General features: G+C 35.7%; 57 protein-coding genes and 1 pseudogene (1 of these 58 running past the window's edge). 9 read left to right on the top strand and 49 right to left on the bottom strand.

The features are described 5' to 3' along the window. Positions 1 to 142: 142 nt before the first annotated feature. From hpf to flaG, 6 genes are all read right to left on the bottom strand, one after another. Complete coding sequence (gene hpf, locus ACFFIX_RS12250) at positions 143 to 721, bottom strand: ribosome hibernation-promoting factor, HPF/YfiA family (RefSeq protein WP_378934277.1); 579 nt, start codon at positions 719 to 721, stop codon at positions 143 to 145. Positions 722 to 983: 262 nt separating this feature from the next. Then, on the bottom strand, positions 984 to 1,370 hold the full coding sequence (locus ACFFIX_RS12255; RefSeq protein ID WP_378934279.1) for a DUF8042 domain-containing protein: 387 nt from the start codon (positions 1,368 to 1,370) through the stop codon (positions 984 to 986). A 9-nt stretch (positions 1,371 to 1,379) separates the two neighbouring features. After that, positions 1,380 to 1,730, bottom strand: coding sequence for a flagellar protein FliT (fliT, locus tag ACFFIX_RS12260; protein ID WP_378934281.1), 351 nt, complete (start codon positions 1,728 to 1,730; stop codon positions 1,380 to 1,382). Next, positions 1,730 to 2,131, bottom strand: coding sequence for a flagellar export chaperone FliS (gene fliS, locus ACFFIX_RS12265; protein ID WP_378934283.1), 402 nt, complete (start codon positions 2,129 to 2,131; stop codon positions 1,730 to 1,732). The genes fliT and fliS overlap by 1 nt, the downstream gene beginning before the upstream one ends. Positions 2,132 to 2,156: 25 nt before the next feature. Next, complete coding sequence (locus tag ACFFIX_RS12270) at positions 2,157 to 3,665, bottom strand: flagellar hook-associated protein 2 (protein WP_378934285.1); 1,509 nt, start codon at positions 3,663 to 3,665, stop codon at positions 2,157 to 2,159. A 21-nt stretch (positions 3,666 to 3,686) separates the two neighbouring features. Further along, entirely contained in the window at positions 3,687 to 4,031 is a 345-nt protein-coding gene (gene flaG, locus ACFFIX_RS12275) for a flagellar protein FlaG (RefSeq protein ID WP_378934286.1), read from the bottom strand. Between the two features lie 138 nt (positions 4,032 to 4,169). Here flaG and ACFFIX_RS12280 point away from each other — a divergent pair, with 138 nt between their 5' ends. The 3 genes and pseudogenes from ACFFIX_RS12280 (at position 4,170) to ACFFIX_RS12290 (ending at position 5,032) form a co-directional block, all read left to right on the top strand. Next, the gene (locus ACFFIX_RS12280; RefSeq protein ID WP_378934288.1) at positions 4,170 to 4,361 is read left to right on the top strand and encodes a hypothetical protein; all 192 of its coding nucleotides are present in this window, start codon (positions 4,170 to 4,172) and stop codon (positions 4,359 to 4,361) included. Further along, positions 4,301 to 4,660: pseudogene (locus ACFFIX_RS12285) on the top strand (DNA endonuclease); the annotation flags it as partial. The gene ACFFIX_RS12280 and the pseudogene ACFFIX_RS12285, both read left to right, overlap by 61 nt. Positions 4,661 to 4,708: 48 nt before the next feature. Beyond that, entirely contained in the window at positions 4,709 to 5,032 is a 324-nt protein-coding gene (locus ACFFIX_RS12290; protein ID WP_378934290.1) for a hypothetical protein, read from the top strand. Positions 5,033 to 5,466: 434 nt separating this feature from the next. Here ACFFIX_RS12290 and ACFFIX_RS12295 read toward each other — a convergent pair whose 3' ends face one another. From ACFFIX_RS12295 to degS, 21 genes are all read right to left on the bottom strand, one after another. After that, the gene (locus tag ACFFIX_RS12295; RefSeq protein ID WP_378934292.1) at positions 5,467 to 5,703 is read right to left on the bottom strand and encodes a flagellin; all 237 of its coding nucleotides are present in this window, start codon (positions 5,701 to 5,703) and stop codon (positions 5,467 to 5,469) included. 221 nt (positions 5,704 to 5,924) lie between these two features. Continuing rightward, the gene (locus tag ACFFIX_RS12300; RefSeq protein WP_378934294.1) at positions 5,925 to 7,124 is read right to left on the bottom strand and encodes a flagellin N-terminal helical domain-containing protein; all 1,200 of its coding nucleotides are present in this window, start codon (positions 7,122 to 7,124) and stop codon (positions 5,925 to 5,927) included. A gap of 97 nt (positions 7,125 to 7,221) precedes the next feature. Next, complete coding sequence (locus ACFFIX_RS12305; protein ID WP_378934296.1) at positions 7,222 to 7,773, bottom strand: tyrosine-type recombinase/integrase; 552 nt, start codon at positions 7,771 to 7,773, stop codon at positions 7,222 to 7,224. 293 nt (positions 7,774 to 8,066) lie between these two features. Next, the gene (locus ACFFIX_RS12310; protein WP_378934298.1) at positions 8,067 to 8,369 is read right to left on the bottom strand and encodes a hypothetical protein; all 303 of its coding nucleotides are present in this window, start codon (positions 8,367 to 8,369) and stop codon (positions 8,067 to 8,069) included. 257 nt (positions 8,370 to 8,626) lie between these two features. Beyond that, entirely contained in the window at positions 8,627 to 8,881 is a 255-nt protein-coding gene (locus tag ACFFIX_RS12315) for a hypothetical protein (RefSeq protein ID WP_378934300.1), read from the bottom strand. 462 nt (positions 8,882 to 9,343) lie between these two features. Beyond that, positions 9,344 to 10,804 (bottom strand): flagellin N-terminal helical domain-containing protein, encoded by a 1,461-nt coding sequence (locus tag ACFFIX_RS12320; RefSeq protein ID WP_378934302.1) that lies wholly within the window; start codon positions 10,802 to 10,804, stop codon positions 9,344 to 9,346. 232 nt (positions 10,805 to 11,036) lie between these two features. After that, positions 11,037 to 11,270, bottom strand: a complete 234-nt coding sequence (csrA, locus tag ACFFIX_RS12325) for a carbon storage regulator CsrA (protein ID WP_378934304.1) — start codon at positions 11,268 to 11,270, stop codon at positions 11,037 to 11,039. A gap of 11 nt (positions 11,271 to 11,281) precedes the next feature. Beyond that, positions 11,282 to 11,710, bottom strand: a complete 429-nt coding sequence (fliW, locus tag ACFFIX_RS12330) for a flagellar assembly protein FliW (protein ID WP_378934306.1) — start codon at positions 11,708 to 11,710, stop codon at positions 11,282 to 11,284. A gap of 23 nt (positions 11,711 to 11,733) precedes the next feature. Beyond that, entirely contained in the window at positions 11,734 to 12,303 is a 570-nt protein-coding gene (locus tag ACFFIX_RS12335) for a DUF6470 family protein (protein WP_378934308.1), read from the bottom strand. A 45-nt stretch (positions 12,304 to 12,348) separates the two neighbouring features. Next, on the bottom strand, positions 12,349 to 13,233 hold the full coding sequence (flgL, locus tag ACFFIX_RS12340) for a flagellar hook-associated protein FlgL (protein WP_378934310.1): 885 nt from the start codon (positions 13,231 to 13,233) through the stop codon (positions 12,349 to 12,351). 15 nt (positions 13,234 to 13,248) lie between these two features. Then, on the bottom strand, positions 13,249 to 14,838 hold the full coding sequence (gene flgK / locus ACFFIX_RS12345) for a flagellar hook-associated protein FlgK (protein WP_378934312.1): 1,590 nt from the start codon (positions 14,836 to 14,838) through the stop codon (positions 13,249 to 13,251). 19 nt (positions 14,839 to 14,857) lie between these two features. Then, positions 14,858 to 15,340: a flagellar protein FlgN gene (locus ACFFIX_RS12350; RefSeq protein WP_378934314.1), complete on the bottom strand. Its 483-nt coding sequence runs from the start codon at positions 15,338 to 15,340 to the stop codon at positions 14,858 to 14,860. A 22-nt stretch (positions 15,341 to 15,362) separates the two neighbouring features. Continuing rightward, positions 15,363 to 15,620, bottom strand: a complete 258-nt coding sequence (gene flgM / locus ACFFIX_RS12355) for a flagellar biosynthesis anti-sigma factor FlgM (protein ID WP_378934316.1) — start codon at positions 15,618 to 15,620, stop codon at positions 15,363 to 15,365. A 233-nt stretch (positions 15,621 to 15,853) separates the two neighbouring features. Then, positions 15,854 to 16,273 (bottom strand): TIGR03826 family flagellar region protein, encoded by a 420-nt coding sequence (locus ACFFIX_RS12360; protein WP_378934561.1) that lies wholly within the window; start codon positions 16,271 to 16,273, stop codon positions 15,854 to 15,856. A 60-nt stretch (positions 16,274 to 16,333) separates the two neighbouring features. Further along, on the bottom strand, positions 16,334 to 16,927 hold the full coding sequence (locus ACFFIX_RS12365; RefSeq protein WP_378934318.1) for a ComF family protein: 594 nt from the start codon (positions 16,925 to 16,927) through the stop codon (positions 16,334 to 16,336). A 73-nt stretch (positions 16,928 to 17,000) separates the two neighbouring features. Beyond that, on the bottom strand, positions 17,001 to 17,321 hold the full coding sequence (gene comFB / locus ACFFIX_RS12370; protein WP_512700169.1) for a late competence protein ComFB: 321 nt from the start codon (positions 17,319 to 17,321) through the stop codon (positions 17,001 to 17,003). A gap of 66 nt (positions 17,322 to 17,387) precedes the next feature. Further along, positions 17,388 to 18,878: an ATP-dependent helicase ComFA gene (locus ACFFIX_RS12375; RefSeq protein WP_378934321.1), complete on the bottom strand. Its 1,491-nt coding sequence runs from the start codon at positions 18,876 to 18,878 to the stop codon at positions 17,388 to 17,390. Next, positions 18,875 to 19,099, bottom strand: coding sequence for a hypothetical protein (locus tag ACFFIX_RS12380; protein WP_378934323.1), 225 nt, complete (start codon positions 19,097 to 19,099; stop codon positions 18,875 to 18,877). The genes ACFFIX_RS12375 and ACFFIX_RS12380 overlap by 4 nt, the downstream gene beginning before the upstream one ends. A 126-nt stretch (positions 19,100 to 19,225) precedes the next feature. Further along, positions 19,226 to 20,068, bottom strand: coding sequence for a fatty acid kinase binding subunit FakB (locus ACFFIX_RS12385; protein WP_378934325.1), 843 nt, complete (start codon positions 20,066 to 20,068; stop codon positions 19,226 to 19,228). Between the two features lie 354 nt (positions 20,069 to 20,422). Beyond that, positions 20,423 to 21,106, bottom strand: a complete 684-nt coding sequence (gene degU, locus ACFFIX_RS12390; RefSeq protein ID WP_378934327.1) for a two-component system response regulator DegU — start codon at positions 21,104 to 21,106, stop codon at positions 20,423 to 20,425. 92 nt (positions 21,107 to 21,198) lie between these two features. Continuing rightward, on the bottom strand, positions 21,199 to 22,311 hold the full coding sequence (gene degS, locus ACFFIX_RS12395; protein WP_378934563.1) for a two-component sensor histidine kinase DegS: 1,113 nt from the start codon (positions 22,309 to 22,311) through the stop codon (positions 21,199 to 21,201). A 215-nt stretch (positions 22,312 to 22,526) separates the two neighbouring features. Here degS and ACFFIX_RS12400 point away from each other — a divergent pair, with 215 nt between their 5' ends. From ACFFIX_RS12400 to ACFFIX_RS12415, 4 genes are all read left to right on the top strand, one after another. Continuing rightward, on the top strand, positions 22,527 to 23,162 hold the full coding sequence (locus tag ACFFIX_RS12400; protein WP_378934329.1) for a YigZ family protein: 636 nt from the start codon (positions 22,527 to 22,529) through the stop codon (positions 23,160 to 23,162). 14 nt (positions 23,163 to 23,176) lie between these two features. Further along, the gene (locus ACFFIX_RS12405; RefSeq protein ID WP_378934331.1) at positions 23,177 to 24,187 is read left to right on the top strand and encodes an LCP family protein; all 1,011 of its coding nucleotides are present in this window, start codon (positions 23,177 to 23,179) and stop codon (positions 24,185 to 24,187) included. A gap of 175 nt (positions 24,188 to 24,362) precedes the next feature. Continuing rightward, the gene (locus ACFFIX_RS12410) at positions 24,363 to 25,028 is read left to right on the top strand and encodes an SH3 domain-containing protein (protein WP_378934333.1); all 666 of its coding nucleotides are present in this window, start codon (positions 24,363 to 24,365) and stop codon (positions 25,026 to 25,028) included. Beyond that, complete coding sequence (locus ACFFIX_RS12415) at positions 25,028 to 26,560, top strand: SpoIID/LytB domain-containing protein (protein ID WP_378934335.1); 1,533 nt, start codon at positions 25,028 to 25,030, stop codon at positions 26,558 to 26,560. The genes ACFFIX_RS12410 and ACFFIX_RS12415 overlap by 1 nt, the downstream gene beginning before the upstream one ends. A 36-nt stretch (positions 26,561 to 26,596) precedes the next feature. Here the strand turns inward: ACFFIX_RS12415 and ACFFIX_RS12420 are convergent, their stop codons facing one another. The 9 genes from ACFFIX_RS12420 to ACFFIX_RS12460 all read right to left on the bottom strand — a co-directional run bounded on the left by ACFFIX_RS12420 (position 26,597) and on the right by ACFFIX_RS12460 (position 38,281). Then, positions 26,597 to 27,967 carry an O-antigen polymerase gene (locus ACFFIX_RS12420; RefSeq protein ID WP_378934337.1) on the bottom strand — a complete coding sequence of 457 codons (1,371 nt, stop codon included), beginning with the start codon at positions 27,965 to 27,967 and terminating at the stop codon, positions 26,597 to 26,599. A 2-nt stretch (positions 27,968 to 27,969) separates the two neighbouring features. Next, entirely contained in the window at positions 27,970 to 29,397 is a 1,428-nt protein-coding gene (locus ACFFIX_RS12425; RefSeq protein ID WP_378934339.1) for an oligosaccharide flippase family protein, read from the bottom strand. Between the two features lie 27 nt (positions 29,398 to 29,424). Further along, positions 29,425 to 30,738 carry a nucleotide sugar dehydrogenase gene (locus ACFFIX_RS12430; protein ID WP_378934341.1) on the bottom strand — a complete coding sequence of 438 codons (1,314 nt, stop codon included), beginning with the start codon at positions 30,736 to 30,738 and terminating at the stop codon, positions 29,425 to 29,427. A gap of 11 nt (positions 30,739 to 30,749) precedes the next feature. Beyond that, positions 30,750 to 31,760, bottom strand: a complete 1,011-nt coding sequence (locus ACFFIX_RS12435; RefSeq protein ID WP_378934343.1) for a Gfo/Idh/MocA family protein — start codon at positions 31,758 to 31,760, stop codon at positions 30,750 to 30,752. After that, positions 31,753 to 32,478 (bottom strand): hypothetical protein, encoded by a 726-nt coding sequence (locus ACFFIX_RS12440; RefSeq protein ID WP_378934345.1) that lies wholly within the window; start codon positions 32,476 to 32,478, stop codon positions 31,753 to 31,755. The genes ACFFIX_RS12435 and ACFFIX_RS12440 overlap by 8 nt, the downstream gene beginning before the upstream one ends. A gap of 55 nt (positions 32,479 to 32,533) precedes the next feature. Then, positions 32,534 to 33,646: a DegT/DnrJ/EryC1/StrS family aminotransferase gene (locus ACFFIX_RS12445; RefSeq protein WP_378934347.1), complete on the bottom strand. Its 1,113-nt coding sequence runs from the start codon at positions 33,644 to 33,646 to the stop codon at positions 32,534 to 32,536. Between the two features lie 85 nt (positions 33,647 to 33,731). After that, the gene (locus tag ACFFIX_RS12450) at positions 33,732 to 34,769 is read right to left on the bottom strand and encodes a glycosyltransferase family 4 protein (protein ID WP_378934349.1); all 1,038 of its coding nucleotides are present in this window, start codon (positions 34,767 to 34,769) and stop codon (positions 33,732 to 33,734) included. Positions 34,770 to 34,867: 98 nt separating this feature from the next. Beyond that, positions 34,868 to 35,932, bottom strand: a complete 1,065-nt coding sequence (locus tag ACFFIX_RS12455) for a glycosyltransferase family 4 protein (protein ID WP_378934351.1) — start codon at positions 35,930 to 35,932, stop codon at positions 34,868 to 34,870. Between the two features lie 303 nt (positions 35,933 to 36,235). After that, entirely contained in the window at positions 36,236 to 38,281 is a 2,046-nt protein-coding gene (locus ACFFIX_RS12460; RefSeq protein WP_378934353.1) for a M14 family zinc carboxypeptidase, read from the bottom strand. 298 nt (positions 38,282 to 38,579) lie between these two features. Between ACFFIX_RS12460 and ACFFIX_RS12465 the strand changes: the two genes are divergently transcribed. Beyond that, on the top strand, positions 38,580 to 41,120 hold the full coding sequence (locus ACFFIX_RS12465; RefSeq protein ID WP_378934355.1) for an SH3 domain-containing protein: 2,541 nt from the start codon (positions 38,580 to 38,582) through the stop codon (positions 41,118 to 41,120). A 45-nt stretch (positions 41,121 to 41,165) separates the two neighbouring features. Here the strand turns inward: ACFFIX_RS12465 and ACFFIX_RS12470 are convergent, their stop codons facing one another. The 10 genes from ACFFIX_RS12470 to ACFFIX_RS12515 form a co-directional block, all read right to left on the bottom strand. Beyond that, positions 41,166 to 42,263, bottom strand: a complete 1,098-nt coding sequence (locus ACFFIX_RS12470) for an acyltransferase (RefSeq protein WP_378934357.1) — start codon at positions 42,261 to 42,263, stop codon at positions 41,166 to 41,168. 152 nt (positions 42,264 to 42,415) lie between these two features. After that, positions 42,416 to 43,126, bottom strand: a complete 711-nt coding sequence (locus ACFFIX_RS12475; RefSeq protein ID WP_378934359.1) for an acyltransferase — start codon at positions 43,124 to 43,126, stop codon at positions 42,416 to 42,418. A gap of 6 nt (positions 43,127 to 43,132) precedes the next feature. Beyond that, the gene (locus tag ACFFIX_RS12480) at positions 43,133 to 44,386 is read right to left on the bottom strand and encodes a glycosyltransferase family 4 protein (protein WP_378934360.1); all 1,254 of its coding nucleotides are present in this window, start codon (positions 44,384 to 44,386) and stop codon (positions 43,133 to 43,135) included. Positions 44,387 to 44,409: 23 nt separating this feature from the next. Further along, positions 44,410 to 45,510 (bottom strand): glycosyltransferase, encoded by a 1,101-nt coding sequence (locus tag ACFFIX_RS12485; RefSeq protein WP_378934362.1) that lies wholly within the window; start codon positions 45,508 to 45,510, stop codon positions 44,410 to 44,412. Between the two features lie 25 nt (positions 45,511 to 45,535). Next, complete coding sequence (locus ACFFIX_RS12490) at positions 45,536 to 46,642, bottom strand: glycosyltransferase family 4 protein (RefSeq protein ID WP_378934364.1); 1,107 nt, start codon at positions 46,640 to 46,642, stop codon at positions 45,536 to 45,538. A 131-nt stretch (positions 46,643 to 46,773) separates the two neighbouring features. Then, positions 46,774 to 47,916: a non-hydrolyzing UDP-N-acetylglucosamine 2-epimerase gene (wecB, locus tag ACFFIX_RS12495; protein ID WP_378934366.1), complete on the bottom strand. Its 1,143-nt coding sequence runs from the start codon at positions 47,914 to 47,916 to the stop codon at positions 46,774 to 46,776. Positions 47,917 to 48,150: 234 nt separating this feature from the next. Continuing rightward, positions 48,151 to 49,476 (bottom strand): UDP-glucose dehydrogenase family protein, encoded by a 1,326-nt coding sequence (locus ACFFIX_RS12500; RefSeq protein WP_378934368.1) that lies wholly within the window; start codon positions 49,474 to 49,476, stop codon positions 48,151 to 48,153. A 20-nt stretch (positions 49,477 to 49,496) separates the two neighbouring features. Then, positions 49,497 to 50,390, bottom strand: coding sequence for a UTP--glucose-1-phosphate uridylyltransferase GalU (gene galU / locus ACFFIX_RS12505; RefSeq protein WP_378934370.1), 894 nt, complete (start codon positions 50,388 to 50,390; stop codon positions 49,497 to 49,499). Between the two features lie 288 nt (positions 50,391 to 50,678). After that, positions 50,679 to 51,479, bottom strand: a complete 801-nt coding sequence (locus tag ACFFIX_RS12510; protein ID WP_378934372.1) for an SGNH/GDSL hydrolase family protein — start codon at positions 51,477 to 51,479, stop codon at positions 50,679 to 50,681. A 467-nt stretch (positions 51,480 to 51,946) separates the two neighbouring features. After that, entirely contained in the window at positions 51,947 to 52,567 is a 621-nt protein-coding gene (locus ACFFIX_RS12515) for an LPxTATN C-terminal sorting signal domain (RefSeq protein ID WP_378934375.1), read from the bottom strand. A gap of 143 nt (positions 52,568 to 52,710) precedes the next feature. Here ACFFIX_RS12515 and tagU point away from each other — a divergent pair, with 143 nt between their 5' ends. Further along, complete coding sequence (tagU, locus tag ACFFIX_RS12520) at positions 52,711 to 53,658, top strand: polyisoprenyl-teichoic acid--peptidoglycan teichoic acid transferase TagU (protein ID WP_378934377.1); 948 nt, start codon at positions 52,711 to 52,713, stop codon at positions 53,656 to 53,658. Positions 53,659 to 53,790: 132 nt separating this feature from the next. Here the strand turns inward: tagU and ACFFIX_RS12525 are convergent, their stop codons facing one another. The 3 genes from ACFFIX_RS12525 to ACFFIX_RS12535 form a co-directional block, all read right to left on the bottom strand. Next, a complete protein-coding gene (locus ACFFIX_RS12525; RefSeq protein WP_378934379.1) occupies positions 53,791 to 54,339 on the bottom strand; it encodes a competence protein ComK in 549 nt (182 codons plus the stop codon). 594 nt (positions 54,340 to 54,933) lie between these two features. After that, the gene (locus ACFFIX_RS12530; protein WP_378934381.1) at positions 54,934 to 55,302 is read right to left on the bottom strand and encodes a hypothetical protein; all 369 of its coding nucleotides are present in this window, start codon (positions 55,300 to 55,302) and stop codon (positions 54,934 to 54,936) included. A gap of 181 nt (positions 55,303 to 55,483) precedes the next feature. Next, positions 55,484 to 57,671 carry the end of a lamin tail domain-containing protein gene (locus tag ACFFIX_RS12535; protein ID WP_378934384.1) on the bottom strand. It continues 3,776 nt past the right edge of the window, so only the last 2,188 of its 5,964 coding nucleotides appear in the window; its start codon lies off the right edge, out of view; it ends in the stop codon at positions 55,484 to 55,486.

Below are 57,671 nucleotides of genomic sequence, written 5' to 3' on the forward strand. Positions count from 1 at the left end.
TGGACACCCTTGCCTTCGACTAATGGTTCGCATATCCCAACGCCCATAACGGACTTCCACCGTCTAGTTGATGAACATGCCTGGCACACAAAAAAAGCACAGCGCAATGACTAGTGCGCTGTGCTTTTTAATTCATCATAATTTATACATGCGGCTCAATCAAGCCATATTTGCCATCTTTGCGTCGGTAGACTACGTTGGTATTGTTCGTTTCAGAATTTGTGAAGACGAAAAAGCTGTGGCCTAACATATTCATTTGAAGAATTGCTTCTTCATTATCCATAGGCTTTAGATTAAAACGCTTCATACGCACGAGTTCTAGTGCATCTTCCTCGTCTTCTACCGTTGGTTGCGTCTGAACTGCTGCTGTTCCTTCTGCAACACTTCCATTGCTAAACATAAACTTAGGTGATCCTTGTTCACGAAACTTGCGGTTTACCTTTGTTTTATGTTTTCGAATTTGTCTCTCGAGTTTATTCGTAACAAGATCAATGGCTGCGTACATATCCTCATTATGTTCCTCTGCACGCAATACCAATTCTGTCATTGGAATCGTAACTTCGATTTTTGAATCTTGTTCATTGTAATACTTTAGGTTTACATTTACATTTGCTTCAACTGAATCCTCAAAATACCTTTCAAGTTTACCAATTTTCTTCTCCGTAAACTCTCTTAGTGCTGGAGTTACCTCAATGTTCTCGCCTCTGACGTTATACCTCATTATTGAACTCCTCCTTACTTAAGGATATGTAAACTTAATTCTACCTTTCCCTACTAGATTCCTGCACAAACGTAAATTTAGTGTGAAGTTTTTGTGAAATTTTTAAGATTTTGTAAAGGTGCATGGTTTAGTTCTAAGATGATACTTGAGTCAGTATATGCGCGGGAGTGAGGTTACATGCGTTTTTTGGTCTCCAATTGTAACCTTTTGAGGGCGGGTTTATAAATGAAGCTCGCCTTAGCAGTTAAAGGCGAGCTTTTTTTCAATGAGTAATATATGGTTGCATGCGTGATTGAACTGCTTCTTTCCATGCTAAGAAAGAGGGTGTTAGTTGATTTTTCACAAACGCATGATACTCTTCAGGATTTGTAAAAATAGACTCTATGCCTTCTAATGTCTTGATTACAGAGTCAAATTTGGCGATTTCTTTTGATAATTCATCGTTCGCTTCTACCACTGAAAGAATTGAAGGATTTGATGAGTCAATATGATAAAAGGCAGAGATGATGTCTGAAAAGATTCGTTCGCTCTCTGTGAATTGTAAGTTCTGAAAACTATCAATAACATAATCAAAGCCTTCTTCAATTGAATTTAGCAAATGAAAATAATATGAAAGTAGCTCATGTTGATCTGAAGTTAATGTTTGCATAGTGGCCACCTACTTTCGTTTATCGTAAAACCTACCGTCTACGGTTGCATTCTGATAGGGGTTTACATATTTATTTGCCGATGATTTTGTGTTTTTAAGCTGTGTTATGTCTTTTTTGACTTGATCTTTAAGGGCAAAAAATTGTTTTGTAATCAGTTCATTCCATGAGATAACTTGTTTCATCTGTTGTTCTTCCTCTTTAGTATAAGGAGGCTTTAGCTGATGTACTAATTCTTCTCGCTTATCTAAATGAGATGTTATCGAGTCAATGATTTTATCACGTTTTTCCCTTTTCGAATCTGTTTCGACTAACTTTACAAGCTTTTCGGTGATTTGATAAACCGCTTGAACAGCGCTCACTACGCTTGTCCACCTTTACCGTGTTGCTGTTGACGAGCAACTTGGATAACTTGTTTCCATGTATCACGGAAGTCTACTACATGACCTTCTACTTCTTTTAGAATAGCAAGGTCATTTTTCATGTTCGCTTCCAGAAGACGGTGATTCATGTATTCATACATCACGGCCATATTTTTAGAAATTTCTTGGTCTGGGTTTAATGTAATCATTAATTCCGTTATGATCTTTTGAGCCTTTTGTAGATTTAGGTTTTTTTCTTCTATATTAGAATTCTCAATTGCTTTATGAGCTTGTTTAATAAACTTCAGACATCCGTTATAAAGCATCAACGTTAATTCGCCTGGAGAAGCTGTGCTGACTGAGTTTTGTTGATACGCTTGATAAGGGTTGTTGATTGCCATGGTTTACACTCCTTTTTTATTAAAATTAGTATCCGCTGCTGAATTGTTGAGTGATATATGCAGATTGTTGGTTGGCTTTCTGAATCGCTTTTTCCATTTCAGTAAATTGGCGCCAGTAACGGTCTTCTAATTGCAGTAGACGGTCCTGAAAAGCATCGATTCGGTTATCAACATCGTCAAGGTTTCGACCAATTGTAAAGGATTGATTAGTAGTTAGAGTGTTGCCTGCTTTTTCTTCAATAGAGTCAATTGTACCTTTAATTGTGCCTCGGATACGTCTAGCAATTCCTTTTGTTTCTTGGTTGTCACCGTCAGCATTAAATAATTCATAAAGCGCATTTGGATTTTCTTGAATTTTTTCTCGCAAGGTCGCTTCGTCAAGGATCAGTTTTCCCTTGTCTAGGTAGTTGGATGAGGTTTTAATTCCTATGGCTGATAACTGAGTAAAACCTGAGAGATTGTCTGTCCCATTAACTGGTGAATAAAAATCGGATCTCATTTTATTCAACCCGCTTGAAAGAACAGAATCATTTTTAAGAAGTCCGCTATGTGCCTTTTCTTCCCACTTCTCAATTTGATCTTCTGTCATCGCTTCTTTTTCTTCATCGGTTAGTGGTTGAAAGTCTCGGTAACGTGTTTCGGAGATTTCTCCATTAATTTTTCCGATTACCTCATTGTATTTGTCGACAAACTTAACGATTGTGTCGAGGATACCATCGACGTCTGTGGAACTAGAGATTGTAACTGGATCAGTTGTTACGTTTTTTGCAGTGTACTCTATTCCGTTAATTGTGAAGATGTTCGACTTTTTTTCCATTTGAAAGCCGTTTACTTTTATAACTGCGTCTAAACCATCAGTTGAAGCTAATAGCTTGTTTCCGTCCCATTTATTAGTATCAGTAAACCCTAACTTTTCCTGAAGAAAAGACTTTGTCACTGAATCATTAACGGTAAGTTCGCCACCCGTTCCAGTTGCATTCGATGTAAAAACGATTGTGTCTGTGTAAGCTGCACCATCCCAGATTTTTTCCTTCATTGCTGTAACACCTAATGATGATGTATTCAACTTAGCAATTACGTTGTCGATCGTATCAGTTGCAGAAATAGAAATTTCAACTTGTCTAGTAGCCGTTGCACCAGGGTCTTTCACTGTAAAAGAGAGTTCAGCTGCACCTGCAGTATAAGGAAGAACAGCAGCAGATTTCCATGAAGCAGATTTTGCAAGTCTATCAACCTCAATATTCGTGGTGATATTGCTCCCCGCATTAATCGCTTTTGCACTAACAGCAGATTCATTGGAACTTGTCACACTTTTCTTTAAAAAGGACGCTTCCCTACTAATCCCATTTTTATCAAGAAACATCAAGTCGTCTAATTCCTGAAGGATCTTATTCATGCCGCGATAATCATCTCTCTGCCATTCTAGCGTTTGCTTCTTTTTTGTCATTTTATCCATTGGTATACGTTCAGCTTTCATCATTTCAGATACCAAAGAATCTATATCCATACCACTCGCTAATCCGCCTATTCTCATCGCTCAATCTCCTCCTTCAATTTAGATTTTTTTATCAACAATAAATCCTAGAAATTCAGTCATGGTTGCATACATATCTAGCCATTTCTTTGACGGAATTTCACGAACAATCTCATTTGTATGGTTATCTACGATGGTTACGTAGTATTCGTTTAGTTTTTCATGGAGTTCAAATTTAAGATGAGTATTAGAAGGTTCAAGAAACTCATTCATACTGTTTACTACTTTCTCTAACTTTTCCTTAGATGCTGTTTCTTTTATTACTGGAGGTGCTTGATTTACTTCAATTGTTTCTCTATTGCCATTTAGTTTTGTTGGATCAGTGCTGTGAATTGCAGGCTGCGAGGTGATTTTTTCAACAGACATGCGGGACACTCCTCTGGGTTATGTTCTAATCTTTTTATCGGCAACTCTAATTAAAAGTTTAATATTTACTATTAATTAATATAGTTGTAACCAATAGAGAACATACGTTTTGTATAGTTAACTTAGGAGGTGACAAAAGTGAAAGAACTTGAGAAGTTAAATCTAATCCAAAGAAGCATTTTGCTAGCTAGTATATTAGGGGATGGAGAAATTACAAAAATATATAGAATTCCAGAAGAAAAAACAATAGTTATAGAGAACATTATGGAATACAACAAAAAGGGTATCGTGAATGGAAAGTTGAAAGTCTCCCCGAATTGTTATACATAACGAGTAAAAGTAACACGGTCAGATCAAAATCGCAGTGTTTATTTACTAATCTCTACCCTTACTTTTACTGCACAGATGGTAAAAAACACATACCTTTAGAGTTACTATTGAAGCATTGTACATCACTCTACTTTTTGATGGTCCTATATTTAGATGACGGTTCTTTATTAATTAGTAGGAGGGTAAATCATCGAAAGAAGATAGTGTATATCTCCCCCTCAATAGCTTTTTATTTACAATGTTATACTAAGAAAGAATTAGAAGAACTTAAAGTCTTTATCTTAACAGTGTTCAATATTCCTCTTTCAATTAATAAAAGAAACGATGGTGAAGGATTTATATTAAAAATGACTAAATCAAAGGATGTCTATAAATTTCTAAATGATATAAATAAGCGAATTAACTCAATTGAGTGTATGAAGTATAAGATGGATTGGAACTATCGATTAAATATCGAGATTGAGAAATTTAATATAACTCATCACGGATATCAAGTGATACAATCGGATTCCTCAAGGTTTAAAAAATACACTGAAGAAGAACTTACTACTATCATTAGTTTAAAAACGAATGGAAAATCAGATAGTGAAATTGCAATTACAATTGGAAGAACTTATTGGTCAGTCGTATATAAAATAAGAGAACTAAGAAATAATGGCCTTCTCAAATGAGAAGGCCATTATTCTAATTATTATTAACGTAGAAGTTGTAAAACCCCTTGTGGTTGTTGGTTCGCTTGCTTTGCGACTATGTCTTTCGATCATAGAATAGACTATATCTTCACCCTATGAGACTCCGAATCTATTCGACAAAATCCGGGAGGTGACAGGCACCTATAGGGGCCGGGCACTTCGAACAGCTTTTGCTGCCCTACGAGATTCATAGTCATAGCTTTCGCCTTAGACCGTATTCTCTAGTCGTTGAACCTTCCCCAGAGTTTCCTCACAGGAGCTTGGCTGCTGATTATCCATTGTTTCATTCTCATCATTTTCAGACCATCACGCTTACCGTTTCCAGTTACGTTGTGGTTGATAAGGCTTTAGGAAGTTCCAGCAATTCACCCAGTTATACTCTTATCCGTTACCAGATAAGACGCCCTTAATCATTATCTCAAGAGTTGTAAAACTCCTTGAGGCAACTGATTAGATTGAGCCAACATTGCTTGTGCTGCTTGAGAAAGAATAGAGTTCTTTGTTTGTGTCATCATTTCTTTCGCCATCGTGCGAACATTTACTTTCATAAATGACCAGACTATATCTTCACCCTCTAATAATCTAGTAGGGGTCGGGCACTTCGGATTCACAATGCTGATGTACATTGTTTCACCTACGGATTTCATCATCATAGCTTTCGCCTTAGATGGTATATCCTAGTCGTTGAACCTTCTCCACTCTTTCGAGACAGGAGCTTGGCTGCTGATTGCCCAATCTTTTCTTTTTTCAGGCCTTCACGTTTGTCGTTTCCAACTACGTTGTGGCAAGAAAAGCTCTAAGGGGTTTCCAGCAATTCACCCGATAATACTCACTAGCCGTTACCAGCTAGGACGACTGTGCTTGTCACTGCTTAGGCAGCTAAAGCATAATCTACGTCACGGATACGTGATTCAGATGCTGTTAAGTTTTCTGATGAAGTATTTAAATTATTAATTGTATGCTCTAATCTATTTTGGTATGCACCTAGTTTAGAACGCTCTGCAGAAACACTTTGGATTGATGCATCTAGTTTAGTGATAGCATTTTGAGCACCAGTTTTATTTGAAACATCTACAGTGTTGATAGATAATGCAGTAGTATCCATATCATTAATAGCTAATTTAACTGTTTGCCCCTCATTAGCACCAATTTGGAACTCTAAAGAATTATCATCAATTTTAACATCAGCATCTTTTACAGCAGTAGCAGCTAAAGAAGAATTAAAAGAGAATTCTAGTCCACCAACACTTGCTTTACCAGTTGTGTCATTTGTTATTGTTGTCGTACCAACCACATTATTTGCACTATCAGATACAGTAAATGTTGCTGTTTGACCAACTGTGAATTTTAAAGTACCTGCACCAGTTGTTCCAGCGCTGGAATCAGTTACAGTAAAATCGAAACCTCCAAGTGTAGCTGTAGTTGCTGACTTATCTAATGTATTAGTAGCAAGTTGTTTACCATCTGCATCTTTTAAAACATAATCTAATTTTGTTGAATCAGTTGCATTAACAGTTGATTCTAATGTGTATTCACCCATTTCAACAGTGCTACCAGTAGTAATTGCTATGGCTGATACATCTGTCGTGTCAGACACTTGTGTAAATACCTCAGTAGCTCCAGCTGTCAGTGCTACTTTGTATGTGTCTTCCTTTAAATTATCATTTATTACTGTAACACCTGTAATCTTTGTATTAGCAAAGCTTGTAGCCGAATTTGCAGTTTTTGAAGCACTTCCGTCTAAGAGACTCTTAGTGTTGAATTCAGTTGTTTCTGAGATACGGTCTATTTCAGATTTTAACTGTGCAACTTCTTTTTGCATTTCAGTTCTATCAGCATCTGTCGCTGTGTCGTTTGAAGATTGAACCGCTAGTTCACGCATACGTTGAAGAATATCATGTGTTTCGTTCAATGCACCTTCAGCCGTCTGAATCAATGAAATGCCATCTTGAGAGTTACGAGAAGCTTGATCTAATCCACGAATTTGACCACGCATTTTTTCAGAGATTGCTAGACCTGCTGCATCGTCACCAGCACGGTTGATACGAAGCCCTGAAGCTAGTTTTTCCATTGATTTAGATTGTGCATTAGATGCACTTGATAACTGACGAAAAGCAACCTCAAAAATCAAAAATCAAAAATCTACCTAATCGAGAAACCCATGTGACTCAAGGATCCTGTCTAAGCCCGATTTCACGCCTCTTTCCTCCTTTTCCAATCACCGTCAATTGATTCGTCAGGAAGTCAATGTCTACTATCTTGATTCCAACCAATTCACTAACCCTTACACCTGTATAGAGCAACAAATAGACAATCAGCTTGTTACGAGTACTAACCTTGTTTCTGTTTTCAACATAGAAAAGCAATTGTTCCACCTGTTCATCCGAAAGAGCATCCACATTGTCCTCACTTCCAGAAGCAATTTTAATTCTATCCCGCTTCAACTGAATGAATGACTCGCATACAATTTCTTTGGTTCTTAGAAAATCGTTGTAAACTTTTAGGCTATTAATCTTTTTGTTGATGGTTGAAACGGTATAGTCCTCCTTCATCAGATGTTCCTTATACCGCACAAAGGAGAAACGGGATAGGACTGGAACATCCTTCAATTTCTCTTGCAAATATGATTGAAATCCTTTGACATCATTCACATAGGACTCGATTGTTTTGGCTGCTTTCCCCTCTGTAAAGAGCCATTGCTCAAACTCTGCTATCTCCAAGAATGATTCACCTCCAAAATGAAAAAAGACTATTGATGTATGCATTTATACACCAATAGCCTTTTACATTTTCCTTGTATTCATTTTTCCAGTCCCTTTCTTATCCGCTCACGACAGTTATATAATAATGTCGGCAGTTTTTTCTTACAGAAATCATTCAAGTTCTTTGCCACTCATCCATTCTTCGAAACTGAATATACGTCCCATAAGTTTTGTCGTGAGTTTGCAGGAAGAAATGTCGTGAATCCCGCTTGAATGATTCAATCAACCATGAAAATAGTCCAAATGATTTTTTAGTCTACATACATTTCATAAGCAATTTGTTCCCCATTCTTTATCCATACTTCGTACAGATTCTTTCTCGTTTCCTCCTTAAGTACATAACCAGCAATCCACTCGTACCCTTTATCATCTACATACGAAATTGCTTCAATAAGCAATGGGTTGGGTAGCTTTTCTAAGTGTTCAGCTGGGATGAGCAAATCATCTATTTCTTCATGATAGAAATCATGGGCTTCGTAGCCTACATCCTCTCTTTTGACTTCAATGTTAAATGTCTTTTTCATTGTTCCTACAAACCAGTCTAAATATATCATCTTTTGTCCTCCTTCAATTGAAAAAGGACTTCCCTCAAAGAGAGAAGCCCCATTTTGACGAACACCATGTACATGAATGCTCAATATTATGATATATGCTTGATTTTCCCATTAGCTAGACTAAATGTAGAAATGTTTTTTACATGAAATTTGGCACTTCGAATAGCATTTGCTGCCCTACGAGATTAATATTAACAGTTTTCCTACCTTAACCAGTCATTGGAACTTCCTCAGAGTTTCCTTACAGGAGCCGATTATTACTCTAAATCTTTTACGTACTCTTTTAATTTGATAATTAGGCTACTCCTAATTTCCGTATTAACATTCTTATTTAGTTGAACTAAATCAGGGAAAATTCCATTTTCATTTACAATAACCCTTACGACCCCTTTTGCCAAATCGCCATGCATATCATTTGAAATAAAATACTCGATATTATAACCTATAGAACCCGAAACGGGATGGTCAATTAGTTCTTCCTTTTTGAGAAGCTCAAATGTAAAATTTGTCATTATCAAATTCCTTTCTATTATACATAATGAAAAATACAATAAGAAAAGACTCTAGCAAAGAAGCCAGAGTCCCTTTCAAATAATCTAAAATTAACGAAGAAGTTGTAATACTCCTTGTGGTTGTTGGTTCGCTTGCTTTGCGACTGTACCTTTCAGTTACAGAATAGACTATATCTTCATCCATATTTTCCATGGAGCTGGGCACTTCGAACAGCTTTTGCTGCCCTACGAGATTCATAGTCATAGCTTTCGCCTTAGACCGTGTTCTCTAGTCGTTGAACCTTCTCCAGAGTTTCCTCACAGGAGCTTGGCTGCTGATTATCCATTGTTTCATCTTCATCATTTTCAGACCTTCACGCTGACCGTCTCCAGTTACGTTGTGGTTGATGAAGCTTTAGGAAGTTCCAGCAATTCACCCAGTTATACTCTAGCTCGTTACCAAGCTAGACGCCCTCTATCAAACTACCTTAGAAGTTGTAAAACTCCTTGAGGCATTTGATTGGATTGAGCCAACATTGCTTGTGCTGCTTGAGAAAGAATTGAATTCTTAGTTTGAGTCATCATTTCTTTCGCCATGTCAACGTCACGTACACGAGATTCAGCAGCAGTTAAGTTTTCAGAAGAAGTATTCAAGTTATTAATTGTATGCTCTAAACGGTTTTGGTATGCCCCAAGTTTTGAACGCTCTGCCGATACAGTTTCAATTGCTGTATTGATTGTTGAAATAGCTGTATTTGCTCCACTCGTTGTTTTAACATCTAGATTGTTTATTCCTAATGCACTAGAACGCATATCCTGAACAGCAACATTCATCGTTTGCCCTTCATTTGCTCCAATTTGGAAACTTAGAACGTTATCATCATTTACCGAAACAGTTGTTGCAGTTGTGCCTGCAAGCTCAAATTTCAAGCCCTCAGCTGCACCATCTTTATAAGTGACAGTATTACCCTTTACTTCAAAGTTAGATGCTGTTCCAAGACCCGAGATCGCTACGCTGTTCTCATCAATACCAGTAGCTGTAAATGTAGCATCCGCTCCTGTAACAGTTGCACTATATGTTCCGCCAAAAATCTCAGTCGCCCCTGTAACAGCAACAGCGCCAGCAGAACCTGCTTGAGTTGCTGTGAAAGACCAAGTGATGTCATCTGCAGTACCATCTGCTGCTGATGTAATTGCGAAATCAGCAGTTACACCTGTTTGACCAGAAGAAGCATTAATTTCATTTTTAATATCATCAATTGTTTTTGAGCTATCAAAGCTAAATGTTTTCCCATTTACTGTAATTGATGCAGTTCCGTTAGCTGCAGCTAAACTTGAAAGTGTTCTTGTTCCATCAAGAGTACCACTTGCAGCTAAGTTGTCCCCTAGAGAAATTGTACTTGAATCGACATTTGTTGTAGTCGCTAAAGCTGTTGCAGTAATGGTATAAGTACCTGATGTTGTATCAGAACCTGCAGTAACGTTCTTTACGTTTGCTAGATCAGAAGAATAAGCATTTACTCCAACTTCGCCATTTAATAATTTTTTAGTGTTAAACTCTGTTGTGTTACCGATTCTATCAATTTCAGAATTCAACTGATCAATTTCCTTTTGAATCTCACTTCTATCTGATGATGTGTTAGTGTCGTTGGATGATTGAACAGCTAATTCACGCATACGCTGAAGGATATCATGAGTTTCATTTAAAGCACCTTCAGCTGTTTGGATTAATGAGATCCCATCCTGCGCATTTTTAGAACCCATATCTAATCCACGAATTTGTCCACGCATTTTTTCAGAAATTGCTAGACCAGCAGCATCATCACCAGCACGGTTAATACGAAGACCTGAAGATAATTTCTCCATTGATTTTGATTGGTTTGCAGATGCACTTGATAACTGACGATGTGTGTTCAACGCCGCAATATTATGATTAATTCTCATTGTAATATTTCCTCCTTGAATTTAAGTTTAATTCACATCCATGTGAATTTACTATTTATGAACATCTCTTACTGTCGGCCGCCAGCAAGCTTGTCCCTTACACTATTAATATCGACCTTGTAAGAAATTGTTTAATAGTTTTAAAGATATATTTTTAAAAAGTTTTCTATCGATTTTTTTTGAATTCGTATTGTTGAAGCATAAAAACCCAAACAAAAAAACCTCAAGCTCATCACTCAAGGTCAAAGGACTTATTCCTAATTAAATCTAAAATATTCACCGAAGTGGAAGCAGCTTCATTATTCGACTCTTGAATGGAAAGATAAACTTCCTTCCGATGAATCTCTACATTTTTAGGGGCTTTTATCCCCAGCTTTATTTGATCGCCCTGTACCGATAAAACTGTAATCTCAATCTCATCACCAATTTGAATTGATTCATTCGTTTTTCTCGTTAAAACTAACACGCTTCCACCTCCTATATGTTAGTAAGAATTTTATGCTTCGTTCTTAATGATGGGTTATTTATTATTATTTGCTTTGCCTTTTTCGTTTTTGAATTCACAATAATTGGGGCTTGTAAGTTCGCAGTTGATTCTTCAAAGGTTTCTTTTAAGGTTAAAATTGTCCAAACCACAACATCTTCTTCCTTTTCAAGAGATAGCAATTCTTTATCAGCTTCCCCTAAATCAAACTCATAGTCTTTAAAGAATAAAAATGGATTTACAACGACGAATCCAAGTTCTGATGTCTTCTTTGATTGTAGGATAGAAAATGGTGATCCTTCCTCTAAAGATAATAAAACAAATTCCTTTTCGTCTAAGAATCCTGGAATTCCATGTCCAAAATGCAACACATCATTTTCTGCAACCTCTATCTCACCATGGTACTTTGTTTTCAATAGCATAAGTCACCATCCTTCTTTTCTTATTATGCCTTCATATCTATGGTTTCAAAATCAATTTTAAGATCATTTCTTCTTTCAAGCTGGATATCAACGTTTCCTGGATGGTAGTCTAGGATTGGCTTGTTAATTTCTACTTCAATCTTTGGCTTATTATTCTGAACATCAACATTCACCTTTGCAGGTTGATAATTTATCTTCACACTTCCAGCAGAGGGAATAAATCCGATATTAAATTCATACATAGGCTTCTCACTCTTTCTTTTCGCCTGTTGCGGAATCGGATTTCCACCGTCTTCTATTTTCATTAACTCTTCGCCTTCTTGTGCCCGTCTAGCAATACCCGCCAATAAATCCTTTCGTCCTTGCCCAGCCGCTTCTTCGATTCTACGAGAGATGTGCTTTAAATCCATGTCTGCCCATGCTTCCGTTTGATCGATAGTTAATATCGAGGGAATCGTTTCGATTGTAAGCTCTGCTTTTGGCTGTTGAATAGATAGTCCAGCTTTCGGCTGCTGAATTTCTACCCTCGCATTATTAGTTTTGATTCCAATCTGAGCTGTGGTGCTCTCTAACCTAATTTGTGGTACTTGCATCTTTTCTCACTCCTAGTAAATAAGCTATCTTAATAAAAAGATAGCTTATCTCAAAAAGTCTATTAACGTAGGTTGAATAATCTTCGAACTCACTGCTAATGAAGCACGGTGCACACTTTCTTGAATAGTCAGATCCGTAATAACGCGTTCAATATCTGCATCCTCATTATCAGAGAGAATTCGATTTGCGATGATTTCTTGGTCAGCAATACGAGAATCAATTAATTCCAAACGGTTGTATCGTGCACCCAGCTCAGATCTTTCAGAGGACATCGTGTCAAAATGAATGTCTAGTTGACCTAGAAGTTCATCTGAGTTTTCTAGTTTCCCATTATTCAATCCACTTTCAATCGCTTCTAACGTCGCAAAGAAGTCTTCGCCAAACACCTTATCAGCATTTGCATTTACCTTAAGTTGAACACCTTTAGAAACTTCAACATTAAAAGCTGAAGTAGTCATATTAGAAAAATCTAGTGTTCCATCTGCATTTTTAGTTATCGGTGCTTTGTCCGTTTGCGTCCCATTAAAGATATATCGTCCTGCCACTTGTGTATTAGCAACTCCAACTAAATCTTCTTTCAACTGACCAATCTCAACTCCAATTGCTTTCAAATCTTCAGGACTATTAGTACCGTTCTTCCCTTGAAGAGTAAGCTCACGCACACGCTGAAGAATTTGCGTCGTATGCTCAATCCCACCCTCAGAATTCTCCATCCATTGGTAAGCCTCTGAAAGATTTCGCTTATACTGCTCAACCTCTGTCAAATTTGTACGATAATGCATTCCCTTCATCGCAATAACTGGATCATCCGAAGGTCTACTAATTTTTTTACCAGTTGCTAGTTGGTCCTGATATTTACCCATATTCTTATAACTATTACTTAAATGACGTAAAGAGTTACTAGCTAACATCCCTTGTGTTACACGCATTTGCTATTCACCTACCTATCTCCCTGAAAGTCCCATACCATTTATAATTTTATCTAGAATTTCATCTTGCATCGTAATCATTCGTGCGGATGCGTTGTATGCATGTTGGAACTGAATCATGTTTGTCATTTCTTCGTCTAGTGAAACGGCGCTGACTGATTGTCTTCTTTGATCAACTGCATCTTTTAAAACTCCACTATTTGTTGTTAATCTCTCAGCTTCTTGTGCGTCGACGGCCATTCCACCGATTACACTTTCGTAGAAGTTTTGGAAGGTTGTTGTGTTTCCACCAATATTTAGTGAGTTATTCTTGACGTCTGCTAGGCGAATTGCATTTTGGCTATCACCAACATGAACTTGATTGTCTGAGTTAGGCATAGCTGCAGCAATGTGGTCTGTTGAGTCTTGAATGGCTTTTGATACTTGAATGAGTGCGGATGCACCTTTTGAATCTAGTAAAGACGTACCTTCTCCGAATGAAAAGAAATCTTTGGGAGTATGAGTTGCATCATTTGTATTAGGATCTCCATCAGGATCTAAATCTTCCATACTCCAACCTTCACGATGGACACTGTTTAACTTTGTCGCAAAGTCGAAAGCAAGAGTATCTATGTCAGCCAACATATCGGGATACAAGCCTTTTTCAAAAACAGTGCCATCTGAACTTGTGTAAGTGTACCCATACGAATCTATTAAGCTACTCAATTCTCCTGAACTATTGAAATCTAAAATATCTATTTTCTTAGTACCTAGTTGAACCGATTCTACAAGACCATTTTCGGCGTTATATTCTACAGCAAATGAATTTGTTCTCTGTTGTTTTGCATCAACAAGTGTACCTATGGATCTCCCGTTATCATCGACAAGCTCAACCGAATATGTGCCTTCTGCAATCTTTAATGCATTCCCACCCGAAGGATGAGTTGTGACTTTTATATTTGCTAGTGATGAAAGTTGATCAACTAAGCGATCTCTCTCGTCGTACAAATCATTAGGTAAGTAACCATGTGGTTCTATTTCAGAGATTTGTTTGTTTATGTTATTAATTTGATTAGCCAGTGAATTCATCGCTTTTACCGACACATCTAGCTCACTCTTCAAATCTCCCTGAACTGACTTTAATGAATTGGACAGATAATTAAACGTCTCCGCAACCGCAATCCCACGTTCACGGACAACTGAACGTGCACCAGCATTTGTTGGGTTTGTTGCCAAATCCTGAAACGACTGCCAGAAACGATCTAATGTTTTTGATAATCCTGTATCAGATGGCTCATTCATGATTTCTTCCATTTTTTGAAGGGCTTCTGCTCTCGATTCCCAGTATCCTAGTTTATTGTTCTCGCTACGGTACTGAACATCTAGAAAACTTTCACGTACACGCTGTACACTGCCCGCTTCTACACCTGTTCCCATTTGCCCTGGAATGTTCGGCCGGTTCATAGATACAGCTGGATATGGTTCGGTCTGTTCAAAATTCACACGCTGACGAGTGTAGCCAGGTGTGTTGGCGTTTGCGATGTTGTGGCCTGTTGTGTGTAGGGCACTTTGTTGGGCGAACATTCCTCTTTTGGCAACTTCTAAGCCATGAAAAGTTGATCTCATCTATTTATTCCTCCGTACGTTAGGCTTTAGAATCAAAAATGGAGCGGCGATTTGTTGCCGTTCCTTTACTTTGATCTGGGCGGTTATAGTTTTGTGCGTTTTCCTGTGGCATCAGCATGTCTAGTGAAATCGATACAAACTGTAGTGATTGCTGTGTTAGCTGTTGGTTTAACTGATTGACCGCTTTCAGCTTGTCCATTATGCTTTGAAATTCGTGGTGTATCGTTTGAAGCCTTTCTTTTGCTAATCCGTCTGCTTGGTCGATGCAAGCACGTAATGTTAGTTCTTGCTCACGATTAAGATACTCCGCAGTTATTAAAATTCGTTCAGCCTCGATTTGTTTAATGGCTTGGACTAATTTTTGCTCCTGTTTGAGTATCTCTCTTAGTTCATCTATAAGGTCTTTTTTTAGGATTTCAGACTTTTGGAGGGCTACTTTATATAATTGCTCATGAAGTGATAATAGCTTTTCTAATGTAGTAATTAATTTATCCGCTAACACAAAGTACCCTCCGTCCTACTAATTATTTTTGATAGAAGTTTAGTAATCCTTTCGCAACTGCTTTAGGATCTACTGTATACGTACCGTTCTCAATTTGAGATTTAATCTCATTAATTTTTTCCTGACGTGCTTTTGAGACTTCATTTGTTTGAAGATCTTTAGCTGCAGAGGAAATCTCAACTTTGTCTTGTTTTGCTGTTGTTTTACTAAGCTCAGCGCTTTTCTCAAGATTTTTTTTATATGGATTCATTCCAACTGAATTAAAGTTATTTATTTTCATTGTAAACCCTCTCTTTCAAAGTGCATACGTACAACTGATTACCATTTATCCCATTCTTAACGGACAGTAAAACCTAAACCGCAAAATTCAAATGATACAAAGAAGATAGCAGGGGGTAACTGTCCGTAAAAATCCGATTAAGTTTCGCTAACCATCAGTGGAGGATGAAGAACTCTCCACTGACGGAAGTCTCACTTTATATCGTCAGCGTACACTTTATGTTTAGCAATTATTCACCATTTAGGCTTTGAGGCATAGAAAGTTGCCCGTTTTTCTTCTGCTTTGTTTCTTTCTCTAATACTTTGTTCCTGGTCTAGTTGGTGAATCTGAGACTTAATATCTGTCTCACAGTTGTCGCATAGTTTCCCCTCACGAATACTAGCACCACATTTCCCACAAGGGTAACTCAAGTTAGGAAAATTTGAAATTTGAATTCGTCCATTACGAATAAATTTTAGGATTAGTTCTTCTTCGACGCCTGTAGTCTCGATAACTTCATGTAATTGTGCCGTCCGATTTTCCCTTTTACGTAAAAATTTATAGACTGCTTCATAAGAATTTTCTTCTTTTTTATAACAAGCTTCGCAAACGCTACGAAACTGAGTTTTTACAAAAATGGCGTTGCAATTCGGGCAATTCGATAGTTCTCCCATCATGGATCATTCTCCTGTCAATATACTATAAACTATATATCGGCACTTTTTTAGAAACTTTTAGCCCCTGATGAGTGTTAATGAAGAGACTTTTGCGGCGCCATTATTCAAGAGAACTTTTGCTGCATGACGAAGCGTTGTACCAGTAGTGTAGATATCATCTACTAAAAGAATATTTTTCTCTAGGATTTCGGTTGCACTTTCGGTGGTGAATACATTTGAGGATTGAAGTCTTTCCTGTCTTGACTTTTTGGATTGTTTTTCGTGGTGTGTTCGTTGGAGAAGATCCTTTGTAGGAATAGGTAGTTGTTCCGCTAACAGTCTCGCCTGATTAAATCCGCGCTCGTAGAGACGATCAGCGCTTAGCGGAATCGGTACGATACCGTCTATTTCAGCAGAAAACTGTTTTTGGTAGACTGCACGCATTTCTTCTTTAAATATTTTTACTAATTCTGCGTCTCCTCGAAACTTAAAGGCAGCCAACACTTCTTTCATAAAATCAGTGTACTCAAAGATTGAGTGGTTTTTGATGAGCACACCTCGCCAAGCCTCACTTGTCTCCCATCGTTCACAGTCAAAGCAAACTTGCTCTGTTTCTTGAGGCCGGCTACATACAGAACACCTTTTACCATCAATCTTTGTTAGTTTATTCATGCATTCTTCGCAGGTAGATGTTGCTTTTTCTAAAAAAAGAATGCTTCTCCATGAAGACTTAGTATTAATTTCGTTATGACAAATCAGACAATGTATGGTTGTCCACCTCTTTTTTCCTAGCCATGACCTCACATAGAGGGTTATCAGAAACAATTTTCGCACATTCTGCCAGTTTAACAATCAGTGATGTCATTTCTTGTTTATCAATAAAACTCGCCTTTACATAGGCAATTTTCTCAATGTTTGATACATATCTTGGTTGCACTTTGTTTAGTACAAGTGCCAGCACATCTATTTTGCAGCGGTCACACATACAATTCATCTGTAAGCGGTCCTTGTATTCCTCTAATAGATCCTTCATAATCTGTTCCATCGCGTTGATGACCAAGTTCATTTCCCCTATTGTGAGTTAGTAAATATAGTATGACATATCTTATCGATAGTGGAAATATTTAGATAATTAATTAGTTAAAAAGGCACCCTCTTTTGCAATCTCATTCATCTTCTCAATATGTTTCTTTGCTTCAACCATTGCTTTCGTCTTTCCATAGTGAAAATAAATAATCCTACCCGTTGGAAAAAGAGCGTCCCGACCGACTCGCCCTGAAATTTGAACGAGTGCGCTCTCTGTAAAAATATCATCCTCTGCGCCCAAAATACCAACATCACAATTTGAAATCGTCACTCCTCGTTCTAAAATTGTCGTGGTGATTAAGATCGGGATCTTACCTTCTCGAAAACGTTGTACTTTGTCTTTTCGATCAGGATCTTCTGAGTGCACACCTTCAATTTTTATATCTTGATTTTTACAGATCCCGACAACTTTTTCAAGTACTAATATGCTCGGAATAAATAAAAAGGCCTGTTTTTTTGCTGTTAAGTGTTCGTTGATCCAATTTAGGAGAATGTTAGGGAGAGCGCCTTGATTTACCCTCTTTTTCCAGTCACCACACCATGTGTAAGATGGCACCGGGAGAGGATGTCCGTGGAAGCGTGCTGGGATTTTAACAGCAGTACGTTTCTTTTGTTCGACTTCTTTCTTCCATTGTTTAGACGGAGTAGCTGATAAGTAAATGAGTGAGCTTTGAGGCTTTCGGGCTTTTCGAACGGCATATTTGAGTGACTCATCGTAAGAATAGGGAAATGCATCTACTTCATCAATGATCATGGTGTCAAATGCTTCTTTGAAACGTAATAACTGATGTGTTGTGGAGATATAGAGGGAAGCTTGGTTACTCTTTTCTTCACTTCCACCATATAAGGCAGCTATTTCTATAGTAGGAAAAACTTTTTTCAATCTTGGTGCTAGCTCTAAAACGACATCCGTTCGTGGTGTCGCAATGCAGATTTTTCTGTTTGTTTGGAGTCCCTGTTCAATTCCATTAAACAAGACCTCGGTTTTTCCAGCTCCACAAACCGCCCATACTAACAGTTCATCACCTTTTTCTATCGCCTGAACGACTTTTTCGGAGGCTTGTTGTTGTCCTTTAGAAAGTCTACCGTTCCATGCTAATATTCTTTTAGAAGTTGTTGTCCTCTCGGTTTCTGGCCCAACCCACCTAAAAAGAGGTGTACACTCGCTCACACGCCCCATCATGATACATTTTCGGCAATAATGACAGTCTTCTCCACAGCGGGCACATCTAAAAGAAGCTATGAGATTTTTATCTTGGTTTGAACAACGATTACATTTGAACTTATCGTCTTCTTTAACAAGTCCATGATTCAAGCTTATAAACCCGTTCTTAATATGCTCTTGCAACGTTTCAATAGGAAAGTGAAGTTCGTCCGCCAGCAATTCCTTTCCGCTTAGGAATTGCTGTAGTTCTATGGAGTATGCATAAGCATGGTTTAGAGGTGTAAGTGGAAGATTAGCTATTCTAGAAATAGGTTGTCCTTCTTGATGAGATTTCGTAGGTAGTAACAGTGGTTTTTTATCAATAAATCTCATACGTAATAATTATAGTCGTGATCGGTTATTTTTCTGTATCTTTTCTCAACACTTATAGCTGTTCTTTTTAATTCCACACCAATATCTCGAAATCTCAACCCATTAAATCGTAGCTCCAGCAATTTCTTATCTTCAAGAGTTGTCCAGTGACGATACGATCTTTTACGATTATCCTCTATGTAGGTTTCATCGTTCAAATCTTGCATATCTAATTTGATCAACAGTCATCCTCCTTTAACTTAAAGTCGTACAGCAACTATTATGGAATAACCTCCAAAATATGTCTAGTTGTTATCAACAATATAAGCATAAAGCACTACACCTTTTGATGCAGTGCACACAACCCTCTATCTTTTGTACCATCCTAATCCCATCGCACCTTCACCTAAATGCGTTCCAATCACAGGACCGAAATAACTGGTCATAAACTCCACATGTGGGTACTTTTTTTCCAAATCTCTTTTCATTTCTTCTGCTTCTTCAGGACGATTCGCATGAATAACTACGGCACGCATAGGTGCTCCTTCACTAGCCACTTCATTAAAAAGCTCATAAAGACGGTTTACTGCCTTTTTCCGGGTACGAATTTTTTCAAACGGAACAATCATTTTATCAACAAAATGAAGAATCGGCTTTACTTGAAGCAAGCTCCCAATCAGTGCTTGTGCTCCACTCAATCGTCCACCACGCTGCAAATGGGACAAATCATCGACCATAAAATAAGCAGAGTTGGACTTTTTCACTTCTTTTAATCGAGCGATAATTTCTTCAGGTGATTTTTGAGCGCGTGCCATTTCAGCTGCTTCAAGTGCATAAAACCCTTGAACCATACAACTTATCTCAGAATCAAAAGCGTAAACTTTAATATTTTCAACCATATTTCCCGCTGCCACTGCCCCGTTATAGGTACCGCTAATTCCGCTCGAAAGGTGGATCGTTACAACTGCATCATAATCTTTTGCCAGTTTTTCAAACGTTTCTAAAAACATTCCTACAGAAGGCTGCGAAGTTGTCGGGAGCTCTCCTTTGCTACGCACCTCTTCATAAAACTGATTTGCAGTAATCTCAACCTCCTCTTGATAGGTTTCTTGTCCAAAAATAACGCTCAATGGAATCATATGTATATCTAGCTGTTCGCGTAATGCTTTAGGGATGTAGGCGGTACTATCAGTTAAAATAGCCGTTTTCATTTTGTCGTTCCTTCCTTTAATACGGATATTCCTTATTGTACTATTAATATTAGAGGATAATGTATTAAATTTCATTAAAAAAGCGCAAGCGCCTTGTTCAGCCCCGACAAGCATAAGGCGATTCTAAATAGAAGGCGTTCTTTGCCTTCAATTTAGAATTGACTTATGACCTCGAGGCAGTCAAAAGCGCGACGTCCTGTCGCATTGATTGCACTAGCACGTCCTTGTGCGTCGGGGCTAGGCGCTGGAGCTGGATTCAGAAACACAGATTAAGTATCAAATTATATACTTTCTGATACGATATAAAAAAAAGGTAGGTCCCATGTCTGGAACCTACCTTTTCGTTTAAAATGTCTAGCGAATTTCAACCCAACCATTTTTAATCGCAACAACAACTGCTTGCGTACGGTCGTTCACGTTCATTTTTTGTAAAATATTACTCACATGATTCTTAACTGTTTTTTCACTAATAAATAACGACTCTCCGATACCTCGGTTGCTTTTTCCGTCTGCTAGCAATTGCAGCACTTCACATTCACGTCGAGTTAATATATGTAATGGTCGACGAATTTCTGTTTGAATGTGCTGTGTAGCATTAGCTTGTCCACTTGTAGCTAAGCGGCGAAATTCGTTTACTAAGTTATGTGTCACTTTTGGATGTAAGTAAGACCCGCCATCTGAAACAACTTTTACTGCTTCAATTAACGTATCTGCATCCATTTCTTTTAATAAGTACCCACGAGCACCTGTTTTTAGTGCGTGTGTTACGTAATTTTCATCATCATGAATCGATAAAATAATAACCTTTGTTTCTGGATTTGCATCAATTAACAGTTTTGTTGCTTCCACACCGTTCATATTCGGCATATTTATATCCATTATAACGACATCAGGCTTGTTTGCTTCAACGATTGCTAACGCCTCTGAACCGTCATCGCCTTCAGCTACAACTTCAAAGCTTGGTTCAAAATCTAAAATGCGTTTTACACCTTCACGAAATAACTGGTGATCATCAATAATTACAATATTCGTTTTCATGGTTACGCCTCCCCAATTGTATTTTGTCTGTTTTTCGTTCATTTGGTCAATATGTCTTTTGTCATAAGAAAAACAAGGATTTGCAATGTCAATTAGCCTATATTATAAGGAACTGAAATCATAATAAATGTACCCAGACCCACTTTGGAGTCAATCGTCATTTTACCTTCTAGTAATTCTACACGTTCTTTCATGCCAATAAGTCCAAAAGACTTTTTATCTTTATTTTCCTTCATCTCTTTTAAATTAAACCCTTTGCCATTATCTTTTATTAGAAGGGTAATCCTATCTTTCATCGCTTCCACTTTCACAGATATCTCAGTTGCTTCTGCATGTTTCAGTGCATTAGTGACAGCTTCTTGCGCTAAGCGAAATAACGCGACTTCAAACCTTGAGGGTAGGCGGTGGTCTTCTCCTTCTCCCACGCTGTGAAAATGAATACGTGTTTTTCCATTATATTCTTCGATCGTGTTCATATATTTTCTGAGGGTAGGTATGAGACCTAAGTCATCCAACGCCATTGGCCTTAAGTCATAGATGATCCGTCTAACCTCGTAAAGCGCATTGCGAACATTTTGACGAAGGCTGCGAATTTCGCTAAAGCCCTCCTCCGAACCACGTTCTCTAAAAATTCGTTCTATCAATTCAGATCGCATCATCACATTTGCGAGCATTTGTGCTGGGCCATCATGAATCTCACGAGAAACACGCTTGCGTTCCTCTTCTTGTGCTTCAATAATACGCAACCCAAAATCTTGCTTTTGCTGAGCATCTTCTAATAGTAGACCAACTTGACGTAAATCGCGGTTTAAATAATTGAGCACAACCGTAATTTGACCCACCAGGGACTCAGAACGTTCAATGATCTCTTGTAACCCTAGCAGACGCCTCTCCAGGTCATCACGACGGTCTCTTAACTGTTTCTCGCGTTGTTGCATCATTGAGAGCTCTACTTGAAGCTTATGTGCCTTCTCGTAAGCCTCGCGAATCTCATCCTCATTAAACTGTTTAAAATGTTTACTTACCTCTGAAAGTCGATTTCGTGCAAACCGAGCATGCACTTCTAATTTATCGCCTTCATCTATCACATCATTAACTTGAATTTTAATATCCTTAAGTTCTTCCACTAGCGTTTCGTATTGATGACGGGACTGTTCACCAATAATGAAAATTTCATCCTTACTGCCATCAACTGCATTAATCATTTTATCTAAAATTTCATCAAGTAACGCACTATCAATTTTGGAGTTCACTTGTTTCCCTCCGTAACATATCTGTCATACTTTTTGCAAAATATAAATTTTAATTGAAGTAAAAAATTTGTCGTTTTATAATAGTAGAATGCGCAATTTGTTTTATTATGGCTGATTGCGTATATACAAAGCTCACCCACGCGCTTTTATCTTGGAGGTGTACAAGCATGCTTCCTTACTATTATACCGTAAAAGGCTATGGAGAGCATGAAATAATCATTCAAAAATCACGTTTTATTTGTTATACAAATCGGGCCACAACTGAAGAAGAAGCTCAGAGTTTTATTCAAACGATTAAAAAGAAACATTACGATGCAAACCACAACTGTTCCGCCTATCTTATAGGTGAAACGAACAACATTCAAAAAGCAAACGATGACGGAGAACCAAGTGGTACTGCTGGTGTACCGATGCTGGAAGTACTCAAAAAACGAAACTTAAAAGACACTGTAGTAGTTGTTACCCGTTACTTTGGTGGTATTAAACTTGGTGCCGGCGGTCTTATCCGAGCTTACGGAAGTTCTACCTCTGAAGGATTAAACGAAACGGGTATTGTTAAATGCACACTAATGCGAGTTATGCACACAAAAATTGATTATACATGGTTGGGAAAAGTGGAAAATGAATTACGATCTTCCGCTTATTCTTTGAAGGAAATTCATTATTTAAACGACGTTGAAGTGGAAGTATTTGTAGAAGAGGGTAGTAAGCAAGGCTTCATTGAGTGGATGACAGAATTAACCAATGGGAAATGTGAGATTTTTGCGGGGAATGTGAGATATTTAGAAGAAGACCTAGGATGAAGAGGAGAATTGTAGTGAAAAAAAATAGCAGAAGAGAACATAGAAAGAAAAAAAAATCAGGTAAAAAATTCATAAGAAAAATGTTACTACTCTTATTCCTTGTTGCTTTGGCTTATATAGGATATTTGGCTTTCACTACATTTCAAGCAGCGAATAACTCTTATGAAGAACTCGAAAATCGTGACGGAAAATCAAAATTACGAGAACAGGAAGTGGATATTAGTAAAGATCCGTTTTCCGTTTTATTAATTGGAGTAGAAAACTACTCTAGTGGAAAAAATTCATACGGCCGCTCTGATACACTTATGGTTGCGACATTTAATCCGTCTGATTCTACAATGAAATTACTTAGTATACCTAGAGATACTAGAGTATATGTTGAAGAGCGAGGAAAAAAAGATAAAATTAACCACGCATTTGCCTTTGGTGGCAAAGAATCAACTATTGAGACAATAGAAGACTTCTTAGACATTCCAATTGACTATTATGCAACAATCAACTTTAAAAGTTTTGTTAATATCATCGATATCTTAGATGGAGTAACAGTGGACGTTCCGTTTGACTTCTCGGATTATAAGGGTGGGGATTGGGAAACAAAGTATTACTTTGAAAAAGGCGAGATGAATCTTACAGGAGATGAAGCTTTAACTTACGCAAGAATGAGAAAGAAGGATCCTTTAGGTGATAGAGGTAGAAACGAACGCCAAAAGCAAATTGTTGAAGGTGTAATAGATAAAATAAATACTCCTTCTTCTTTGTTTAAAATTGATGATATTACAAAAGAAATCGGAAAAAACGTAGAAACAAACTTAAGGGTTAGCTATTTATTAGCATTACAAGATAAGTATTCTTCTTTCTCTTCAGAAAATATTAAATCACTTACTCTTGAGGGAGAAGATGAATATATTGATGGAATTTATTATTTAGTTCCTGATGAGGAATCTGTTAGAGAGTTGTCTGAAGAATTAAGGCAACATCTTAATCATGGTTCATCTAATGAAAATTCTTTAGATGAAACTAATTAATTAACAATCAGGAAAAGGAACTGCTTTTAGCAGTTTCTTTTTTTGAATAAAAATTTATAGGATAATATTACCTCTTTTATTATAATACTTACAAATTTCGATATTTATTGCTATTTTTCGTAATATTTGTGATAGAATTGTAACGTTATATTTTATAATTAGGAGGAATTACAAATTGTTGAAGAAAAAAATTATCCCTATTACTCTTGTATTTGGACTAGGATTTGCTGTCTCTTCTGTTTCTCTTCCCGTAAGTAAAGCAAGTGCAGATGCTGTTTTGGCTAGTGTCGAGTGGGTTTTATCGAAAATAAACCCTCTTGAAGATAGAGTTGCGAGCTTGGAAGCACAGATTCAACAATTATCAGATGGTGACAATAGTGGCGGTTCCCTTACACCTATTCAAGATAAATCAACACTAACGATAACTTCACCAACCATTGTTAAAAGTGGTGCTGGAAGTCATTATTCTACAATGTTAAATGCTCCACAAAATACTATTCTAACTTTCTATCAAGACTTTACCAATTCTATTACAGGAGAAAAGTGGTACCTTGTAAGACTCTCAAATAATAGATTAGGAGCTATACTTGCTAATAAAGCACAGGTGTCTGTTACTCCGTATTCAGGTTCATATACAAAAGTTGTTATGAATCAAAATGCTCCAATAAGAAGAGGAGCTTCATCTTCTTATGAAGTTTATTACACTGCGGCAAGAGATAGCGTTGTAAACTACCACAGTACGTACACAAATTCTATTTCAGGCGAAAAATGGTATCTTGTAAACTTAAGTTCAGGAAAAGTTGGTGCTGTTTCTGCTAAACATGCAGAGGTGATTAAATAGTGCTAAAAAAGCTATTAGCATTGTCGTCACTTTGTTTTTCAGTTCTATTGTTCGTTGATGTAGCAAAAGCTGATGTACAAGATGTTCCACATTTAAATGCAGTATCTGTAGAGATATATAATAAAGATGCTGTTACGTTAAATCTTAACGGTTTATATTTTATTAACAATAAATCAACCAATGAATCTATCTTGGTTAAACCTCAATCTAATTTATCATTAAATAAAAATTCAGGAATAATCTCAGCTTCTTTTGGTGCATTTAATTTATCTTCTAATACTCAATTTAGTATAAACGAGGTTTCCTTAATTAATTCAGTAACTAATAAGTTAATTGTTTTTACTGGAACTGTTGGAGCAAAAACAGCTGCCAATTCATCAAACCCTGACGTAGTAAAGTACTACAATGGGGAAGCTGCTGAGTATATGGGTACCTATGGTAGTGATTGGTATATTATTAAGTCAATTAAAGGTGCTTACGCTGGCAAGAACTTGGCGATCCCTAAGAACAGCAATGTTGCAATTATGGATGTTCCTAGTACGAATCTGCTTAAGGTTGATAATAACAAACAATATCGAGGAAATATTCACTTTAATATTAACTCACAAGTTATCAACACATTATCAATTGAAAATTATTTAAAAGGTGTTGTACCAAATGAAATGCCTGCAAGTTGGCATCCCGAGGCATTAAAATCGCAAGCAATTGCAGCTAGAAGTTATGCTCATGTAAAGAGTAGAAGGGGAATTTTAACAAGAACAGTTTCGAGCCAAGTATATAATGGTTATACTTCTGAGGATTCCAGAAGCAATAAAGCAATTGATGATACAGCTGGAAAAGTCGTAAAAAGCGGAAACTCTGTTATAGAAACATTCTTCCATTCGACTTCTGGTGGTCGAACTGCAAATGTCGGTGACGTTTGGAATAGTAACCAATCTTCATTTCCTTATTTGGTTACTAGAGAAGATAAATTTGAAAATTCTCCTCACAGTACATGGGTTAATTCATTTCGTTCTCGAACAATTCTAAATACATTTGGCTATGATAATGCAACAGTGTTATATGATATACAAATTGGCGAAAAAGGAGCTAATGGAGAAGTCGGTGCAGTTACTTTAGTAACTTCCAAAGGTACCAAGACAATCGAAGGAAATGAATTAACAATTAGAAAATTGTTTCCGATTGAAGGTTTTTACGGTATGTTAAAAAGTAATTGGTTTGATTTGGCTTTTACTAAGCAATATCAAGTGCAAACAAATAATGGAATAACAGATCAATTCGCTGTAAATGGACAAACAGTCCAGCTAGCAAACATAACTCAACCTTTAGTAAGTGATCAAGTCAGCATTCAAACATTAGAAGGTGTAATAACAAAAGATACTGATCCTGCTTCCATAACTCTTGAAGGTAAAGGGTGGGGACATCGAATCGGAATGAGCCAATATGGGGCAAAAGGATATGCAGAAAACGGTTGGACATATGATCAGATATTAAAGCATTATTTCTTTGGAACAACAATTGGATCTTTATAGAAAAAAGGCTAAATCCTCAAGGATTTAGCCTTTTTTCTAAGTTTTAGACAAATACTCTTTAAATCCACTTAATAAGTCATTCTTAATCCTTATTAATAGTAGACTCCCTAAAAATAAAACCGTTATTAATAACCAAAAAGGATTAAATAAAAAGTCTACAAATCCTCCAACCACAACCCTGGGAATATTAACAGTAAAAAAAACAAAAATCGTAATGACAACTGGATCCTTAGGTAACCTTATAAAAATGATGTACAAGACTTGAATGAAGACACCTAGGTATAGAGTTCCGATAAATATACCTAAGTAACCGAAATTAGCAAAAGCTTCACCAGCAAATAATGTATTTAAAACTCCAGCAGTACCCTCTTCTACCTTTTCAGGAAAATAATGCCCCATTACAACCCTGGCTGAACGAACCTGTTCTAAATCATATAAATTTAACACCATATTAGGTAAACTTTTTCCATTAAGGAAATCTATTTGTTGGCCAAATAAATCCATGTGAAGATAAAATGGAGATATTTGAGAAAGGATAATCCTTCCTAATGGTCCACTATTATAGCTTAAAAACTGTGTTGCAGATGTTACATTTTGAACAAATATATATAATATAACAATGAAGGCAACAGCAGCAGTCCCAATCAACAAAACTAATTTAAAGTTTAACTTAACTTTACCTATATATATATTCACAAGTAAAAACATGAGGAGATAGAAGAACACCGGAGCTTTTTGTAAGTCATAAATAGAAACAAATAGACTTGCTCCAAATAATAAGATAAATAGTATCCTCCACCGCTTCTGATTCGTCACGTATGTGTAAATATATGCAATAAGTGAAAGTATGGGAGTTAACCCTAGAGCAAAGATATTTTTTATGAGGACATTTCCTTTAAATTGGTGAGAAGCTTCTATCCTTAATTCTCCTAAGTTTGTTGCTCCTTTAAATAACTCAATTACAGGAATTTGTTCTAAACTTACTAACATATAACCAATGGATAACAGTGAAATTACGGATAACCCAAATAATAAGTAAAAAAAGTCATTAGATTTATTAAATAGTAGATTTACCGGCTTTTTCATATAATGTTTAAATTCATCATCTGCCCTAAATCCAAATAAATTGGAAATCATCAGCATTGTGAGCGGCATAGCTAGCATGATATAGCATATCCAGTAAAAACCAATATATCTATACTCCTGATTAGACAACCTAGCTATCATATAGTTATCATCAATATTTAATGCTATTAATAATGCACCGATGAAGCTAGACAAAAGTAACGAATAATAAAACAATATAGATATCATATTGGGTCTTAGAAGTGACAAAGAGCCAGATACCTTTCGGAACATATATGTGGATAAGCATAATGTGATAATCCAAATAACCAAGTAAACCAAAATTATCTTCCCCTAGTAAAGTTTAGTACTGTCTTACCAAAGCCAGTTAGAAGTAGGACAATAAAAAAGAATATCCATGAAATAAATATATAATACGAATTGAAATTATACATATATATTATAACAATAGATCCTGTTGAGATTACCCCACCAATAAATGGTATTAATAATTTTTTCAAAGAAACAGGTATATAGTATACAGACTGACTTTTAATAAATATTAGAACATTAACTAGAACATAGGAAATAACTAATGCAAGTACTGCCCCCCAAATTGAAAACAAAGGGATAAGTGATATGTTTAGTATCACAGAAACAACTGCCGATATACCCACATAAATTGAAATAACAGCGGTTTTTTCTTCTAAAAATAACCCTACAGATACTATTAAGTAGTAGAAGCTTAAAAACGATCCTAAGCTAAGCATGGCAATATAATTTGCTGCTTCCATATAAATCATATCTGGAACCATAAATTTCAAAAGAAATGGTGCTAGAGAAGCTATGCTAATTAATCCTAGCATACCAATTATTAATATTATGTAGAATATATTAGCATATATCTTCTTTGCATTGGGTTGATCTTTTATAGACATGGAATATGGACGCCAAGCCATTTGTACACTTGATGTTAGTAATGTTATGACGGTGGCAAATTTAATAGCGACCCCAAAAATCCCAACACTTTCTAGCGATTCAAACATAGATAAAAATATACGGTTGGAAAACGTAATAATCCAGAATGCAATAGAAGCAGGAACGAGGGGGGCTCCATACCTAAGTAATTTTATCAATTGATCTTTTCTGAATTTAAAGGACAAGAAATTGAATAACGGTCTTATTAAAAAGACAAGAACGACTAGACCACTGATTAGCCGTCCTATATAAATTGATTCAACCTTCAAATTTAAAAATTTAAGTAATACGTATGATGATAATGCCACCAATAACAATTTAAATACAGTCAAACCTGCAACTTTTTTACTCTTAAAGTTAAATCGATCAAACGTTAATAATAAGGTAATGACAGCCTCTGATATCAGTACTGTTCCAGCAATAAGCACAACAGAATAATAGTCCCTACTACCTAAAAAAACTTCAGCAAAGTATGGGCCCATTACTATAAAGATTAGGAAAAAAACCATAGCAATAACAAGTCTAAAAGAGAGCGCCGTTTTAAAGAATTGTTCCTTATCTTTCTCTTCTTTCTCTTTATAGAAATAATAAGCTAAGGCATTGTCTGTCCCGAATATAATGACGAAAGTTAGAATGGAAACTATTGACTCAATTAACTCGAATGCGCCCATTTCTGATGGATTTAAATATGTCGTATAAATGGGGAGCATCAGAAAAGCTATCAACTTCGTTCCAACATTCATTAAAGCATAAAGGAGGGAATCCCCTCCTAATCGCTTAAGTTGTTTTAACACTTTGTTCCGCTCCTAAAGAGAAATCAATTATAATTTAGTATACTTTTCTGGCTTTGGATAACCCTTCATACCATTTCTAGTATCGAATAAAACTCTTGCAGAAGTTCCAATTAGATTGTAATCAAAGTTACTGTGATCTGTTGTTAACAAGACAACATCCGCCTGTTCAATTAATTCCTTAGAAAGAGCATGAGTTTCAATAACTTCACCATTTAATTTAAATTTAGGGACGTAAGGATCTACAACCACCACATCGGCACCTTCTTTATATAGCTTAGTTAAGATTGGAAGAACAGGTGACTCTCGCATGTCATCAATATCCTTTTTATAGGCTACTCCTAAGATGACTACTTTAGAGCCTCGTAATGCTTTTCCGTCATCATTTAAGATGTGCATTAATCTCTCAACAACAAAGTCAGGCATTGAGTTATTGATTTCTCCGGCCAACTCTATAAGTCGGGTATGGTAATTATATTCTCTTGCTTTATAGGTTAAGTAAAAAGGATCTATTGGAATACAGTGTCCTCCAAGACCAGGACCTGGGTAGAATGCCATAAATCCATAAGGCTTCGTTTTTGCAGCATCAATAACTTCCCAAACATCGATGCCCATTTTTTCACATAAGATTGCCATTTCATTAGCAAGTGCTATATTAATATGTCTAAATGTATTTTCAAATATTTTCTCCATTTCAGCTACCGCTGGGCTAGAAACTTCATGAACATCGCCTTCAAGCACAGCACGATACAAAGCAGCAGCTACTTTAGTACAACTTTCCGTGATCCCTCCAACCACTTTGGGAGTATTTTTAGTATTATATTGTTTATTACCAGGATCAACACGTTCTGGTGAATAAGCGATAAAAACATTTTCTCCACATTTTAATCCAGTATTCTCTAGTTCGGGTAAAACAATTTCCACAGTAGTCCCAGGATATGTTGTAGACTCTAGTACGACAAGCATTCCCTCATGTGCATATTTTGCAATTTCCCTTGTAGAACTCTCTACGTATGATGTATCAGGTTGTTGATAAACATTTAATGGTGTTGGTACGCAGATAGCTACCGCATCAACTTCACTAATACGGGCATAATCAGTTGTAGCAACGAGCTTATTAGTTAAAACTAGCTCTTTCAATTCTTGATCTACAACGTCACCGATGTAGTTAATTCCTTGATTTACTTGATCTACTCGACTTTGTTGAACATCGAAGCCAATTACAGTAAAACCAGCTTTTGCTTTTTCTACAGCAAGTGGTAAGCCAACATAACCTAATCCAACTACACCAATAACTGCATTCTTACTCTCTATTTTTGACAATAATTTTTCTAATTGATTCATTCATATTCTCCTTATAACAAGATTTTTTTTCCAGTTTCAGCTGACTCTAATATGGCTAAAATTAATTTAACAGGCGCAAGCCCGTCGTTTCCTGACACAACTGGCTCATGATTGTTTTTAATTGCATCTACCATATCTTCAATAATCCACTGGTGCCCTGGCTTTCCGAATGGGTCTAGTTCAACCTCTTTAACAACTTTAATTCTATCTTCGTCAGTTTGACCCTCAATGTCCCAAGTTTCTATATAGTTTGCTGTTCTTCCACTTATCTTCACTGATGCCTTTTCTCCAAAAATCGCCAATGACTCTTCCAGGTTTTTTGGGTAGATCGTAGTTGCTGCTTCAATAATCCCTAAAGCGCCATTTTTAAATTGAAGAACCGCTGCCGCTACATCCTCTGCTTCAATTTTGCGTAGTCTAGTAGTCGCCATTGCTTGAACAGATTCTACTGGTCCCATAAGCCAAAGCATTAAATCAATATCATGTATTGCTTGGTTCATTAAAACCCCACCATCGAACTCTTTCGTACCTCTCCATGGTGCTTGATCGTAGTAAGCTTGATTTCGGTTCCACCTTACCGTTGCATTTGCATGGCTCAGAGTACCAAATTTCCCCTCTTCAATTTGTTTTTGAAGCATGACAATTGCAGGTCGAAATCTATTTGGATGCACAACAGCGAGCTTAACACCGTTTTCCTTCGCAGACTGAATCATCTTTTCACAATCTTCTAATTTGAGCGCCATAGGCTTTTCAACAATGATATGTTTTTTATACTGTGCACAAAGAGTTGTTAAGCTTGCATGTGCTCCAGATGGAACACATATGTTTACAACATCTAGCTCCGGCAATGTCTCTAACATCTCTTTTAAATCGGTATATGTTTTACAGATGCCTGAAAATTCCTCTAGACGAGCGGGGTTTGTATCACAAATTGCTAGTAAACTCGCTTCTGGTATTGCTTGTATAGCCTCTATATGCTTCTTTGAAATGTGGCCGATACCAACAATTGCAAAATTAATCATTTTGTTTATACCTCCTTGCATCTAAGATATATTTCCATAATGTTAATAAAACAAATGAAAGAAATACGCCTGCTATAAATGCAATAATAAGATTAGATTTCACATATGTATCTTTTTCAAGTACTGATGTAGTTAATAATTGTGGTTCTTCATAATTGGATAGCTCTTTTTCCAATACTTCAATTTCCGCTGCATTTTCTAAAGACTCTTCTTCTTCTTTACTTATTAGGTAAAGAGCTAATTCTACACTCTCATCTTTTTCAGAACCCCAATCTTTAGCAAATTCCATGGTGTTTTCTTTTACTTTTGCAACCTCCTTTAAGGTACGGAGCTGTACTTCTATACTCTTTAATTCTTCATTAGCAGCTTTAATTATTTTCTTATTATAAGCATCAGTAAATTTACCTAGCACATCATTAACTTTCTGCTTGTCTAATCCATTAACATGGAGGGTAATAAGATTTGGTACTGCAGTAACATTAAAATTTTGATCCGTCTCGATATCTTTAAGTAAGACGGCTTGTACTAGATGAGGTTTACCAAGAGAATCCTTTTCTACCCCTCCTGTATAGAATGTTGACTGCCCATTGTAAGATGGCTCTGACAATGAGTTGAAAACGAGAGCAACTATGATCATTATTGCTGGGAGTGGTAGAAGCCATAATTTCTTTATCCATAAAAAATGTAGGTAATCATAAAAAACAAATCGTTCTTTCAACCGAAGATACCTCCTTATAACATAGTGCAACCCCCAATGTCTCGGGGGTTAAATGTTATTTAATAAAGAATTCAATGATTTTTTCTACTACATATTTTTGCTGTTCTGGTTTAATTTCTGGGAACATTGGAAGTGATATTGCCTCATTTGCAGCTTTTTCTGAAAGAGGGAAATCTCCTTCATTATATCCAAGTTCTTTAAAAACAGGCTGTACATGCAATGGTAATGGATAATATATCATTGTTTGTACCCCTACTTCATTTAAGTACTGTTGAAGTTCATCTCTTTTATCAACACGGATTGTATATTGATGAAAGACATGGAAGTTTTCTTCACGTTCAATTGGAGTAACTATTTGATCTCCTAGAGCTTCTTTAATCATTTTCGTATAGTTATCGGCAGCTTGTCTTCTTTGTTCTATCCAAGTTCCTAGCTTTTTAAATTTAATATTTAATATAGCTGCTTGCATTTCATCTAAGCGGCTGTTGTACCCAAGAACATGGTGGTAATACTTCGGTTTACTACCATGAACACGAATAACACTCATCTTTTCAGCTATATCTGGATTGTTCGTAACAACCATTCCTGCATCACCGTATGCACCTAAATTCTTGGTAGGGAAGAAGCTGTAACATGCGGTATCGCCTAACTCTCCAACCATTCTTCCTTTGTATTTTGCTCCTATTGCTTGAGCAGCATCCTCAATTATAGCCAAGTTATGTTTTGCAGCAATTTCTCTAATTGGATCCATGTCGGCAGTTTGTCCGTAAAGGTGTACTGGAATAATAGCTTTTGTTTTATCAGTAATAGCAGCTTCTATAGCCTTTGGGTCAATATTAAAAGTATCTTCTTCAATGTCAACAAATACTGGAGTTGCCCCAGCTCTAGCAATTGCTCCTGCCGTTGCAAAAAATGTGAAAGGAGTTGTAATAACTTCATCACCTTGTCCTACACCGCAAGCTTGTAAAGAAATATGTAATGCATCACTTCCGTTTGCAACCCCAACTCCGTATTCAACATTTGAAAGTTTAGCAATGTCTGCCTCGAATTTTTTTACATTTTCACCTAGAATAAATCTTGAAGAGCTCATAACTTCATCTAGTACTGTAAGAACTTCTTCCTTAATATTTGAATATTGCTCAGATAAATCAAGCATAGGAACTTTCACGTTAATCGTCTCCTTAAAAAATATTTCTAAACTATAGTATCATATATATTATATAGATTATAGTGTAGAATTTAGCAACTATTTGTTACGTTTTGTTATATTTTCGGTTTAAAAAATGGATAATCTTATTAAAATTGTAATTATAAAAATAATGACTAATAAAAATAACTAATAATGAAAACAGTAAAGTTCCCCAAAGAATTGCTTTTGAGAAGATAATTGCAACAATACCAAATGTGGCCGAAAGCATATACATAAGCAATACAGCTTTTCTGTGTGATAAACCAAACTTAATTAACTGATGATGCAGATGCTCTTTATCGGGCGCCATAACGGATTGATGCTTTTTTAGTCTTCTGAAAATAGCTAAAAAGGTATCCATTAATGGTAATCCCAAGATGATTACTGGTAAAAATAAACTTGAAACTGTAACTGTTTTGTAAAGTCCCATTAATGATATAACCGAAACCATAAACCCTAAGAATAATGACCCAGAGTCACCTAAGAAGATTCTAGCTGGAAAAAAATTATGATATAGAAATCCTAAAATACTTCCCAATAGAACAAAACTGAGCATTAGTATGGTATCTTGTTGATTAATAATCGCGAGGATGACAAATACAAAGACAATAATAAAAGAAATACCAGAGGCTAAACCATCAAGTCCATCAATCAAGTTAATTGAATTCGTTATCCCGATTATCCAAAGTACTGTTATAGGGATAATTGAAACTGATAAGTCAACTGTTCCAATAAAAGGTAGATATAGAAAATCAACCGATACATGCCCATAAACAACCACTAATGCAGCGACAAATTGAATAATTAATTTTTGATAAGGCTTTAAAATGTAAATATCATCCAATATCCCTAATATAACAATTAATGTTGCCCCTAATATAACTTGTATGTTGCTCATAATGGGAAAACCAATAACAATAAGCCCTATTATGAAGGCTAAATATACCCCTAATCCACCTAATCTCGGCATTGGTTTAACATGGACTTTTCTGTGATCTGGAATATCAACAGCATTAAGTTTTAAGGCTAATTTACTAATAAGTGGTGTAATAATTAAACAAAAGACATAGGAAACTAAAAATCCCATAATATTTATTAGCATATAATCATACCCCTTATAGTTTGCAACTTAATCCTAGTATGGATAAACAATGCCAAAACTATTTAGAGTAAATAAAAAAACTGCCTTAACGGCAGTTTTTAAAATTCTCTCTTCACAATTCTTCTATATAAATTAAGCATGGGTCTGTAATTACTTCCAATCAAACCAATAGCCTCTGCGATTAATTCCAGAAAGATTAGAAGTGCAAAAGTAATGATGAGAGCTCCCCACAAAGTCGCTGTTGAAAAGATTAGTGCACTAACACTAAATAAAGCTCCAAGACCATACATTAATAAAACGGCTCTCTTATGAGTAAGACCAATTGATATTAATCTGTGATGTAGATGTCCTTTATCAGGAGCTGAAATTGGCTTTTTATTTATCCACCTTCTTAGGATAGCAAAGATGGTATCGAAGATTGGGACACCTAAAATTAAAATTGGGACTACAAAACTAAATAGTGTAACACTTTTGTAAAGCCCTAAGAGTGACAATATTGAGATACTGTATCCTAAAAATAGCGCACCTGTATCTCCCATGAATATTTTAGCGGGATTAAAGTTATAATATAAGAAGCCTAGCGTGCTACCTAAGATAATAAGTGATAAAGTTAATATAAGCATTTTCCCATTCATCATAGCCATAATTGCAATTGTAGTAATAGCTATTGTAGAAATTCCAGCAGCAAGACCATCAAGGCCATCTATTAGATTAATTGCATTTGTGATTGCAATGATCCAAAGTATAGTAACTGGGTAAGAGAGGACACCCAAATCATATACTCCTACAAATGGAATTTCTATAATAGACACTGTCAGACCACTCGCAACAACTATCACGGCGGCACTTAATTGTCCCAAGAGTTTTAATTTAGCTGATAATTCATATTTATCATCAAGAATACCTGTCATTATGATAATCATACTACCAATAATGATCGCAGTTAATTTTTCATTGTATAGTTCAGCAGTAATGTACCCTACAATTACACCTATGAAGATAGCCAATCCACCAAGCCTTGGCATTACTGAATGATGTACTTTCCTAGAATTAGGTTCATCAGTTGCACCAATTCTTATTGCAAATTTAATGACCAAGGGAGTAACGATCAGTACAGTTATTAGTGATGCGAAAAACGCAAGAATAACTGATCCATTTAACATGTTTATTTCTCCTCTTCCCTCGTTTTTATCTTCTTCTAGTCCAAAAACAGTTTACTATGTAATTTTATCGATGTAAATGGTTTTTATTTTAATTCCCTTTTACTTTTATAACAATCTCATAACACATTAAGGGAAATAATTGAACTATGCATAGCTAGACTTTAACTTGAAGAGCAAAAATTGTATATCCTTCTAATAGTAATGACACCTTGTTTGTAACTAAAACACCTGCATAATCAAAGAGTATGATTAGCAGGTGTAATTATAGAATCACCTTAATTTCTTGCTTCTTCACTCTACTCCTTAATCACCCTTCCGCTTCCAAAGAAGGTTTCCATCTATTTTCACCCAACCTTTTTTTCCGCTATATTCTACAGCCACCCAGCCATTCCATGTTTTATAAGCATAAACATTTGCGCCAACTGGAACGTTTGTTGTAACTACAGCGCCCTCAAATGGGTAATTTAAAACCTGACTATCTGTTGTAACATCATAATAATCATTAATTTGAACAGGATTAAAATTTCTTTCAATATCCTCATTGGTCAACCATAACTTACCAACATCTGTTTGAATTGCAAACCACTCTTCGTTCTGCGCAACCAATCTAATAGGTTGAGGTCGTAATTTAATAGGACTCACATACTTTTCATTCGGTCTCTCATACAAATCCTTTTCCTTTATACTTAGTGCTAGCTCATTTAATGTTAACTGCCTTGTCTCGTTTAAAGGATGATCCCAAAGTAAGTTTCCATCAATTTTCACCCAACCCTTATGATCGCCATGTTTAACAGCTACCCAGTTTTTCCATACCTTATAAGCCTGAACAACTTCACCTGTAGGAATACTCTGTTTAACTGTTGATGTATCAAAAGGATAATCCTGCTGATTTACATTTTTAACTACATTGTAAAATGAATTAATAGTAATTGGCTTATAGCTTCTTTCCACATTAGCTTTTGTAATCCAACGTAATCCTATATCAGTTTGAATTCCATAATAATTTTCATATTCGTAAAGGACATTTATTGGCTGTGGTCTTAACTTAATACTTGTAACTTTTTTAGAAGAAGGACTTGAAAATAAAACCTTCTCTTCTGTAGCTAACATAAGTTCATTCACTTGAATAGGTTTTCCCGAAATATAATTTTTATCTAATCCATATACCCATACATTTCCATAGGCAGGATGAAGTATTCTGAACCAACCATCTTTAGCAGCATTTATATGTAGTGTCCCTGGTGACAATTTTAGATTTGTCAAATGTTTATTTTCCGGCCGATTATAGATTGGCCATTCATCAAATGAGGTAATAACCCAATCTACTATTCTTAAACTTGAGTCCCATAGTCTACTACCCTCTTTTGCTAGATATAATCCAACACTTTGGTTTCTTCTCCACTCTTCGGGTAGTACAGATAGTGGCGGGTTTGTTTCCTTTACATAGTAACTGATTTCTGGAGTATAACCTGGTTTTTTAAATTCAGACACAAACCAATCTTTATAACCTCCGCCGCCTGAATTTAAATTTGGTGCTACTAAAGAGTAGTCTGTGATATCAGATAATACTTTTGCAATATTATGGTCTCGCGAATAGTTTGAACCCGTTTGGCTGTAATGCCAGTATAAAATACGACCGCTGGAATGATAAGCAACAGCAATCTCAGGAGAAATCTCTCTTGTAAACTGGGCGATTGCATTGGCTTCTGGTGCCTCCAAAGCAAATCTACCACTATAGTTTTGATAGGATGGTTTCGTAGGGGCTCTAGTCCCGTCCCATCCTGAAGGATACTGCCTATTTAAGTCGATTCCCTGAGCATTTGCCTTCCAACGTAAAAAATTCATGCTTCCACCATTCATCCTTAACAGTGAAGAATGCGCCCAACTAGGAAAAGCTTTTAATCCTTTTTGTTGGAGAGTCACACCATCAGGATTAACCATAGGTACAAACCAAATAGATGTTTTATCCAAGTACTTTTGTGCTGGGAGATTTCCAAATGAGCCATTTTTCTGGTAAGCACTTGCATATTGATCAATCATTTCCATCACAAGGTTTGTTGTAGGCCATTCACGAGCATGATGTGAAGCGTTAATATGTATAATTGCGTCTCCACGTCCTAATTTAATTGCCCAAATATCTCTCCCAAAAGGTGTTTTACCAATGGATTTATATGTAATTAAATGAGGATATTTTTGCTTAAGCTTTACAATGTCTTGTGTAAGAACCTCATAAGTATAAACTCCTGATGTTTTTAATACTGGTGCTGATGATGACTTTTTCGTGAAAAAAGTAAATGATAAACTAATAAATAGAAGACAAATAATTACATACTTAATACCCTTTTTCAACTTGCTCCTCCTCTTAAATTATACCTTTATAAAATTATTTTCAATTAATAAACTACTAGAATATGTCTATTATAGTAGACTCTTAAAATAAAAGGAATAATTGTCGATTATATTATCGACAATTTTCGTAACATTTTTAATACATTTTATAGTTAAATTTTCCTATTTTCTAATAAATATTTAAATTCATACATTTATACATTCATATATGATATAAATTAACTGTAGTTTTTTAGCGAAATTTGAAAGGAAGTGTAAATTAAGGGTGTTTACTAAGAATAAAGAACTAGTTTTTTTCATGGTTATGGTGTTTGGGCTTACACTATCTTTTGCAGCCAATGCAAAAGCAGAACCCGCAGCAACATATGCAAAAATTATAGAGGATGTTGTAATTGTTCAAGATTCTCCTACCCCTGGTTCAACTGAAATAGGGAAAGTGTATAAAAATCAGTTCTTCCCTATATTGAATACGATAGATGGTTTTATTGAGATACAGTTGAACCCAGAGCAAAAAGGCTGGATTGATTCAAATAAAACCCAGATACAACAACATTATGAAGCATTAATTCTTTCAAATGTTCAACAAGTTTATGAGAGTCCAAGTCTGAGAGCAGTAAAGCTTGAGACATTTTCTAAGGATTTGAAAATCGTTGTATTAAAAGAAGTAAATGGGTGGTTAGAAGTACAAGGTCCGCAGTCTCGTGGGTGGATCTATGGAGGTATACTTCCAGTTGATGAAAATATAGTAGTTTCAAACGTTACGATTTACGATAAGCCTAGTACAAGAGCAAGCCATATTGGGAGTTTGAGTGATGGAGACCAAATAAAAATATCAAAAGAGATTAATGGGTGGTATTCAATCACAGCAGGCTCAACAAATGGGTGGGTCTTTTCTGGTCACTTATTAGAGGAAGTTCCGGCTCCAGTTAATAACTTAGCTATTTCTTCAATTGTATTACCAAAAACACTTGATGTGTATGAAAAACCAAGTCTAAGAGCAACCCATATAGACACTATTATTAAAAATAACCCGGTTTCTATTCAAAAAGAAATAAACGGTTGGTACGAAATTCAATATTCGAACGGTAGGGGTTGGGTTTACCAGGGCCTACTAAAAAATATCCAAGTTGTGGTTGCCGATCATGTGAATATTTATGAAAAGCCAAGCACTAGAGCTAATGTGGTTAAAAATCTTACAAAGAATAATGAAATAAATATAACCAGTGAAATTAATGGGTGGTATGGTGTAACAATTGAAGGGAAAACTGGCTGGGTTTATAAAACTCACATAACAAATGGTAGTCCAAAAATTAACGCACTAAACCAAAAAGCAATTGTGCTGAATAAGGAATTAACTGCTTATGATAACCCTAGCCTTAGAGCCAAGCAAATATTCAAATTAAACAAGGATGCACCAATTACGCTTATACAAGAAATTAATGGGTGGTATAAGATACAATCACAAACAGGTGAGGGATGGGTTTATAAAGGAATCTTAATCTCTACTAAGACTGTTAATGCCAATTCTGTATCTATTTATTTAGAACCAAGCATTAGAAGCACCGTAACAACTACGATAGAAAAGGATGATTCAATATCAATCATGAATGAGATTAATGGTTGGTATTTTGTCAATTCAAGAGAGAAGCAAGGATGGATTTATTACACACATCTTACAGAGGGTAGCCCTGCCGTACCAAAACCTCTAAATATCGAAGCAATCGTTTTGGACAATACATTAACTGAATACACTAAACCTAGTTTAAAGGCAGATAAAGTTGGCCTCATTGACAAAAATACACCTGTACTAATTCTAAAAGAAATAAATGGCTGGTACGAGATTAAACATAATAATTATACTAGTTGGATCTATCAGGGCTTGTTACGATCAACCCTGCTTACCCCCTCAACAAACCTAACGGTCTATGATGGTCCTAGTACAAGAGTAAACATAATTGACACAATTGAAATCGTCACTCCAATTAGAATTCTTGAAGAAAACAACGGATGGTATTTTATAAGTTATAGCCAGGATAAACAGGGTTGGGTTTATAATACTCATCTTAAAAGCGGGAGCCCTGCAATCAAGAAGATTAGTGCCGTTGTGGTCTCTAGCGACACACCGGTCTATTACAATCCAGACACAGAAAGTAAAGTTGTAAACCATTTATATTCAGAAGTAAAGATTGATATTATCAGAGAAATAGAGAGTTATTACTATATCATTACGTCAGATAAACTCACAGGGTGGGTTTCAAAAAACGCTGTTCTACCTTTAATAGGAAAGGTAACACCACTAGCAGGAAAGACAATTGTTCTTGATCCAGGTCATGGAGGAATAGATAGTGGGGCAGTAGGAAGATATCTTGGAACTTATGAGAAAGACTTAAATTTAAAAACGGCAAAATTATTAGAAGCAAAGCTAATGAAGTATGGTGTTAAGGTAATATTGACGAGGTCCAATGATCGAGCTCTATCCTTACCTCAAAGAGCAGATATAAGCAATACAAATGCTACAGACGCATTCATCAGCATACATTATAATTCTAGTGTTTACACAACTCCTAGAGGTATTGAGGCACTATACTACAGCCAAGATAAAGACTATGCTCTTGCATCATTTGTTCAACAAGAAATGATTAAAAAGACCAATTTCACTGACCGTAAAGTAAAGTTTCAAAATTTACACGTGACTAGAGAAAATAAAAAGCCTAGCATTTTAGTAGAATTAGGTTTCTTATCAAATGCAGTTGAGGAATCCGTAATAAGAACCGACAGTTATCAAGAGAACGTTACCGATGGGATTGTTAATGGGTTACTTCTATACTTTGACCGTTAAATTCCATCATAAAAAAGAACTCGTCAACAATGACGAGTTCTTTTTTCATGAAACATTGTGACTTTTAGTTGGTATATTAAACGGACGGGACTTTTGACCATTAACTTTTGGAACCGTAATAATATATTGATTAAATGGAAGAAATTGTACTAGTTTAATAATTAAAATTGAACCTAGTAATACAACTACGAATATCAATGGAAAGTACAAGGTTCTCCAGTACTCTTCGGGTAAAAGCTTAGTGAGACTGTAGATAACTAACGGGTGTACTAAGTAAATCCCCATTGATAAAGAGCCTAGCAAAGTTAAAGCTTTTCTTATAATTTTTATACGATCAAGGTAATCTCCTAGCCCAATAAATGAAATTGATAATATTGGAATGTTAATAAAATTCATCATGCGGTTTGAAGCAACAGAACCATATACTTTATACTCAATATATCCACCAATTACCACAATAATTAGAAGTAAAAACATCATTTTAGTATTTTTCTTTGCAAAAGTGTGAATCTCTGCCCAGAAATATGCTAAAAATCCACCAAATATAAAAAAGTAAATCCATCTAAATAAAAGGGCACGGTCCCCTAGAAATAAATTCCATGATTCCGTTAGGTTAGCAGGTAGGGAAAAGTATTTCAAAAAATATACATTCAAAATTAAACTAGTTAAAAGTAATAGAAACCACCCAATCTTTGTTCTAATTAATTGGATTAGTGGAAAGATCAAATAGAATTGTAAAACAAGTGACATGAAATAAAGATGATAAAATGAATCTCCTAGGAAAAACCTAACAATAATATGCTCTCTCATAAATGGATTTGCACTCTCAAAATAATACATGATTAGTAAATAAAAAATACTCCATATCAAAAATGGAAGTCCTATTTTTGTCAGGCGAGAGCTTAAGAATTTTTTAAATTGAAACCCCTTGTTGTTAACTTGATTGAATAATAGAAAACCACTCATTAAAGCAAATATCGGTGTTCCAAAGCGCCCAATTTGATTCACAAAAAATGTATAATCATTAAATTGTCCTTGCTGATAAAAATAAATTCCTGAAACGTGAACTAGTACAACTAAAAGACAAGCAATCGCTCGTAAGTAATGTATTTCAAATATATATTTCCTTTTTGTTTCGTTCAAGACCGTCTTCACTTCCTTTTAATATACTCAAATATAATAAATGGAACTTGGACATTATAACAAGATTCGACAATTTGTACAATGAGTGTATTTTTAGAAATAATCCTATAAAAAAAACGCATGTATACTACATATGCGTTTGAGATTCTTAATTATTGATTTTTTAATAGTTGATCTTCTGGCACTTTCCTTATTGTTCTTGCAGGACTACCTATTACAAGGTCTTCACTTTGAACATCTTTCGTTACAAGACTTCCTGCACCAATGGCAGCATCTTCTTCTATCGTTTTGCCTGGGAGTATCGTGGTATTTGCCCCAACTCTACCACCCTTTTTAATGGTTACGCCCTTAAATTTATCGTATCTTTCTTTTGATCTGGCCATGTAGTTGTCGTTTGTTGTAACAACACATGGTGCTATAAAAACGTAATCCTCAATAGTAGAATATGCTGTAATATAACAATTTGTTTCTAGTTTACATTTAAGACCAATTGAACAATCATTTTCAATTGCGACGCCTCTACCTACAATTGTCTTTTCACCAACTGTTACTCTTTCACGAATCGTAGCAAGGTCAGCAACAAAAACATCTTCGCCAATCTCAGCATTAGCATAAATAATAGCAGAAGTTCCAATGGTAGAACCCGATCCAATGCTAGCAGGTGGTAAGGTTTTCACATCAGGTAAGATGGAGTTTTTCGCTCTAGTTGGTTGTTTTCCAATAACTGCATTATCCTGAATTAAAACATGACTACCAATCTTTGTCCCTGCGTAGATTATTACATTATTTCCAATTGTTACATTTTCTCCAAACGTAACATCTTCTTTAATAACGACATTTTGTCCGATGTTTTGGGGAGCCATTTATTCTCACTCTCTTTCATTTGAATATTGTTTTACATCTTCATTCATGGCCTGAAGTAGCACATTCGCTAACTGATCCCATGAGTGGTACTGTTCAACATATTTTCTTCCATTCTTACCTTTTTGCTTTATCTCATCTCTTGAATTAAAGGAAAGCAACAGTTTCTCTGAAAGCTCTACAGCATCTAACACCTTATAACCAGCATTCGCTTTCTCTACAATCGTATCCGGTATATTACATTTAATGATAGTAGGTAGTTCAGCTGCCATATAATCATAGACCTTATTTAAACTCATACCCCATTTGTATAGGTCTGCATCCCACATAGAAATTAATCCTACATCTGCTTCTTTTAAAAGAGAAGGAATCATTTCCTTTGGAATAGGGTCTATAAATGTAACATTCGTTAATAATTCGTCCAAGGCTCTTTTATGCAAACGTTCCTTTTCAACCCCTGCACCAACGAATAAGAAATGTATATCTTTATTCTTCTCTTTGGTTAATTTAGCTGCATCTAATAACACATCTAGATTATTAGCTAGACCATGGGCTCCTGTATAAACACCAATAAACTTCCCTTTTAATATTTGTAACGCTTCCGATATGTCATTTGTTAAAGGAATACGCTCATCATATCTTTCTAAATCAGCGCCATTTGGAACATATAAAACCTTATCAGTACTGATACCTCTACTTTTCACATATAGATGGGCCCTGTCAAATAAGACGATGATTCTCTTAGCCTTCTTATAAAGGAATAGTTCGAGCTGATACAATATTTTCACAATGAAGCTACCAGGTTTAAATTTCCCTAAATGAACAAGAGTTTCGGGCCATAAATCCCTTTCCTCAAAATAAAATAGTGATTTTCTCATCTTCGATACAGCATAACCCAAGAAGGCTGCAAAGGGGTGGACAATAGTACCCATTACGATATCAGGGTTATCAGTCACTTTACGAGATGCAAAAAACCCCCTTACTGTATAGCTTAGAATATTTAAAACACGGTTTATATTATTTCCTTCATACGGGGTTGTTCGAACCCAAACATATCGAATGCCATCATACTCTTCAATCTTGTAGAAACCTTTTTCATCCTGCTTAAAATGACGCTCTTTCCGTGAACGATGATCATATGATGAAGCAAAGATGGTAACTTGATGACCATGTCTTACTAATCTTTTTGCCAGGTCATAATCTCTAGTGATTCCACTAGAGCCGGGAGGGATAGCATAATGATTAAAAATCCAAAATTTCATAAAAACAACCCTTTGTAATCAGATTATTTAAGCAATGCTTTTACTACGTTTAACTCTTTAAGAGTTGTATTTTCTAGAGAAAATTTTTGTTTTAGCTCTTTTGTTGTTTCTATAGGCTTAATTTCAGTTAGGACACTATGTAAATCAATATTTACATTTTCGTTGTTCATAAAGAACACATTATCAAAAGACCCTAGCATTTCTTTACATATAGGAAGATCAGATGTAACAATCGGCATCCCATAGGTCGCTATTTCACACATCATAACTCCCTGTGCATCCAACCTTGTTGGCATAACTGCACAATGATAGTGATTTAGCAGTTCTGCAAGATCGTTTGGAGTTAAAAATTCTTGGAAAACCTCAATATTTTCCGGCTTTTCCCGATACTCAAAATATTTCCCTTTGCCGTATATATGAAAAGTCAAATCCGGGTGTTTTTCGGCTAACTTTACAACTAGATCCACACCATACTTAGATGTATCTAAAGGACGAATTGTAATAAAATCAGCTCTCTTATTATCAATTGGTAGGTATGTCTTCTCCAAGAAAACTTGATTCATTGTGTTAGAGATAATGTAGGAGTTTTTATCAAGTATTGATTCTGGTATTTTTATATTCTCAAGAAAAACATCTTTCATCCATTCACTAACGAAAATAATTTTTAACTTATTTTGATTGAATAACTTTGTAATAAACCCTTTTAAATAAGTCAATTTTAGACTGTCGTATAGATTATTCGCCACATTTTTCATTGAACTTGTTTGAATAAAGTCATATTGTTGAGGATAATACTTTGACTTCTTCATAACTTCGTGACCGTGAATAAAGAATAATACTTGACGATAGACTATTTTTTTATTTAAAAGAAAACGAATATGATTCCTTAGATTCGGTGCATGGCTAATAACTAGATGAATATTGTCACCGTTATACTGATTAAAAAAATCATCATAACTTAATACATTTATTCCTTCATATGTATAACTTTCTTTTGTATTAAATGACAATACATTCACTTCAACTTGGTCACGTATATATTCAAGATTCCTCGTGTGCACATAATTCATGGCATATTTATTACTTTCACTAGGATAATCTTGCACCAACACTAACAATTGCAAGACTAATCACTCCTTAGGATTTTAGTTAATTCGTTAAGGTTTCATGTACAGTAAGTGCTCGATGATACCAAAGATGCTTCTCTTTAAGCGCAAGTATAGCATGGTGTTTGAGTTCATCCCTCTTTTTCGGATCTAACATTTCTTGAAGAGCATTATAAATTGACTTTTCATTACTTTCAACAATAATTCCAAAGTTCCCATCATTCACTAGATCCATTTGAGCATTACAATTTGTCGCTATCATTGGGAGTCCATAAGAAAGATATTCGAACATTTTAACCGCGACTGCAAAGTCATTATATACATCTTTTTTTATAGGAACAATTCCAAAGTCAGCTTTCCTATATAGCGGCATCAGCTCTTCACCAGAAGCATGAATCAATTGAATCCACGAACTATTAATATACGGCTCCATTAGGTGAGTGAATTTAGCAAGTTCCTCTTTACGGCAAACGAATGTAAGCGTAATTTGAGTTTCCTCTTTATTCAATTTTTGAAATGCGTTTAGCATTTCATAAACACCATATCGCGGATGTATACCCCCAACATAAATCGCTCTTGGCTGTTCATCTAATAAAGGGCCATCAGGTCGTATGAAATCTATTCCTCCTGGTGGAAGTGCCACTACTCTTTCATCAGGAAACTGAATATATTCATTCATATATTGGCTAGGTAGATAATAGATATCAGAGTATTTTTTAAATAAGGAAAGTTCGGCTTTAAACAGAAATTGCATACCTTGCTTAACCCCTTGTCTTACTGTATAAAGATCATTAAACTTCCAATAAGCATCTCTGTAAAAAATACCAAGAGGAATATTGTGGCTTTTCAAGTACTTAAAAAATTTAATTTCCAAGAAAGGTTTTCTCGGAATATGATCTTTATCGGTCAACCACATAGGGATTGTTGCATTTTCCATATAACAATACAAAATATCGGTTGGGTTTACTTCATTGTATAATTGAGTTAATAATTTTTCTCTTTGTATCGAGTCTCCAAATATTTCAATTATTTCTAAACTTTCTTTTACTCCTAATTCCTGAAAAGCTTCTAGCATTTTTCGAGGTCTTACTGCAGAGCCACTTGTCAGCTCGCGCATGCTATATGGATAATAAACGATTACTTTTTTCATGGAAATCTTCCTTTAGATAATTTTTCATATCAGTACTATATTACTTTTCAATGATACTCTTGTAAACAAGAGAATAGGGACTGATCTAAAAGTACTTTCACTTCTTTTAGTCCAGTCCCCCCTTATTCTTTCTAAACCCTAAATGAATCAGGCTTATTATCTCTAATATGAAAATAATGAAGTATTGCCTCTACGATACGCGTTGATGCTTTTCCATCACCATATGGATTTGATGCTTTCGCCATCTTTTCATATTCCACAGGGTCAGTTAATAAAGTATTTGCTAGATGATAAATGGTTTCCTCTTCTATTCCAGCAAGCTTTAATGTCCCTGCATCAATTCCTTCAGGTCTTTCAGTCGTATCTCTTAAAACTAGTACTGGGACCCCTAATGAAGGAGCTTCTTCTTGCACTCCACCTGAATCTGTTAGAATTAGAAATGCCTTTGATGCAAAGTTATGAAAATCGTATACATCCAAAGGCTCTATCAGATGAATTCTTGGATCTTTACCCAAAATCTCATCTGCAACTTCACGAACCGCAGGATTTAGATGAACAGGATATACGACTTGGATATCCTGTTGTTCAGTCACCAATCGTTTAATTGCCTTAAACATATTTCTCATAGGTTGACCAAGATTTTCTCGACGGTGTGCTGTTAATAGGATCATCCTATCCGAACCAATCTTTTCAAGTACTTCATGGGTATATCCGCTATGGATTGTTGTTTTTAATGCATCTATTGCAGTATTACCAGTTATGTAAATCGTTTCTGAATCTTTATTTTCTGCGACTAAATTATCAAAAGACTTCTGAGTTGGTGCAAAATGAAGATCTGAAATTACACCTGTCATTTGTCGATTCATTTCCTCCGGATAGGGTGAGTGCTTATTCCAAGTTCGCAATCCCGCCTCCACATGACCAACGGAAATTTGATTGTAGAGTGCAGATAGGCTTGCTACAAAGGTAGTCGTCGTATCACCATGTACTAGAACGAGATCTGGTTTCACTTTTTTCATAATATCATCCAAGCCCTCTAATGCACGAACAGTCACTCCTGTAAGTGTCTGACGGTCCTTCATAATGTTTAAGTCATAGTCAGGCTTTATTTTAAAAATGTCCAAAACTTGATCCAGCATTTGTCTATGCTGAGCAGTAACTGTAACATATGATTCAATCTGTTGAGAGTTTTTTTTAAGTTCAAGTACAAGTGGAGCCATCTTGATCGCTTCTGGCCTTGTACCAAAAATGGTCATTACTTTAATTTTTTTCATATTCTCACCCACATCAATTTTTTACTATATACCAAGGATAATGAAAATAATTATATTATACAAGTGTAACTATGAACTTAATGTATTCCATAGCTAATTTTTCATTCATATATAGTATTAATCCCTATTTTTTATAGCTTCAATCATGAAATTGCTTTTTCCCTCTTAAATATAGAAGTGATAGGAACATTCTACTATAAAAAGACCTTGGTAGAAAGCCAAGGTCCGAGAAACTTAACTATTAATAATTAATGGATTAACCGCTTGACGTCCCACAGAGTAGTAAGAAATTCCACTATTTTTAGCTTTGTGCAGATCATAACAATTTCGCCCATCGAATATAATTGGCGTTTCCATAATTTCTACATACTTCTCAATAGGGAATTCTTTCACTTCATCCCACTCAGTAATTATAAATGCCAAAGTAGCGTCTGTTAATGCTTCTCTGATATCATTTGTAAAGAAAACTCCTTGCTTATATAAATCTTTAGCCTTTAGATGTGCGACTGGATCATAAGCTACAATAATTGCTTGCTCCTTATTTAATTCATTAATAATAGTTAACGAAGCGGCCTCACGGATATCATCTGTATTAGGTTTAAATGCAACACCTAAAACGGCCACTTTCTTCCCTTTAAAAGAATCAACAACCTCTCTCGCCTTCTGAAGGAGAAGCAGCGGCTGGTTATTATTGACTTCAATGACTGATTCAAGTAAGTCAAATTTGTGTTTTACATTACCTGCAAGCTGTACAAGTGCTTTTGTATCCTTAGGAAAACATGAACCTCCGTAACCAACACCCGCTTGAAGAAACTTTGGACCAATACGGTTGTCCAACCCTATTCCCGTTGATACATCTTCTATGTTTGCTCCAACCTTTTCACAAATATTTGCGATCTCGTTAATAAAGCTTATTTTGGTTGCTAAGAATGCATTTGAAGCGTACTTGATCATCTCTGCACTTTCTATATCCGTGTGGAGAATAGGGATATTGAGTGGAGAGTATAGCTCCTCTATGACAGAAGCTGCCAACTTGGATTCACTACCGATAATAATCCGATCTCCGTGGAATGTATCTTTGATTGCGGATCCTTCTCTTAGGAATTCGGGATTTGAGACGAGATCAAACTTCGTACCATTCTGTAGATCTTCTTCAATCCATTTCTTTATTTTTTGATTTGTGCCTACTGGGACGGTACTTTTTGTAACAATTATCAATTCTTTTTGTTTACCATATTTAGTAATATCCTTGGCTACCATTTTAACGTATGATAAATCTGCTGAACCATCTTCTTCTTCAGGCGTTCCAACTGCAATGATAACTATTTCTGGATAAGCATAAGCACAATCTCGATTAGATGTAAAATTAAGTCTCATTCTATCTAAATTACTAACGATAAGTGCATCTATGCCCGGTTCATAGATTGGTGACTTCCCAGCCTTTAAACCTTCTACCTTTTCCTCATTGATATCAAAGCAAGTGACATGATGACCAATTTCAGCTAACATAACACCAGTTACTAATCCAACATAGCCAGTTCCTGCAACCGTTATCTTCAAGTCTACTCCTCCTACAAAGCTTAGTGACCAATACGCTCTTGGTTCGTAATGACTTGTTCTAAATAAGATAATAATTCGTCTTTCAAATCTGCCCGTTGAAGAGAAAAATCAATTGTCGCCTTAATGAAACCTAGTTTATCGCCAACATCATATCGTTTACCATCAAAATGATAAGCAAGAACTCTCTGTTTCATTGAGAGCTCCTTTAAAGCATCAGTTAACTGAATTTCTCCGCCAGATCCTGGTTTAAGACTTGCCAAAATATCTAAAATATCTGGACTCAAGATATATCTCCCCATAATGGCGCTATTGGAAGGTGCTTCTTCTGGTTTTGGCTTTTCCACCATGTCATTTACATGAAACACATCTTTTGCTAGTTCTTCATCGCAGTAACTAACAATCCCATACTTAGATACTTCTGATGTACTCACCTTTTGAACACCTACCACAGTACTTTGATGCTCTTCATATACATTAATTAGTTGCTTTAAACAAGGGACTGAATTAGATTGGACAATATCATCACCAAGCATTACTGCAAAGGGTTCATCTCCAATGAAACGGCGTGCACAGTAAATTGCATGTCCTAGGCCTTTTGGTTCCTTTTGCCTTATATAATGTATATTTGCAAGTTCAGATATCTTTTGAACTTCTTTAAGAATATCCCATTTCTCCTTACTAGCCAGTGTTTCTTCAAGCTCATATGATTTATCAAAGTGATCTTCAATGGCCCTTTTTCCTCGTCCACTAACAATCAGTATATCTTCAATTCCAGAAGCTACAGCTTCCTCAATAATATATTGAATAGTAGGTTTATCAACAATTGGTAACATTTCCTTCGGTTGTGCTTTGGTTGCGGGAAGAAATCTAGTTCCTAGTCCAGCAGCAGGTATAATTGCTTTTTTAATTTGCATAAGTGCTCCCCCTTTAATGTAAGCCTTCCCTGACTAATTCTTATTCGTCAAACTGAAGGTTTTATAATAGAGTCATGGCTATATGATTAAGAATGTGGGAATAACATTTCATTGCCATTGAAAAGAAATATTGGGGTAAATACCATTTACTTTCTATATACCTACTTATATTCATTTTAACTTAATATATATATAGAAAAGTTAAGCTATCGTAAATTTTTTATAAAATCGTTTGAAACAATAAATTTAATAATGGCAATTAGTAAATTTTTTAATTACAAGATCTTATTAGTTACCCCCAACAAAATATTCACCTAAATACCCCGCCCAAACTTCATTCCCGAGTTGACTAGGTTTATTTCTTTCTTCCGTTACTAATCCTCTTAATTCCTCGTTGTCTATTTCCGGCCAATTTTCCCAATGATTCAAATATATTAAATCATTTTGTTCGGCGTGTTCCCTTAGCTTTTCGACCTCTTTCGGATAAAACTTAGCGTTATAGAGCGGATGAGGAGGTTGGATAAGGATTGTAACATTTTCATTTCTAGCGCTCCATGATTCTAGAATTATATCGATATTTTCAAGGGTATTGTCTGTCCCAACTAACTGACTATTATCTTTTAACATTGCTGGTTCATATAGAATGATATCTGCTTGAAGTTCATTGACTACCTCATATAGTTCTTCATTCACAGTATCACTAGTCGTTTTTCCCTCTTCTGAAAGAACAGTTACCTCAAATGTATCCTTACCATAGGTACTATTTAGCTCTTGCTTTAAAAGATCTGGCCAAGCACCTGGGTCCTTGGATGTAGATTCTGATCCGTAGATAACTAGATGAAGAGGCTTCTTTTTTTCATAGGAACTTTTTATCTTATTTTGTATTTCTTTAGGTAAATTGCTCATATATAATTCTATTTCTTCAAAACCTTTATTCTTTTCTTCTGTTTTATCAATTTCAACCTCAGTTTTTCCACTTGTTGCGGCCTTTTCGCCCTCTGCAGAAATTTTGCTTTTCCAATGAAAATTACCTAATACGATTGTACCCGCACAGAGAATAATTGTTAGCAAAACTAATAGATTTTTCAAAACCATTTCCTCCAATAATCGACATAAATCTCCTAATAGGATTATACACTAAAATTGGAATAGGTTTAAAAAATTTCCATAGTGAAAGCCCATTATATAGGTGTTTTTCCTCAAAAAAAGGAGTATAGGTCCTCTCTTTATAAAAAATTAACACTTTATAAAGAACAAAACCATTTCATTTCGTTCTATATTAAACTACAATAGTATTACACATACATATTATTACTTTTTTGGAGGTGAATAGTCATGCCCCTTCTTCAACAGAAAGAAATATTTACACCTTTAAGGTTTATCGGAATTGGGTTCTTCAAGTGTAGAGATGATCAAACACTGTATTTTAAAATCGGGAATAAACCATGGAAGAAAATGATTTCCATTTAAGCATCTTTGTTGAGATGCTTTTTTTTGCTATTTTTCTATAAAAAATAGAGAAGACACCCATTCGGCACCTTCTCCATACTTCTTCTTTAAATTTTACTCATTTTTCTACTTCGTATTACATATATGCTTACCCCAATTAAGATAAGCACCACACCAATGAGCAATAGATTATAAAAGTCCGTGGCAGTACTTGGCAGGTTGTAAGCACTTGTATTTTTAATAGGAGTCTTCCCATCTTCATTAGTAGGATTGTCATCTCCAAATGTTACTTCTGGAGGGTCTTTCTCGTCATTTTCAGATGGTGTTTTTCCTTCATCCACATTCGGCTGATCTACATCGAGTACAAAGTTTAATGGATTGTTCATAAAATCTTCAGATTCCAAAACTTCAAATTCAATTACAAACTCTTCTCCACCCTCAGTGTACACATAAAGCTGATAATTCCCTGTTTGAAGTTTAAATACATCTAATGGCTCTTCCCCGCTAAAATCAACAAGACGTCCATCTTCTTTAGACAAGCCAGATAAAAAAATTTGCTCGTTCCCCTCATCTGCCCCTATTAATTCAAATTCAGCAGCTGACTCTGGGTTTCCTTTCTGATCCTGTAAAAAGATACTCACATCTTTAAACACGGTGTCAGCTGCAAGTGTTGTCACCTCAGTTGATACAAAGCCAAAATGCTCTTCGCTTTCGCCTTCATTAGACAAATTTCTACAAAAGTTGAAACTTTTTATTAGATCTAACGTCTAATACATTATTGGAAACAAATATTTACAAAATAAGTATTGTTTCTTTAGGACTAAGTAAATATAATCATATAGACTACATTTCAAATAAAAGGATGGAAAAAATGAGAGCAACTAAAAATAAAAAGAACAAAAAGTGGTTATGGATCACGTTAAGTATTATCGGTGTACTGGTTCTATCTACTGGTGGCTATGCCCTTTATTTATATACCTCTGCTGCAAATACAATCGCAAGCATACAAGAAGACATTGGACGCGATAAATCTGAGAAGCGCCCAGAAAAGGTTGTACACGAAGAAAAGGATCCAATATCGATTCTTTTGATGGGCGTTGATGAGCGCGAAGGTGATCGAGGACGTTCTGATTCACTTATTTTAATGACTGTAAACCCTACTAAACAAACAACACAAATGGTAAGTATCCCTCGTGACACGAGAACCGAAATCGTTGGAAAAGGTATTCAAGATAAAATAAACCATGCTTATGCATTTGGTGGCACTGAAATGGCGATTGAAACAGTTGAAAACTTCCTTGATATTCCTGTTGATTACTTTGTTAAAATTAACATGGAGAGCTTCAAGGATACAGTTGATTCTGTTGGTGGAATTGAAGTGAACAACAACTTAGCATTTTCTTATGGCGGGCACGATTTTCCCGAAGGGCCTGTTTTCCTTGATGGAGAAAAAGCTTTAAACTTCACTAGAATGCGCTATGAAGATCCACGTGGTGACTTTGGTCGTCAAGAGCGTCAACGCCAAGTCATTGAAGGGGTCATTCAAAAAGGGGCAAACATTTCTTCAATTACAAAATTCGGAGATATGTTCAATGTTGTAAGGGATAATGTTAAAACCAACTTATCATTGGATGAGATGTGGTCTGTACAAGCAAATTATAAAGAAGCTAGTAAGAATCTTGAGCAATTCCAAATTAAAGGGACTGGCGATAAGATTGACGGAATCTACTATTATATAGTAGCTGAAGAAGAACGCCTTGCCCTTTCTAATCAATTAAAAGAGCATCTTGAAATGAAAGAGAATACTGCAAGTAATTAAATGGTAAAAGCCGAGAAACAAGGAACACTGTTTCTCGGCTTTTTTAATCGATCTAAAACTTTATTTTTTTAGCAGGTAAAGAATTAATGATTACTGTTAATTCAATATCTTCCTGCGATTTGAGAATCTTAATTAGTGCAGAAATGTATCTACCGAACCTGTTACATACCTTTCGCTTTGATCAGCAACAAACCCATACATCTTTTGTTCTCCCAGCTTTGCTTCGTTGACCATATAGTTATAAATCAACTCAGAAGCAAGCGACTTTCTCGTATAAAGTTGTTCAGGATGGAGTGGACAATAGATTTCCTGATAGTTTGTTAGGATCACGATACTTCCATCCTTATATTCTTGTATATCTCTTATATGATCGACAGAAAACCAGACGCACTCTTGATGATCAATTGAGTGGGTTGGAAATAGACATATTCGATATCTGGTTGATAAGCATAGTGGGAGCATACGTCGATTCTTTAACACCTTTTTTGCTGCATCTAACTTTCCTGTGAGACTACTTCCAAGCTTGTCACAGTTGTCCGACAACACAGTTTTTAAAGGTTTTGCTATTTGGAGTGTGCGGTATTGTTCGTGTACTAAAGTGTTCCACTCTCCTGTTTCATTAAATAGACTATGTAGACTCATCGTTTCAGCTTTAATTACATATTCGTTTTCTAAGTACATTCCTATCACTCCTTGTAAAGTTTGGTGCTACAATTAACTATTCACTAGCTCACAAATAAACTTAAAAGTACTTGCTATCTAGATGTGTCCAACAGAAAATTTTTCGCATTTAAACTGACAAAGATTTACACCTCCAATAAGGAATCTGCATTCGCTAAGGGAAAGATATAAGGAAAATTAACTACAAGTGGTATTCCAGAGATATAAAGTCGAAGTTTGTCATGGAGTTTAACACGAGTTTTATTATATCGAAAGTCTTGCTAGAAAAGTATAATTTTAGTAAAAATTAACTGTTAATTTACAATGTAATACAATTAACACATACTAAATACCTATCTACTAATATTTCTTTATACCTCGTTAAACAAAAGTTTGTTAACTTCTAATGATTCTATTTTATCTACGGCATTCGATAGTTAATGCCAAATTGAAAAGAGACACTAACAACTAGTATCTCTCCTCTCAATTAGCCTATATAGTTATTACCCCCAAAAAACGGTTAGGAGATGTTTGTATGGGTGGATATTATGCGCAAATTACTTGATGAGAGAAGTTAAGGAGCAGTGATCGTGGATTCTTGATGATTTTTAAATTTTATAGTTCAAATGGTTTCTTAATCACTGCAATTTCTCTTTCATTTCGAACAGTCTTTTCCCATGTATGTTCGTGGTCTGCTTCCAATGCTTGAAACCGACTCAGAACCTCAACATGACGCTTTTCGTTTTCATTGCGCATAAGCTTTAGTTCTTCCTTTATCGATGATTGTTCGCCTCTCATCAACGATTGTTCTTCTTTCATCATTGATTGCTCTTCTCTCATCGTTAATTGTTCGTCCCTTATCAACGATTGTTCTTCTTTCATCGTTAATTGTTCATCTGCTTTTTGCTCGCTCCTCACGCTACCGACCATTGAGATAAGCTTCGCCAACATTTCTTCCATACGATTTAATTGGTTTTCTTCCATTTAATTTGTCACCTCCTTCTACATTATTTTACAACTTTTTACATTTAAAGACTATAAATTTTTCTCACTAAATTTTGCAATTATATCTAGCTGATCTAATAAAAAAAGGAGCTATTGCTTCATAAGAAACAATAGCTCTTAGCTCTTTATACTAATCATCATTCTTTTTATTTTGGTAAAATTATATACTTCTTCTTCTTTGATACACATTTACTAGTAAACCACCGATGATTAACAAAATACCACCTAATAGCCAATTGTAAAGGTTCGTAGCGGTTGAAGGTAGACTACCTCCAATGCTTGACTTTTCAGGTTCTTCTTTATTAGCTGCTTTTGAAATAGATTTTTCTGATACAGGATCATTATTGTTTGTTGGTGTATCAGGTAATTGATCTTTAACTGGATTTTCGGTATCTTGACCGCCTTGATTATTTGTCGGGTTATCAGGTCTGCTTGGTGATTCTGGTGATTCTGGTTTTTCTGGCTTAGTTCCTTCTCCGTTATTATCTGGATCTGGGATAGTAGGGTTCACTTTTTCACCCTTGGTAAACGTCCAGATGTTTGAAACCGTGCTACCTGTGTAACCGTCCTCAGCAACTGCATACCAAGAATAGGTTTTGTTTTCTTCTAAGCCTTTCCATACCGTTTCTGCAATTTCACCACTTTGTACGTTCTTGTCTTTACCGATTACTGTGTCTGTATAGATATTTACTGAAAAATAGTCAGTTGCGACTCTTTTATCGACTGGTTGTAGGTCAAGTTCTATGACAAATTCATCCTTTCCGGGATATACATCGGGATCATAATAGTTGTAATCATCAAGATATGGTGAATACGTATTTACCATGATTTTATTATTATCTTGGTCAAAATGCAGTAATTTCATATAGCCTTGTCCACCTTCTGGACCCGCTTGATAATCGGCAAGCATTTGGTAGACTTTACGATCTGGTGTACCATCTTGATTGTCGTCAATTTCATCGACTAGTGTTTGTGCTTCATGATAGTGTCCACTTAGTACTGCAATAACATTTTCATTTGGAACAACAATTTCGTTAAAAAGCTGTTCACCAAGTGGGTGCCTTGTTCCTGTTGATAAAAGATATTCATGGAAATTTAATATTGCCTTTCGGTCAGGATGGGCAGCTAACACATCATTTACCCATGCGATTCCTTCAGCGGTAACGCCCCAACCAAGATAGACCATTATATAGTCATTTCCACCTGCGGAAATTAAATCATAATGTCCTCGGTTGTTAAGATATGATTCGCCATAGTAGGGCTTACTTTGAAAGCGATCTTCACCAAAATACTGATAGTAATTGGTATAATCATTCGTAATTTGATTAACATCATGGTTACCAGCTAATACACCATATGGAATTTCATTGTCATCAAGAACTTTCATATAGTTATCAGCATTTTGCCATTGAAATTCCTCAGTCGATTTATTGACTAAATCACCTGTATGCATGACATATTTAATTTTTAGCTCTTCTTGCTTTTCTGCAATCCACTGAGTTTGACGGTCATAAATGTATGGAAAGCTTTCAGAGTAGTATTGGGTATCTGACATCCACACAAACGTGTAGTCATACTCATCAGGTGAGCTTGGAATTTCATCTTGAACTAAAACATTGATTTTTGAATCCTTCATAAATTCATTAACAGCAACTTCTCCTGTTAAATCGAAATCTTCTTTACCGGCAATTTTATAGTCTATCAGTGACCAGTCATTGGTTGTGTGATTCCAAGCATACATGGACACTTTTCTACCTTCTAACGAGTTACCACTCCACACCAATTCAACACGATCATTTTCATCAACAGAAGGATCTACTGTTACATCAAATCGATGATATGGGAATTGTGTACTAGAGTCCGTAATTAAATAGTTTTCATCTTGTTTTGAAACAAGGGAAATATCATCAGAAGTAAATGCCGCTTCCCCCTCTGGAGCCATTGTTCTTGGTGGTTCTGTATCAGATGCATTTTTAAACGCTTTTACCTGGTTGCTTTGACTGACATCATACTGATATCCCTGATAGAAGGTTACATCCACTTCATCTTTTGTGGGATCTGTTACCTTTACCTTGAGAGTCGGGTCACCTTTAACTGGCATCTGTGTATCATCACTTGGTGAAACAACTTCAGGTTTGCTCGGGTTTTCATTCACAACTGAAAAGTGAACGATTGTTTCTGCCCTATTCCCCACTTTATCTATCGCTATTACAGTTAGTTTATGTTCACCTGAGGATAGTTTCCCTGACGATGTCGCGTATGGTACCTCGATTTCTTGATCATCTAAGATAATCTGAACATCTTCAACACCAGCAATTTGATCAGAAATATCGACATCGATATCAAAT

Source organism: Metabacillus herbersteinensis (genome assembly GCF_042433335.1).
GTDB lineage: Bacteria > Bacillota > Bacilli > Bacillales > Bacillaceae > Metabacillus > Metabacillus herbersteinensis.

What these genes read in the sequence shown, in the direction of transcription:
- hpf (WP_378934277.1), bottom strand. Translation starts at nt 721, where the DNA reads ATGAGGTATAACGTCAGAGGCGAGAACATTGAGGTAACTCCAGCACTA.
- ACFFIX_RS12255 (WP_378934279.1), bottom strand. Translation starts at nt 1,370, where the DNA reads ATGCAAACATTAACTTCAGATCAACATGAGCTACTTTCATATTATTTT.
- fliS (WP_378934283.1), bottom strand. Translation starts at nt 2,131, where the DNA reads ATGGCAATCAACAACCCTTATCAAGCGTATCAACAAAACTCAGTCAGC.
- ACFFIX_RS12270 (WP_378934285.1), bottom strand. Translation starts at nt 3,665, where the DNA reads ATGAGAATAGGCGGATTAGCGAGTGGTATGGATATAGATTCTTTGGTA.
- flaG (WP_378934286.1), bottom strand. Translation starts at nt 4,031, where the DNA reads ATGTCTGTTGAAAAAATCACCTCGCAGCCTGCAATTCACAGCACTGAT.
- ACFFIX_RS12290 (WP_378934290.1), top strand. Translation starts at nt 4,709, where the DNA reads ATGACTAAATCAAAGGATGTCTATAAATTTCTAAATGATATAAATAAG.
- ACFFIX_RS12295 (WP_378934292.1), bottom strand. Translation starts at nt 5,703, where the DNA reads ATGATGAAATCCGTAGGTGAAACAATGTACATCAGCATTGTGAATCCG.
- ACFFIX_RS12300 (WP_378934294.1), bottom strand. Translation starts at nt 7,124, where the DNA reads ATGGAAAAACTAGCTTCAGGGCTTCGTATCAACCGTGCTGGTGACGAT.
- ACFFIX_RS12310 (WP_378934298.1), bottom strand. Translation starts at nt 8,369, where the DNA reads ATGATATATTTAGACTGGTTTGTAGGAACAATGAAAAAGACATTTAAC.
- ACFFIX_RS12315 (WP_378934300.1), bottom strand. Translation starts at nt 8,881, where the DNA reads ATGACAAATTTTACATTTGAGCTTCTCAAAAAGGAAGAACTAATTGAC.
- ACFFIX_RS12320 (WP_378934302.1), bottom strand. Translation starts at nt 10,804, where the DNA reads ATGAGAATTAATCATAATATTGCGGCGTTGAACACACATCGTCAGTTA.
- fliW (WP_378934306.1), bottom strand. Translation starts at nt 11,710, where the DNA reads ATGCTATTGAAAACAAAGTACCATGGTGAGATAGAGGTTGCAGAAAAT.
- ACFFIX_RS12335 (WP_378934308.1), bottom strand. Translation starts at nt 12,303, where the DNA reads ATGCAAGTACCACAAATTAGGTTAGAGAGCACCACAGCTCAGATTGGA.
- flgL (WP_378934310.1), bottom strand. Translation starts at nt 13,233, where the DNA reads ATGCGTGTAACACAAGGGATGTTAGCTAGTAACTCTTTACGTCATTTA.
- flgK (WP_378934312.1), bottom strand. Translation starts at nt 14,838, where the DNA reads ATGAGATCAACTTTTCATGGCTTAGAAGTTGCCAAAAGAGGAATGTTC.
- flgM (WP_378934316.1), bottom strand. Translation starts at nt 15,620, where the DNA reads ATGAAAATAAATAACTTTAATTCAGTTGGAATGAATCCATATAAAAAA.
- ACFFIX_RS12360 (WP_378934561.1), bottom strand. Translation starts at nt 16,273, where the DNA reads ATGGGAGAACTATCGAATTGCCCGAATTGCAACGCCATTTTTGTAAAA.
- ACFFIX_RS12365 (WP_378934318.1), bottom strand. Translation starts at nt 16,927, where the DNA reads ATGAATAAACTAACAAAGATTGATGGTAAAAGGTGTTCTGTATGTAGC.
- comFB (WP_512700169.1), bottom strand. Translation starts at nt 17,321, where the DNA reads ATGAACTTGGTCATCAACGCGATGGAACAGATTATGAAGGATCTATTA.
- ACFFIX_RS12375 (WP_378934321.1), bottom strand. Translation starts at nt 18,878, where the DNA reads ATGAGATTTATTGATAAAAAACCACTGTTACTACCTACGAAATCTCAT.
- ACFFIX_RS12385 (WP_378934325.1), bottom strand. Translation starts at nt 20,068, where the DNA reads ATGAAAACGGCTATTTTAACTGATAGTACCGCCTACATCCCTAAAGCA.
- degU (WP_378934327.1), bottom strand. Translation starts at nt 21,106, where the DNA reads ATGAAAACGAATATTGTAATTATTGATGATCACCAGTTATTTCGTGAA.
- degS (WP_378934563.1), bottom strand. Translation starts at nt 22,311, where the DNA reads ATGATTAATGCAGTTGATGGCAGTAAGGATGAAATTTTCATTATTGGT.
- ACFFIX_RS12400 (WP_378934329.1), top strand. Translation starts at nt 22,527, where the DNA reads ATGCTTCCTTACTATTATACCGTAAAAGGCTATGGAGAGCATGAAATA.
- ACFFIX_RS12430 (WP_378934341.1), bottom strand. Translation starts at nt 30,738, where the DNA reads ATGAATCAATTAGAAAAATTATTGTCAAAAATAGAGAGTAAGAATGCA.
- ACFFIX_RS12435 (WP_378934343.1), bottom strand. Translation starts at nt 31,760, where the DNA reads ATGATTAATTTTGCAATTGTTGGTATCGGCCACATTTCAAAGAAGCAT.
- ACFFIX_RS12450 (WP_378934349.1), bottom strand. Translation starts at nt 34,769, where the DNA reads ATGCTAATAAATATTATGGGATTTTTAGTTTCCTATGTCTTTTGTTTA.
- ACFFIX_RS12455 (WP_378934351.1), bottom strand. Translation starts at nt 35,932, where the DNA reads ATGTTAAATGGATCAGTTATTCTTGCGTTTTTCGCATCACTAATAACT.
- ACFFIX_RS12465 (WP_378934355.1), top strand. Translation starts at nt 38,580, where the DNA reads ATGGTTATGGTGTTTGGGCTTACACTATCTTTTGCAGCCAATGCAAAA.
- ACFFIX_RS12475 (WP_378934359.1), bottom strand. Translation starts at nt 43,126, where the DNA reads ATGGCTCCCCAAAACATCGGACAAAATGTCGTTATTAAAGAAGATGTT.
- ACFFIX_RS12480 (WP_378934360.1), bottom strand. Translation starts at nt 44,386, where the DNA reads ATGAAATTTTGGATTTTTAATCATTATGCTATCCCTCCCGGCTCTAGT.
- ACFFIX_RS12490 (WP_378934364.1), bottom strand. Translation starts at nt 46,642, where the DNA reads ATGAAAAAAGTAATCGTTTATTATCCATATAGCATGCGCGAGCTGACA.
- wecB (WP_378934366.1), bottom strand. Translation starts at nt 47,916, where the DNA reads ATGAAAAAAATTAAAGTAATGACCATTTTTGGTACAAGGCCAGAAGCG.
- galU (WP_378934370.1), bottom strand. Translation starts at nt 50,390, where the DNA reads ATGCAAATTAAAAAAGCAATTATACCTGCTGCTGGACTAGGAACTAGA.
- tagU (WP_378934377.1), top strand. Translation starts at nt 52,711, where the DNA reads ATGAGAGCAACTAAAAATAAAAAGAACAAAAAGTGGTTATGGATCACG.
- ACFFIX_RS12525 (WP_378934379.1), bottom strand. Translation starts at nt 54,339, where the DNA reads ATGTACTTAGAAAACGAATATGTAATTAAAGCTGAAACGATGAGTCTA.
- ACFFIX_RS12530 (WP_378934381.1), bottom strand. Translation starts at nt 55,302, where the DNA reads ATGGAAGAAAACCAATTAAATCGTATGGAAGAAATGTTGGCGAAGCTT.